Source organism: Rhodococcus sp. Leaf225, assembly GCF_001426145.1.
Lineage (GTDB): Bacteria > Actinomycetota > Actinomycetes > Mycobacteriales > Mycobacteriaceae > Rhodococcoides.
In genome coordinates, this window is the sequence record NZ_LMRN01000022.1 from 57,672 (window position 1) to 115,342 (window position 57,671).

The window sequence follows — 57,671 nt, forward strand, 5'->3', positions numbered from 1 at the left end:
ATCGCCGACCCTGCGGCGTCCCCCGAGGCGCGGCCGAAGAGCTCCCCGTTGCGGGTGGCGATGGCCAGTTTCATCGGGACCACCGTCGAGTACTACGACTTCTTCATCTACGGCACCGCCGCCGCCCTGGTGTTCCCCAGACTCTTCTTCCCCGACGCCTCGCCCCTGATGGGGGTGCTGCTGTCCTTCGCCACCTTCGGGGTCGGCTTCCTCGCCCGCCCACTCGGCGGGGTGGTTTTCGGCCACTACGGTGATCGACTGGGCCGCAAGAAGATGCTCGTGCTCTCCCTCGTCGGCATGGGAGTGGCCACCTTCCTGATGGGCCTGCTCCCCAGCTACGCCAGCATCGGCATCGCCGCACCGATCCTGCTGACCCTGCTGCGGCTGCTGCAGGGCTTCGCCGTCGGCGGCGAATGGGGCGGCGCCACCCTCATGGCCGTCGAACACGCACCGAAGAACCGCAAGGGCTTCTACGGGTCCTTCTCCCAGATGGGCGCCCCCGCCGGCGTCAGCCTCGCCACCCTCGCCTTCTTCGCGGTCTCTCAACTGCCCGACGAGCAATTTCTCTCCTGGGGCTGGCGCATCCCGTTCCTCGTCAGCTCCGTGCTCATCGTCGTCGGACTCGTCATCCGGCTCACCCTCGAGGAAAGCCCCGACTTCGCCAAGGTCGTCGACGAGAAGGCGGTGACGAAGATGCCGATCGTCGAGGCCTTCCGCAAGCACCGCCGCGAGATCCTCCTCATCGCCGGTACCTATCTCAGCCAGGGCGTCTTCGCCTACATCTGCATGGCCTACCTGGTGTCCTACGCGACGTCGGTGGCGGAGATCAGCCGCACCCAGGCGCTGGCCGGAGTGTTCGTCGCCGGACTGGTCGCCGTCGTCCTGTACCCGGTGTTCGGGTCCATGTCCGACACCTTTGGCCGAAAGACGCTCTACCTGGTCGGCGCCGCGGCGATGGGCATCGTCATCGGACCCGCCTTCGCTCTCATCAACACCGGCAACCCCTGGCTGTTCATGGTGGCGCTGGTGCTGGTGTTCGGTATCGCGATGGCACCGGCGGCCGGCGTGACGGGCTCACTGTTCTCGATGGTCTTCGATGCCGACGTCCGCTACTCGGGGGTTTCCGTCGGCTACACCCTCTCCCAGGTCGTCGGCTCCGCCTTCGCGCCGACCATCGCCACCGCCCTCTACGCAGCCACCGACTCGAGCGTGTCGATCGTGATCTACCTGATCGTGGTCTCGATAATCTCCGTGGTGTCGGTGATCCTGCTGCCCGGCGGCTGGGGCCGCAAGGGCGCCTCGCTGCAGCTCGCGGCAGACAGCGGACGCTCGGCCACCGTGCCGGCCGAGCGGACGGGACTGGTCAGCAAGTGACCCGATCTGCGGCCCTCACGTGCGCGGCGAGGTCACTCGTCGCGCCCGTGGGGGTCCGCACGGTTGAGCACACGGCCCAGCGCCAACGCCGCCGTCCGCACGGCGGGCGCGAGCAGCTGCGGCTCGAACAGCTCGGCGGGCACCGACACCGACAGCGCAGCAACGGGTTTGCCGAGAGAGATCACCGGCGACGCGAGGCAGCACCCCCCGAGAGCGGCCTCCTCGCGCTCGGTGGCCACCCCGGTGCGCCGGACCCCGTCGAGTTCGCGGGCGAGCACGTCGGGGTCAGTGATCGAGTGCGTGGTGTATCGGCGCAGGGGACCAGCCAGGATGCGGGCGCGAACGTCCGGATCCTCGGGGGCCAGGAGCGCCTTCCCCACGGCGGTGCACGTGAGCGGCATCCGGCCCCCGATCTGGGAAGGGAACGGCAACGCGGCATGCCCGTGAATCTTCTCCGCGTACACCGCGTCGGCGCCGTCTCTGACCGCGAGATGCACGGTCTGCCCGGTCACCGCGAAGAGATCTTGCATGAACGGCAACGCGGCACTGCGCAGGCGGTGCTTGAGGCCCACCCGCTCGCCCAACTCGAACAAGGTCAATCCGAGCTCGAAGGTGTTGTCGCGGCGTGTCAACCAGCCCAGGTTCGTCAGATCGACCAGCAGCCGGTGAGCGGTGGACCGAGGCAGTCCGGTGCGGGTGGCGACCTCCGCCAGCGTCAGTGCCGTACCCCCCGGAAACGAGTCGAGCACCCACGCCGCTCGCTGCAACACCGACACCACATCCCGCGACATGGGACAGATCCTAGTGCAGTGCCCGGAGCGTCGATAGCGTTCCTCTCATGAGCTCCGTTCCCCCCGTGACCTCGGTGCCGAACCCCGTCGCCGTCGCCGCCGACCGTCTCGCCGAGGCGTCGACGTCGAAGACGCCGTGCGCCCCCGTCCGCGACCTCGTCGCCAGCGACGACGTCGACACCGCGTACCTCATCGCGTCGCGAAACGTGCAGGCGCGCATCGCCACGGGTCGCCGCATCGTCGGCCGCAAGATCGGCCTGACATCTCCGGCGGTGCAGAAGCAACTAGGCGTCGATCGCCCCGACTTCGGAGTCCTGTTCGACGACTTCGACGTCTCCGCCGACGATCAGATCGATTCCGCCCGGCTGCTGCAGCCACGGATCGAAGCGGAGATCGCCTTCATCCTCTCGAACACCATCGACCGAGAGATCACCATCGACGACGCCCCCGGGTACGTCGACACGATCGCCGCAGCCTTCGAGATCGTCGACAGCCGAATCGCCGGCTGGGACATCACCCTCGCCGACACCGTCGCCGACAACGCCTCCTCCGGCCTCTACGTCCTCGGCGACACCGTCACCCGCACCGCCGCACCAGAACTCGCCGACGTCGACATGACCATGACCGCCGACGGCGACCAGGTGTCCACCGGCCGGGGATCGGACTGCCTGGGCAGCCCGTGGAACGCACTGGTGTGGCTGGCCAACACCAGCCTGGCCTACGGATCGCCCCTGCAGGCAGGCGAAGTCATCCTCTCCGGCGCACTCGGACCCATGGTTCCGGTCACCGCCGGATCGACCTACGAAGCAACCATCCCCGGCATCGGCACGGTCACCGCCACCTTCACGGCCTGAGCAGCACATCCCACCCGACACCAGAACCACGACGAATCGAGACACCATGGCGCCCACCAAAGCCGCTGTCATCGGTTCCGGCAACATCGGAACCGACCTTGTCATCAAACTGAAGAGAGTCGCGAAGAACGTCGAGATCGCCGTGCTGGTCGGCATCGACCCGAACTCCGACGGTCTGGCCCGCGCACGCCGAATGGGCATCAGCACAGTCGATTCCGGTGTCCAGGGCCTGATCGACCACCCCGATTTCGCGGACATAGACATCATCTTCGACTCCACCTCGGCCAAGGCGCATGTCGCGAACGCAGAGGCACTGCGACCCCACGGTAAGCGGTTGATAGACCTGACCCCGGCCGCGCTGGGCCCGTACGTCGTACCGGCCGTCAACCTCGACGAGCACCTCGACGCTCCCGACGTCAACATGGTGACCTGCGGCGGACAAGCCACAATTCCCATCGTGGCAGCGATCTCCCGCGTCACCGCGGTGCACTACGCCGAGATCGTCGCCTCGATCGCCTCGAAGTCCGCCGGACCCGGCACCCGCGCGAACATCGACGAGTTCACCGAGACGACCGCAGAGGCGATCGAGAAGGTCGGGGGAGCAGCCCACGGCAAGGCCATCATCGTTCTCAACCCCGCCGAACCGCCGCTCATCATGCGCGACACCGTCCTCGCCCTCGTCACCGACCCCGACCAGGACGCCGTCCGTCGATCGATTCACGACATGGTCGCCGACGTCTCCGCCTACGTTCCCGGCTACCGCCTCAAGCAGGACGTCCAGTTCACCGCCCTCGACGACGCCGAATCCGTCGCCACCCTCACCGGCGGTGTCGAGAAGGGGCCGGGCCTGTGGAAGGTGTCGGTGTTCCTCGAGGTCGAGGGCGCCGCGCACTACCTGCCTGCCTACGCCGGCAATCTTGACATCATGACCTCCGCCGCCCTGCAGGTCGCGGAGAAGATGGCCACCGAAGCAGCACTGGAGACAGCCCGATGACCGAGACCACCACGCGCGCCTTCGCCGCAGACGGCGCCGCCCTCTACATCCAGGACGTCACCCTTCGAGACGGCATGCACGCCATGCGACATCGGATCGACCCGACCACCGTCGCTCGCGTCGCCGGCGCCCTCGACGCCGCCGGTGTCGACGCCATCGAAGTCACCCACGGCGACGGCCTGGCGGGTCACAGTCTGACCTACGGGCCCGGAAGCAACACCGACTGGGAATGGATCGAAGCCGCGGCGTCGGCCGTCCACCGCGCGAAGCTCACCACCCTGCTCCTGCCCGGAGTCGGCACGGTGGCCGAGTTGACCAAGGCCCACGACCTGGGTGTCACCTCCGTCCGCGTGGCCACACACTGCACCGAAGCCGACGTCTCCGCCCAGCACATCGACAAAGCCCGCGAACTCGGCATGGACGTCTCCGGGTTCCTGATGATGTCGCATCTGGCGGAACCGGCACAGCTCGCCGAGCAGGCGCGCCTCATGGAATCGTATGGTGCACACTGCGTGTACGTCACCGACTCCGGTGGACGTCTGACGATGAACGGCGTCCGAGAGCGTGTGCGGGCCTACCGCGACGTCCTCGACCCGAACACCCAGATCGGCATCCACGCCCACCAGAACCTGTCACTGTCCGTCGCGAACTCCGTCGTCGCCGTCGAGGAAGGCGTCACTCGCGTCGACGCCTCACTTGCAGGTCACGGCGCCGGCGCCGGCAACTGCCCGATCGAGCCGTTCGTCGCCGTGGCCGACCTGCACGGATGGAAGCATGGATGCGATCTCTTCGGCCTCCAGGACGCCGCGGATGACATCGTGCGCCCGCTGCAGGATCGCCCCGTCCAGGTCGACCGCGAGACCCTGACCCTCGGTTACGCGGGGGTCTACTCGAGCTTCCTCCGGCACGCCGAGACTGCTGCGCGGCAGTACGGACTCGACACCCGCGCCATCCTGCTCGCCGTGGGTGAGCGCGGCCTCGTCGGCGGCCAGGAAGACCTGATCACCGACATCGCCCTCGACCTCGTCGCCGAGCGGGCCTGACTCGCGCACGCACCGAACCGAACCTTTTCGACCGACACAGGAGATCCCATGAGTGCCCCCGTCGACGTTCCCTCGTACACCACCGACGCCTTCTTCGGCCTCGAGGACAAGTGGTTGCCCACTGCCCCAGGCGAACTCACCCACTACCACGAACTCGGAGAAGGCACACCGATCCTGTTCCTGCACGGGTCGGGCACCGGCGTCACTGCCGCCGCGAACTGGTGGCTCAATCTCCCTCAACTCGCCGAACACGGTCGCTGCATCGCCATCGACTCCATCGGCTACGGCCAGAGCGTCGTTGCCGAGGGCACCGAGTACGGAATCCGCGAGTGGGTGCGCCACGCAGTACGTGTCCTCGACGCACTGGGCATCGAGAAGACCTGGATCGTCGGGAACTCACTCGGCGGATGGTTGGCGTTCCAATTCGCCATCGACTTCCCCGAGCGTCTCCTCGGAATCGTCTCCATGGGCACGGGCGGCGCGAAGCTGACCGGAGCACTCAAAGGGCACTCGAACCCTCAACTCAGCGAGGAGGGCATCCGCCACACCCTCGAGCAGTTCGTCGTCGACACCTCACTGGTCACCGACGAGCTCGTGACACTGCGCTACCAGTCCGCCCTGAACGACACCGCGTCCGACAGACTCGCGGACGTCGTCGCCGCCCGCGACCGGGACCGCACCGAACTGCCCCTCGACTTCGACGTTCTCGGCAAGCTCGAGATCCCGGTACTCCTGATTCACGGGGTGCAGGACGTGGTCATTCCGGTGTCGCGAACGTGGGAGCTGCTCAACGTGATTCCGCACGCGGACGCCCACGTCTTCAGCCAGTGCGGACACTGGTCGCAGGTCGAGCGCGCCGACGAGTTCAACCAGATCGTCAGCGCCTATCTCACGCGTCGCCTCGTGCGAGGCTGATTGTCGGTCGTCGCGGGGAGGTGGCTTGACAGCACGGCGTGACCACTCGTCGTGACGTTCGCCGAGCAGTCAGGACCTGCCCTCCCCGGTGTCTTCGACGTGTAACGAGAACCGTAGGCTCGCCGACACGACGCCCAACTCTATGGTGCGGCTCGCGCCGACCAGCGCTGGCTGCACGCCGCCGAGGAATGACTGGGCGAGTGCAACTCACACTCTGTCGTTCGCGAGGTCGATGTTCGCCGCCTCCACGAGCTCTGAGAATTCATGGTCGGTCTGGCGCTGCAACCTCTTCTCCGCCCAGAAGTCACCGTCGAAAGGGACATGGGTCGATGCGATACCTGCACCGCCTTCCGCGAGATACCAACCGATCTCCGTGATCAGCCGTCTGGTGTTGGATTTAGATATCACGTAATTACCCCCGAAGCGTTCGATGCAGTGGTTCGGTGAATCGATGGTGAGCCGGCGCGACCACGACGCGTGAATGCACGTATCGACGACACCGCCATGTCGGCGGTGTCGTCGACGCGAATGATCTACCGGTCCACTCGACTCGAGTTCAGTTGCTGCGCTGCGTGTTCCAATCGTGCCGACGTGCCTCGCGGACAGCCGGCACATCCGGGCCTCGAACGACGGTGTTGCGAATCGTCCCGAGGGTCGCCACCGTCATCTCGACCACGTCGCCGGGCTGGAGTGGCGCAGGGGTGCGAGTACCGGAGCGACCCCACAGTTCACCGAGACATCCGCCGTTACCGAAAGTTCCGGATCCCAGGACGTCCCCGGCCTTGACCCATGTCCCGCGTGACGCTTGGGCCACGAGTTCGTCGAACGACCAGCTCATGTTGCGCAGGTTGTCCCGGCCGGTGACTGTGCCGTTCACCGAGACCGTGCCGTCGACATCCAGGAGGCCGTCGGCGGTCAGGTGAGGATCGAGTTCGTCGGCCGTCACGAGGAAGGGCCCGAGTGTGGTGGCGAAATCCTTGCCCTTGGTCGGCCCGAGGCCGACTTTCATCTCTGCGAGCTGGGTGTCACGAGCCGACCAGTCGTTGAAGATCGTGTATCCGAAGATGTGGTCGCGAGCTTTGTCCGGGGCGATGGACATTCCATCCCGGGATACGACGGCTGCGATCTCGAGTTCGTAGTCCAGGACCTGGCATGCCGGTGGCACGGCCACGTCGTCGTGGGCACCGATCATCGCGTAGGGATTACTGAAGTAGAAGACCGGTCTCTTGTACCACTCGGGCTCGACTTCGTGGGCTGCTGCCATCGATCGGCCGGCCCCGTCCATGTGTTCCTCGAATGCTGCGAAGTCGCGCACCGTGGGGGGGTCCAACGGTGGCAGCAGGCGTACGTCGGCAAGTTGGACGGGACGATGACCCAATGCCTCGGAACCGGCCTCGAGGGCGGCGGGGAGTCCGGCGCGAACGAGTTCGAGGATGGATCCCTGCCGTTCGAACGCGTGCAGTCCGTCGTCGCTGACGACGCCGGAGGTGGTTCGACCATCGTGAACCCACGTGGCGAAACGCATGGCGAAGCTCCTGTCGTTGTGGTGGGGGCTCAGCCGCCCCCATGAGGTGGTTGCGATGAGGGCGACCGATGCACGGGCGGCGCCGGTCCGGAGCCTCAGCAGAGTGATCGGTGGACGTTGTGCTCGGTCGGGGTGCTAGCCGGTCGGTTGCGAGACCACCGCCGCGAAGGTGTCGGAGACCCAATCAGCGATGTCGGTGCCGACTCGGGGCAGGTCATCGATCCCGATGTGCTCCGCACCGCCCTGCTCAGCGGTGAAGATACGAAGCTCGCGAGAAGGCGCGTTCACCGCTTGGTCGTAGGACCGGTGCGCATACTGCAAGGGAATCTGTCGATCGTTCTCTCCGTGCACGATGAGGAACGGCACCGTGATCTTCTCCACGACTCCATCGAGGTGGATCGAGTCGGCGAAGTCGATGAACTCGTCGAGATCGTCGTGGCCCCAGACCCACAAGACGTGGTCCCAGTAGTGCGGAACCGGGTGCTCGCCCTCGCGGTCGAGCCGCCGACGCTGCACCGCACCCCAGTTGTGGTTCGCTCCCCAGGCGACGCACAGGGCGAAGCGCTTCTCGAAAGCCGCGACCCGAGGCGAGTAGTAGCCACCCAGCGACCAGCCCACGACTCCCATTCGGGCGGTGTCGACGTCCTCTCGTGCAGTCAGCCAGTCGACGACCCAGCCGGCCCAGGTTTCGGATTCGCGACGTGCCGTCAGACCTTGCAGACGAAGTGCCTCCCCTGAGCCGGGTTGGTCGAGCATCAGACACGAGATGCCCCGATCTGCCAACTCGGCCCAGAATCCCGAGATGTACATGTGCTCTTTGGTCGAGTCCAGGCCGTTGATGAGCATGATGACCGGAGCCGGCCCGTCCGCCGTCGCCGGAGCCGCCGAGAAATAGCCGGGCAGAGTCGTGTCCTCGAAGGGGATGGCAACCCGAGTGATGCGGTGGTCGCGAAGGTCGAAACCCTTCTGGGCCAGCTCCATCACCCGGCGGTAGATGGACGCGCGGTCGGGGTGGCTCGCGGAGAGCATCCGCTCAGCGGTGCACAGATAGTTCGTGGCACGGGCATAGATCCCGCCGGCGGTCAGATCGTGGCCCGCCTTCTCCGCGGTCCGAGCCGACTCCACCAGCGAATCCGTGAGGCCGGTCCAGACCTTCAAGAACTCGCCCGTGCCGGCATCGCTACCGCCTTTCGCGGCCTCGAGCAGCGGGCGGCACGCACGATCGACCTCGTCGATGCGTCCGCCGGAGTTCATGGCACCTACCACGGACATGTTCCAGACGTAGTTGCCCGGAAAGTATTCGAACATCAGGCTCTCTCTGTTGCGTGAAATGAAGGTGTGGAACGAGGGTGCTCAGGCACCCGGCATCGTGGCGAGAAGTTCGGGGATGCTGATCAATGCCCGATTCAGGGATCCCGAATCCGCCAGCACGGTCTGCCCGGTCATGACCGTGTTGTGTCGAGACGCCAGGAATGCGTAGAGCGGGCCGTACTCCTCGGGCGTCGGCATGTGCTGAAGCGGAGCCAGCCATTCGAACTGCTGTCGATACACGTCGGCCGGAATGTCGGACTGCAGAGAGTTCTCGAGATCGAGTGCAGCCGGCCCGCGCAGCTGACTGTTGGCGATTCCGGTCGGTGCCACGGCGTTGACACGGATCCGCGGCGCGAACTCGAATGACATCTGATTGACCAGAGCGCGAATGGCGCCCTTGCTTGCGGTGTAGGCCACTCCGCCGCCATCCGCGGCGAACGCCGCCTGCGAACAGGTCCATACGACGGCACCCCTTTCGGCCTCGAGCAGGTCGAGGAAGATCCGCGCGGTCAGGACGTAGCCCTTGACGTTGATGCTGAAGACTTCGTCGAGGAGAGTGTCGACACGCTCCACCGGTGTGTCGGCCAGCCGAACGTTGCCGTCCCAAATTCCCTGCGCGCCAACTATGCTCGTCAACCGTCCGAATCGAGCAACGATCTCGTCGCGGCAACGGGTCAGGTCGGCGATGCTGCGGACGTCGCCCTGTACCACCAGTGCGTCGCTGCCGAACTCTTCCCGAAGCGTCGCGACCTTCTTGTCGTCGTATTCGAACAATGCCAGCGTCGCGCCCTCGTCACGGAAGTGTCGGGCGATGCCGAGTCCGAGACCGGACCCCGAACCGGTGATGAGGACGACGTGGTCATCGAGAAGTTGCATGGCTGTAGTCCTTCGAGAGAGGTGACTGGCGTGAAATGGGGGAGTGGATCGACTGTGGCGACACCGATCAACGGGCAACTGACCGTGCCTGATCGGAGTTCACCGCGTGTGCGAGAGCGAGGGCCTCGTCCCAGGTGCCGCCACGAGCGAGTAGCTTCTTGTACCCGCGCAGTGACCGAGAAAGCCCACTGGCGAACACGGAGTGGAACTCACCGCCCTGGCCGAACAGGACCAGGAATTCGTCGGTGAACAACGACCCCTCTGCAACGAAGATCTCGTCACCGGGGGCCCGTCGACCGTAGCTGTGGAACCGATGCCCGAACTGATCACTCCAGAAGTAGGGCACGCCGCCGAAGGGCTCGCCGGAGCCGCGGGCGATGTTGAGCCCGACGTGCCTGCCCTTCTCGACGGCGTGTGTCCAGTGCTCGATGCGCATCGGCTCGCGGAACATCGGGTGAGCGGATCGGGCCACGTCGCCGGCCGCCCACACGCCGCGGATGTTGGTTCGACCGGCTGTGTCGGTGAGTACGCCTCTGTCGAGGGCGACACCCGAGCCCAGAAGCCACTCCACGTCGGGGTCGACTCCGATGCCGGCGATCACGTAGGAGGTCCGATGCGTCGAGCCGTCCGCCAGGTGCAGCGTGTATGCGCCCAGTCCACCCGTCACGGACGTGACTGCGCTCGACATCTTCAGTCGCACACCGTGCTTGGTGTGCAGGTCGGCGAGGACCTGGCCGAGTTCGGGGCCGACGATGGCCTCCAGAGGTCGCTCTGTGTCGTGCAGAACTGTGATCGACACACCATGGGCCGTGAGTCCGGCAGCGATCTCGAGCCCGATCAGACCGGCGCCGACGACGGTCACGTCCCCGTGGCGGGCGGCTGCCCGCCGGAGGGCACCGAGATCCTCCGGGGTCCGGAGGACCGGAAGCGGTTCGCCCTCGACCGTGGTGAGTACCCGTGGGCGACCACCGCACGCCAGGACAACGGCGTCCCACGGCAGCGTTTCACCGTGATCGGTGATCACGTACCCGCGATCCACGTCGAGTCCCACTGCTCGGTGACCGAGCATGAGCGAAATACGGTTCTCGCTGAGTCTCTCTGTGGAGCGGATTTCGAGAAGCTCCGGTTCGCCACGGCCGAGAAGCAACCCTTTCGACAGCGTCGGACGGTCGTAGGGATGGTGCAATTCGGAACCCAGGACGGTGATCCGACCTTCGAACCCGCCCTCACGGAGCCCATCTGCTGCGGCAAGGCCCGCCGCGGACGCCCCGACCACGACGACGTTGTCCGTGCCCGACAAGGCGCCCATCACGACGGCCCGGGACCTTGAAGAATGGCCTGTGCAGGGCACGCCCTTACTGCCTCTGCGAGGTCGTCGACATCGTCAGGATCGACCTCTTGACGTAGCAGGACCGCAGCCGGGGCGTCTGCCGGAAGATCGAAGACATCGGGCAGAATGCTCGTGCAGATGCCGTAGGAACGACACCGGGCGGCGTCCAGACGGACGACGGTCTGGTCACTCATCGAGAAGATCCTTTGCTCACAGAAACAGTCCGAGGTTGGGAGTGGCGATCGCGACTTCGGTCAGGAGAATCTCCCTGCGCAGGAGTCGCGGCCCGTCCGCGGTGAGTCGAAGCTCGTCGTTGCGCCGGTAGGGGAGGAGATCGAAGTGCGGATCGATTCCTCTCTGGCGGTACAGCAGCACGGCGCTCGAGACCGAGATGACGCCGTCACGGTCGGTCGGTCGAGCCAGGACCGACCCGACGAGACGCATGGTGCGCGAGGGCGGGATCTCCGAGTACGCCTGAGAAGTAGCCAGTCGATCGATGCGCAGACGTACGTGCGCCAAGGTGTCGCGGACCCGATACGCGGAGCGATCGACTTCGTCCGACCGCCTCTCGGTCGCCTGTCTGATCGGGATCGTGTACAGCAGTTCGGGATCGAGGAGCAGGAACCATTCTTCCTCGTCGGCCTCGTCCAACAACTTTGCTTCGAGGGCCAGGAACCGAGTCGCAGTGTTCTGCAGATCGAGGTCTGTCAGGGGGCTCGGGTGAACAGCAGTGGGTGCGAGGTCGGAGATGTCGACGGTGGTCATCACGCGGACCGCCCGTCGATCGTCTCGGAAGACAGGTTGCCACGCATGGTGGCGAGCCAGTGCTTGTAGAACGCCAGCTGAGCGAATTCGCCGAAACCGGTGCGCCGCTTGATCCCCGGGCCGTGATAGTCGGGGTCGGGTGCGGTGTCGACCGTGGTTCTACCGGCCTGCTCGAAGTTGAAGCTCAAGTCTTCGCGTTGCATCCATGCGCTCTTCGCCGCGCGGGCTGAACCCTCCCAGGCGACGGTGTCGTCCGTTTCGAAGGTTCCGGCGGATCCGAAGAGCAACTGGCCCGTCACGTAGGCATCGAGCTGCTCCTGCTCACTCTGGCACTCGTAGACGAACTGCCAGTTCCACAGCTCCATCTTGCCCGGGGCGATGGGCTGCCACACCCGGAAGGTCGTGACGACCGCTGGAGGGCCACCGGGAACCGTGGGGGCGAAGGCGCGCAGGTAACTGAAATTCGGGAAGATGTTGCCGATCGTCGGCGGGTTGGTCTCGAGGACATACCGCTGAGCGTCGTCGAAGACCGAAAGGTCGAATTTGGCAACGGTTTCCGGTGAATAGCCCCACAAGGGCAGTCCGAGTTGCGGCCACGGCAGACCGAGCGTCCCGTGGCCGCCATCGAAAACGTACGAATTGATCATCTCGGCGTTGGCACCCAGGCCTTGGACCATTCCCACCTCTTCGTTGCTCCAGTGCAAGGTGTCGACGTGGTAGGCGTCACCGGAAAAATTTTCGGCGCCGGCCTTCCAGTCCGCGTTGATCTGGTACCTCTCGGGTGGGCCGGCGATCTTCATACCGCCGGGTGCCAGCTTCACCAGGACGTCCAGCATCCAGCCGGCTCCGCCCAGGTATTCCTCCAACGAGGGACCTTCCGCTGCCAGCGACGCGAAGATGAAGCCCGAGCGGACGTCGACCCGTGGTGCCCTCTTGAGACCCCACTCCTTCGGATCCATTCGCGTGCCGTAGGCCGCGCGCATGTGTGGTGTGCCGATCAGGTCGCCGTTGTTGGAATAAGTCCAGCCGTGATAGGGGCATTTGAAGAACCGAGAGTTCCCGGTGTCCGTCTGGCAGACCTGGGTGCCGCGGTGGCGGCAGTAATTGGACAAGACGTTGATGCCGCCCGAACCATCGCGCGTGACGATCACGGGATCGAGGCCGATGCGGCGCTGCACGAAGTCGCCGGCGTTGGGGATTTCGCTTTCGTGCGCGACGAAGACCCAGCACGTACCGAACACCTGGTCCATTTCGGCGCGAAAGACCGCGTCGTTGTTCCAGATCTCCGCCGGTACTCGATTGTTCTCGAGTTCCGTCTCGACGCGGTCGAGGATCGGCGTGACATCCGAAGCGATGGTGGGCGTGATGACTGTCATGTAGCTCCCTTGCAAGCACCGAGTCGATCAGGGTGAAGCTCTGATGGTGAAGTCATAGTATGACCGCCATCACAACGCCGGAAGGTGAAAAATTCGATGCCGATAAATCGATGAGATCGATGGATTCGACAGGCGAAACGGGAGCGGAGAGCCCCCTGGTGTGCACCTGTTATCGATGTGGTTGATGCTCTCGCATCGACACGAATCGTTTCTGCGGCTCATCGACGCGGCTTAGCCTGATGTTCGCGCCGCAGCCCTTGCCGCGCATCCGTTGCTCGCGGACTACCCGGACCGAACTAGGTGACCTCAATGATTCGACTCGAACACAGTCAGCACGGCGGTGGCAGACGCGGTGCAGTGTCGGCGCAAGCTCGCGATCGCCGAGTGTCCGCCTCGTGACGCTCTTGCTCGACGACCGGACCGTCCGTGAATCGTTCGGCTGGGCGCAGGCAATCGAGGCACTCCGTGCCGCGTACGCCGGCGATGTCGGAGACTCCCGTTACCCGGAACGCTCGATGGCTCGCGGTGACGCCAGCTGGCTCCGGACCCTCACCGGGGTATCGGCCGGCGGTGTCATGGGCGCCAAACATATTGCCGCATCCATGACGGCCCGTCAGGTGTCCTACCTCATTCCCCTGTTCGACGAGCACACTGCCGAGCTCGTGGCGTTGATGGATGGCCAGTCGATCACGGGTTTCCGGACTGCTGCCACCTCAGCGCTCGCCGCTCAGCTCCTGGCAAGCCCCGGCGATCTCGACGTCGCCGTCATCGGCTCCGGTTTCGAAGCGGGTAAGCACCTGAGTGCTCTCGCCTCGGCAAGCACCCCGTCCTCGGTCAGCGTGTGGAGCCCCCGGGAAGAGAGTCGACTTCGGTTCGTCGCAGATTTCCAGGACACGGGTGTACGCGTGACCGCCGCCGACGATGCCGAGAGTGCGGTTGCAGGAGCCAACCTGGTGATCTGCGCGGCACGTTCGCGCGATGAGTCACCCACCGTTCGCGGTGCCTGGCTCCGCCCCGGAACCACGGTTGTCTCTGTCGGATCGACCCTCCCCGAACAACACGAGGTCGATGTCGAACTGATGGATCGCGCCGATCTCATCGTCGCGGACATGGTGGACGAGGTCCTGCACGACACCGGAGATGCTCTCGCTGCCACGGCAGCAGGCATCGATCTCGGGAAGAAAACCATCTCGCTGGCAGACCTCGCGGCGAACAGACATCCGGGCCGAACCGACGACGACCAGATCCTGTTGTACAAGTCGGTCGGCTCAGCGGTGCAGGACATCGCCGTTGCGGCTATGTGCCTGGCCGAGGCCCGCCGCCTGGGACTCGGAGTCCCACTGCCCATCTCGATCCCGCCAGTCCGGAAATGAAGGTGCACCGATGACTACTTCACTCGACGCCGAACACAGATCCGGCCACGGTCTCGCCGACCAGGCACTGTCCAGGTCATCTTCCTACGTCGACGGGCAATGGCTCACGCGAGACGGTGGCGAACGTCTGATTGTGCACAACCCCTCCACCGGTGAACCCATCGCCGACCTGCCTTCGTCCGGCGCGAAGGAAACCGAGCTCGCCGTCACCGCTGCCTACCGCGCCCTGCCCGCATGGCGTGGACTGTCCGGCAAGGAACGCGCGAACATCTTGCGTCGGTGGTTCGAGCTGGTCCGGGACAACACCGAGGACTTGGCGCGGCTCATCGTTCTCGAAGAAGGTAAGCCCTTGGCCGAGGCGGTCGGCGAGATGAACTATGCAGCGTCCTTCATCGAGTGGTTCGGTGAGGAGGCCAAGCGTGTTCGCGGCGATATCTTCCCCGCTCCCGAATCGTCTCGACGAGTCGTGGTGTTGCGGGAGGCGATCGGCGTCTGCGCAGCCATCACGCCATGGAATTTTCCCGCCGCGATGATCACTCGCAAGGCAGCTCCCGCACTCGCCGCCGGGTGCACGATGGTGGTGAAGCCCGCCGAACAGACGCCACTGACTGCGCTGGCTCTGGCCGAGCTCGCCGAACGAGCCGGCGTTCCGGCGGGGGTGCTGAACATCGTGGTCGGCGACGCGCGGGAGATCGGACCGGTGCTGACCGGTAGTCCCATCGTCCGCAAGGTCAGCTTCACGGGGTCGACCGAGATCGGCCGACTACTGCTGGCCCAAGCAGCGCTCACGGTCAAGAAGACCTCCATGGAACTCGGTGGCAATGCGCCGGTCCTGGTCTTCGACGACGCCGATCTCGACGAGGCAGTAGACGGCGTTATCGCCACGAAGTACCGCAACACGGGCCAGGCGTGCATCAGTGCCAACCGGGTCTATGTGCAGTCCGGTATCTACGAGCGTTTTGCCGCAGCGCTGACCCGGAAGGTCGAGGGCCTCGTCGTCGGCGACGGATTCGACCCCGGCGTCCAGCAGGGACCGCTCATCGACGTCGACGCGGTCACGAAAATTCAGGAGCACGTGTCCGACGCAGTGGGTCGAGGTGCCCGTGTGCTCTGCGGCGGTCGGCGTCACGATCTCGGCGGCTTGTTCTACGAACCCACTGTGCTCGCCGATGTCGATTCCACGATGCGCATCACACGCGATGAAACGTTCGGACCCGTTACCCCGTTGATCCGATTCGAAGCGGAGGGCGATGCGATCCGTATGGCCAACGATACCGAATTTGGCCTGGCCGCTTATCTTTTCACACGCGATGCGGAGCGCACGTGGCGGGTCAGCGCAGCCGTCGAGGCGGGAATGATCGGCATCAACACCGGTCTGATCTCCAACGAGATCGCGCCCTTCGGCGGCGTCAAGCAGTCAGGTCTGGGTCGAGAGGGTTCGGTGTACGGCATCGACGAATACATGGAGATGAAATATCTCGCCTGGGAGGGTGCCGGCGCGTCGTGACAATCGCCTCACAATGAAAAACCCGAATTTCGAGTACAACTCCCGAGAGGAAACATAATGGCTGTCTACACCCGTACCGAGGCTCGCGAATGGGCTCGTGAGAAGCTTGTCGGCGCTGTGAATTGCACGATCCCGTCGTTCACCGGCGATCTGAAGTCCATCAATGAGGCAGGCATACGCCACGACATTCGTCGAGCGAAAGAACACGGATTTCTCGGGACGCTCGGGGTGTCCGAGGTCAACATCACCCTGCCGGAGTACTTGGACTTCCTTCGCATTGCCCGCGATGAGGCCGGCAAGGACTTCGTCGTCGTACACCACGGCAGTTGGAGCACACTCGCCGACAACATCGAAGCCGTTCGCGGGGCCGAGGAGGCGGGCGCCGATATCGTGCTGTGTTCGTACCCGCCGAACTTCTATCCGGAGTCGGAAGAGGAGATCTACCAGTACACGAAGGCGGTGTGTGACGCCACCGATCTCGCCGTCATCGTCTTCCCGATGTACCTGTGGGGTTTCAGTCCGCGAATCCATCCTTCGGACATTCCCACCCGCCTGATCCGTCGCCTGCTCGACGATTGCCCGAACATCGCCGTCATCAAGGCTGAAGGCGGGTTTCCCTACATCCAGGGAATCATCGACTGCCACCGCCTCTTCGGTGATGAAGTCGTCATCTCCGTACCCATCGAGGCCGATCTGATCCCCCTGTCACAGGTGATGCCCATTCAGCTCTCGGCAACCAGTGACCACGAGTTCTACGGGCCCATCATCCCGCAGGTGATGAGCCTGGTCGCCGACGGCAAGCTCGACGACGCTTCGGAACTGTTCTGGCAGACGCATCCTGCGCGCAAGGCCAAGGCGGCCCTGGGGCAGGCGCTCAATGGTGGTGCGTTCATCAACCGCCAGTCCTGGAAGTTCCAGGGATGGCTGCAGGGATACAACGGTGGCCCACTGCGTCAGCCGACCCAGCGAATCCACGACGGCCAGATGCTCGCTCTCCGCAAGGGCCTCATCGACTCCGGCTTCGAACCTTCCATGGACCCGCTCCGCGAGTTCTTCGTCGGCCGTAACCCGGCCTGACAACTTCGGTCAGCGAGTCGGGGTGGCGACGAGCTTGGCCGCCTGCGCGCGCAGGCGGCCTCGGAACCATGCCTGAGCAGGATCCCGGTCGAGCCGGCGAAGCCAGATGAGCGTCTCGGTGATCGGCTCCAACTGCATGGGTGGATCGATGAGCTGCAGATTGGCGGCTTCCGCCACTCTGGTCGCGAGAGTCCTGGGGATCAGTGTCACCAATGGGCTGTTGCGCAACATGAACGGGGCCACTGTGGCACTGGTGCTGACTTCGACTCTGCGCGGAATGCCGAGCACATCGAGGTTCGCGTCACCCAGAGAGGGCCGTGACCCGTTGCCGAAGGTCGCCGCGAGGTAGGGCATTGCGCTGAACTCCTCGACCGTCATCGCCGGACGGACAGCTCCGTTGGCGGCGTCCGCTGCCAGAACGTAGCGGTCACGGTAGAGCACCTCGCGGCGGACGTTGTCCCTCCACAATGCGGGGAACGACGAGATGGACTCTCTCGGCAGCACGATCACGTCGACGCGCCCGCGGAGCATTTCGTCGGGAATGTCGTAGGAGACAGTCCTCATCTCCAGCCGGATGTTCGGGTACTTCGACGATATTTCCACCAGGAGGGGGTGTAGAAGCGCCGCCGCCGCGAAATCGCTCGCAATCACCGAGAAGGAATGCTCGTCGACTTCGGGGTCGAACGATCCGAGGGACGACAACGTCACCTGGAGCTCGGCCAACGCGTCGCTGACCGGACCGGTCAACGCGTTCGCAAGTGGAGTCGCGATCATCACTCGGCCCTGCCGAACGAGGATCGGATCCTTGAGGAGTTTGCGTAAGCGAGCCAGGGTCGAGCTCATCGCAGGTTGCCCCACCCTCAGGCGCGCAGCCGCACCGGTGACGCTTCGTTCGGACATCAACGCCTCGAACGCGATCAGCAAATTCAAGTCGATACGGCTGAGCTGCTCGAGCACGTGATGGGGCAGATGGCCGGTGCCGGATTCCCTTCTCTCGCTCATCGTGCGGTTCCTGCCGCCCCGGGCCACGTTCGTTGCGAGGCAATGTCGGCCAGCCGCTCCCGTAACCAACGGTGGCTGGGGTCGTCGTGGTTTCGACCAGCCCAGACCATGACCTCGGTGATCGGTTCCAGCGGCATGGGTGGCGTGAGCAACTTCAACCGCGCGCCCTCGGCGACCGTCGACGCCAGACTGGCGGGAATGACGGAGACGAAGGGCGTGTCGCGCAGCAGGAATGGCGCAATGCCGAAGCCTGTGGTCACGTCCAGTCTCCGCGGAATTCCGAGTCGGTCCAACTGTGTCTCGACGAGGGTGGGGGCGTTGCCGTCGTTACTTGCGAGGTAGGGCAGCGACGAGAACTGCTCCAGTGTGATGCCATCCGAGACGAGTGGGTTGTCCGCGTCCACGGCGATGACATACGGGTCGGTGTAGAGCGTCTGGTACTCGAACAAATCGGTGATCGTGTCGGCGGCTGCCAGTGGGACGATCGTCAGATCGACATTATCGGCCGTCAGATCGTCGAGAAAGCTCGCAGAAACCGGTTGGATGCGTAGCTCGACGTGCGGCGCCTCGGTCGGTAGCGCGACGAGTAGCGGCTGGAGCACCGCCATGGAGGCGTAATCACTCGCCATCACTGTGAAGCTTCGGTTATCTCGCGCCGGCTCGAACGAGGGTGGTTCGGTCAGAACCGAATTGAACTTGGTCAGCGCCTCCCGCACGGGGCCCACGAGCGACTGAGCCAGAGGAGTCGGGAACATGGTCCGGCCTCTGCGCTCGAGGACCGGATCGTCCAGCAATGCCCGCAACCTCGACAACGTCGAGCTCATGGCCGACTGCCCCACGGACAGTCGGCGCGCAGCCGCAGTCACGTTCTGCTCGGACATGAGGACGTCGAACGCCACCAGAAGGTTGAGGTCGACCTGCCGAAAATCCATGATCAGACGGTACGCTCATAATTGATCGCATCGATAGCAAAGCATCGCAAAACATTGTTGGTGCAGCGTGATCGGCGCCACTACCGTGATGTCATCGGCGCCCCGCCCGGGGCGCGGTCGAGAGTCGAGGAGTTCACCGATGGCATCCGGATTCAGTCCGATCACGCATTTGCGGCATGTCGGTCTTGCCGTGCCGAACTACGACCAGGCTGTGGAGTTCTACACGAAGGTGTGGGGCCTCACACCCATAGCCGATGACTCGGGTGTGACGTTCTTCGGTTCTCCCGCTGATCCCGAGCACTACATTCTGCGCCTCCGAGAGGATCGTCAGAAGCGTCTCGACCTCGTGTCGTTCGGGGCGGAGTCCATCGGTGAGGTCGATCTCCTGGCTGAGCGTCTGGGGCGTGCCGGGGTCACGATGAACCGTGAACCGTCCGTCATGACAACCCCCGGTGGTGGCTACGGCTTGCGGTTCTTCGACGTGGACGGTCGTCTGATCGAGGTGTCCGCAGACGTGGAGCAGCGTCCGTTCCGACTGCTCGAGGAAAGGGAGTCCATTCCGCGCAAGCTCAGCCACGTCGTGATCAACTCGACGGACGTCCAGAGGACCAAGGCGTTCTACGAAAAGCACCTCGGATTCCGGTTGTCGGACTGGTTGGGCGATCTGATGTGCTTCATGCGCAGCAGTTCTCAGCATCACATCCTGGCGATCTCACAGGCGCCCTCCACATCCCTCAATCACATCTCCTTCGAGATGCGTGGTATCGACGAGTACATGCGCGGCACCGGCCGGATGATTCGCAGTGGCTACCGGCCGCTGTGGGGCCCGGGCCGGCACGGTGCCGGCGACAACACGTTCTCCTATTTCCTCGACCCGCTGGACAATGTCATCGAGTACACGACCGAGCTCGAGACAGTCGACGAGAACACCTGGGAGCCCTCGGTGTACGACCCGACCCGTTCGGACACCCAGGATCAGTGGGGCACCGGTGGCGCCATGACTGAAGTGATGCTCCCGGTCATGCTCAAGCAGCGCGACGACGTCGGACTCTGGGTCCCCTCACCGATCTGAGGCCCTGCCTGATCGTGGTTCGACAACTCCACCCACAGCTCGATGAAGGAAACGATTGTGTCTGAACTCCACGGAAAAGTTGCTGTCATCACCGGCGGTGCCAACGGCATCGGCCTGGCCTGCGCTCGGAAGCTGAGCGACGAGGGAGCCACGATCGTGATCGCCGACATCGATCTGGCAGCAGCCCGGAAGCAAGCCGACGAACTGCCGACCGACTCACTCGGTGCGCACCTCGATGTTCGGGATTCCGGCTCGGCGAACGACTTGGCGTCCTCGGTGATGAGCACGTTCGGACGGGTCGACATCCTCGTCAACAACGCGGGAATGAACATCGGTGCCCGCAACACCGTCGACGTCACCGACGAGGAGTTCGACCGTCTCATGTCGATCAACGTCCGGGGCACCTTCACGGTGACGCGCGCACTGTTGCCGGCCCTGATCGAGCAGCGCGGCGGCAGCATCGTCAACATGTCGTCGATCTGCGGCCAACGAGGCGTCGCCCTGATCGCGGCCTACTGCGCATCGAAGTTCGCCATCGTCGGAATGACCAAGAGTTTCGCAGCCGAACTCGCTCAGTACGACATCACCGTCAACTCGGTACATCCCGGCATCGTGGCCACCGATCTGCACGACAAGGTGGTGAAGGAATTCAGTGGTCTCAACGGCCTCAGCTTCGAAGAGGGATGGGACGGCTTCGCGTCGAGGATTCCGCTCGGCCGATTGCAGACCGCTGAGGACATCGGCGACATGGTGGCGTTCCTGGCATCCAGCAAAGCTCGGAACATCACCGCATCCGAGTTCAACGTCGACGGCGGCCTCCTGGTGTCGTGACCGCGTCAGCACTCGAAACCAGCTGAGGGACTGATTTACGGACATCCCGCTTGCCTCCCGGCCAGTCCCGGTCCACGCGCATCCGCCACCTGACTCGAACACCGGGCGCGATCGACGTGCAGCCGGCTACGCACAGTCGGCTGCACGACCCGCTCGACCGGGAGGTGAAACCGTTGCGTCATCGAGTTCGGCGTCGTGTCACCGCCCCCATCACACGGCGTCAGGTGCAGTGTCGGCGGTTTCGACCGGTGTGTGCTCGATGAACGACATGGAGGCAAGGATCGCATCGAGCGTGGCGGGGCCGTTCTGGGTCAGACACGCGCCCGCGACGAAGCGGTCGGGCCTCAGGAAGATCAACGGTGTCGGTCGATCGTCGAACCACTTCTTCAGCAGCCCGGTGTGATCTCCTACGACCAGCACATCGGCGTCCATCTGTTGTTGCGCCCATTCGCGCTGCGTCTCCGGTAACACAGCCACCAGTCGTGCGCCCAGGGCGTCGAGTCGGCGAAGAGCGTTCTGCGGCAGCACATCCTTGGGGCTGTTACCCCACACTATGACGGACCACCAGTTACCGATGGCGTCGTCGAGAAGAACGATGCCTGCATTCGCAACGGTCACGCGAGGCTGCGGGAACTGTACTCCTACCGGAGAGATCGTGATGTTCGCGCTCCGTACCGGAACCAGACGACTGGTGATCGTTGCGTCAGCGCGACCTGACGTGCAATCGGAGGGATCCGCCAGTACTCCCTCCGTGTAGCGCGGCATCGGCTTGAAGCGCATCTCGGAGAAGTAGCTCTTGATCTGTGGAAAGCGGTTCAGTACAGAGGAAACCACGTCTCGAGCCAGCGCTGCAACGGGGTTGGTGATCTTGATGATGTTCCCGAAGGTCAGTGACAGGTCGACCATTGCTTTCGCGTGATCTCTGCGCTCGGTCGTATAGGTGTCGAGCAGATCGTCCTCGGCCTGCCCGGACAGGACGGTGGCGAGCTTCCAGCCCAGATTGGTGGCGTCGCGTACACCGGAGTTCCACCCCTGTCCCAACCAGACCGGCATGAGATGGGCTGCGTCGCCTGCGATGAGCTGGCGACCACGCCTGAAGTCGGACGCGACTCTGGCGTGGTGGGTGAATACCCGGCGGCGGATGAAGTCCAGTCCGGCAGGGTCCGGAACATGGTGGGCCAGTAGCTTGCCGACGTAGGTGGGATCGGTGACCTGTTCTTCGGTCTCGTCGTCGTGCAACATGAATTCCCACCGTCGGACCGCGTGGGGCAGCCCGATCGAGACGTACGGACGTTTCGGGTCGGCACCGAGGAAGACGTTGGGAGTACCCAGCGGGTCGTTGGCTACATCCACCACCAGCCAACGGGTCGAGGGAGATGTGCCATCGAAGCTCACCCCGAGGCGCTTTCGCGTGGGTGACTTTCCTCCCTCGCAGCCGACGAGGAACCGGCCTCGGAAGGAACGTCGGGTGACTTCGCCGCTCCCGGAATCGACGAGTGCGATCGCAGTGACCCCGTCGCTGTCCTCCTCGACTTCCTCGACGCGGTGGCCGAACAGCACCTCGACGTTGTCGAACCGCGTGAGACCCGCGTACAGCGCTCGGTCCACCTCGGGCTGGATGAAGGAGTGCTTCCGTTCCCAGCCGAATTCTTCGGTTCGAGGATTGTTTACCAGAATGACTTTCCCCGCGCCGTTGACCAATCGCATGATGTGCTGCGGGCTCGTGTGCGGACGCACGGCGTTCGCAAGGCCGACTGTCTGAATCGTGCGGAAGGATTCGTCGTCGAGGCCCACACCACGGGGGTAGTCGATGAGCGAGGACAGCCCTTCCAGGACAGTGACGCTTTTCCCGTACATACCCAGAATGTTGGCCAACATCAGGCCCGCGGGCCCGGCTCCGATGATCACTACATCGGAATCCACGGGAGGTTCCATCGTCTCCGCACTCTCTTTCGTTGTCGAGCTTTGTTGGTCCGGGCACTCGGAAGCCGCGATGTGCTCCACTGTCACCTGAGGCCCCGGTTCCTGCGATCGAGATCGATCGCTCGCCGAATCGGTCCGGCCCCAGTTCGGATGATCCGTCCGCGCGGACACAGAGCCGCAACCTTCGACGCCGGTGCCTCGTGGCCGCGGTCTGCAGAAAGGTCGACGGTGACGATGTACCCGCTCAGGCGTGTACGGGCAAGGGCCCTCCGTTGTAGGAAACCATGTCCTGGAACACCTTCGGTATGTCGAGTGGAGCGCCGGCGGGGAGTCCGTCGAGCTCGGCCATTGCCCGGTGAAGGTTGCCGACGATGCGCTCTGTGTCCGTCCACTCGCCGAACCTGCCGAGATCGAGCTCTCGGGCGGCATCCAATGGCGATACGCTCGCCGCGCGTGCGTCCCTAGCGGCGGTCATGACGAACTGCAGGTAGTCGACAGTCTCGTCTATCACCTCGCTTCCGCACACCGGGCCGTGGCCGGGAACGATGGTGGTGGCACCCAGAGGCCGAATCACGTTGTCCAGTACGCCGACGAGGCCCGTGACAGAGCCGCTCAGCAGGAACGGGGTGCCGCCCTTGAACAACAGGTCACCTGCGTAGAGAACGGACTGGTCGGCGACCCAGACGATCGAGTCGTTCGTGGTGTGTGCAGTGCGACCCACGTAACGGATTTCGCACCGCCGGTCTCCCAACCACAGCGTCATGCCGTCGGTGTAGGTCAGGAACGGAGGGGTGAACGGAGGGTTCCCGTTGTCTATGTGCTCGAAGATTCCGGGTGGCAGCTCTATCGCTGCGTGCGCGATCATCTCGGTTCGTGTTCGTTCGTGGGCAATGATGGTCGCGCGGGGGAGCAGTCCGTTTCCGGCGGTGTGGTCGGGATGGTGATGTGTGTTGACGACTGTTCGAATTTCGTGGCCTGTGAAGTCGCGAACTGCATCGATGTATGCCATCGTGCGCTGCGCGGTCTCGCAGGTGTCGACACTGACGACACCGTCGGGGCCGACGAGGAACCCGGGATTGTTGATGGACCAGGTGCCGTCGGGCTGGATGTAGGCGAACAGGCCGTCGCCGACCTCGTCGATGTGTGGTGTCCCGCTTCGAAAGGTCGGGATGTGTGGTTGGGGGACGACGGACGTCATCGGACTCTCCTCGGTTGTCGGCAGGTGAATAAGGTGGTCGTCTTTTCAGGTGATGTCCAAGACACCGAGGAGGCATGGGCTGGATGCGCCGGGGTCGACGACCAGGCATCTGGCTCGTCACCACGACGTTGTGCGGTGAGGTGAGCAGCAAGGTGGGGCCGACTTCGACCATCCCCACGAGTTCGATACTGCCGCCGGTCCTCGCTACAAAACACGCCCGGTCCGAGTTCGGAGCCGCTACCGGTGACGACACGATCGACGAGCAGTTGCAAAGGGTATGTTCCTGCCTCTCGAGTCCGTGAAACTTCGACTGCGCTGGGGCACCGAGGCGATCACCGGGTTCGAGCGACCGTTGCTGTGACACTACGAGGGTTGCGGCATCGGGAGAATCAGTTGATGTCGATGACCGAACATCGATTCTGTCGATGTTGCGGCGGCCGCCGGCGCGGGCGTGCTGCGAGGACGACCCAAGCCGGGCTCTAGCCTCCACTTCACCGATCTGCGCTCTTTCTGGTGGCGACTCGACACTCCGGTGGCCACTCACTACTTATTCATGACTTTCATTCCGGACCCATTCGGATCGTGGTGGTCCCGCGTGGTCGTATGACTCTTAATCTGCGCTGGTCACATAATCTTTCGTGGTCTCAACCGGATTCCTGGTCCTCGGCGGGCATAGTCACTGGGTCTGGGGTTCGAGTCCCTGTGGGCGCACCAAAAAACGCCCCTGATCAGCAGGTAGCTGGTCAGGGGCTTTTCTGGTTTCGGTGCCACTCACTACTTATTCATGACTGCAACTCGAAACTCGAGGTTTCGGGTCTTCTCCTCGGCAATATCGAACGACGCATTGTGCCTGCTCAGGCGGCTGCAAAGCTGTCTGTACCGGGTCCAATGACCTGCGGTGCAGGCTGCTCGCGCCCACTGCGACGCCTGGGGTGCCACCGTCCGCTACAGAGAGTTCGGACGGCGACATCGTCCCCCGGGCGGAGTGGGGGTTGCTGTGCATCGTGGGAGCGCCCCTGCCGTACATCTACACCGTCGAACTCCGATCTCCGACTCGACCGGGGGGCGACGAGCTCATCACCGCACTGTGGACCACCACCGAATGTTGCACGCCGATTAGGGTGGGCACGTCGGCGTCCCCGAATACGCCAGCGACGAGGCGGACCGATTCTTCACCCGGCACCTGAGACAAGGCCGGCCCTACCGGTCGAGGGATCGGCGACTGTGAATCGAATATTTTCCGGGCGGGGCATAATGCAATCTCGCGTCAGAGCCCGCCGTCCGAACTTGGACGGCGGGCGAAGATCCACGGAATCTACGTGGGCTGGGAATCGAGATCGAACGCGCCCGAGCAATTCCGCAGAACCGGCCGTAGGTCCGCTAGCTCGTCATGATCAAGCCCACGGTCAGAGATCGGCCACCAGCGGTGCGACCTCCGTTCCCAGTAGCTCGATGCCGCGGAGCAGATCACTGTGAGCCAAGCGGGGATTGGTCATCTGCAGGGACAGCCGATCCACACCGCCGAGCTGTTCGCCCACTCGCGCGATCTTGTCGGCCACCGTCTGCGGGTCACCCATGAAAAAGGCACCGTTAGGTCCGGACGTGGCATCGAATTGCGCTCGGGTCGGTCGCGCGAATCCTCGCTCCCGCGAGATCTTCGTGAACATTTCGTTCCACCCGGGGTAGATGGTGTCCGCCGCCGCCTGCGTGCTCTCCGCGACGAACCCGAACACGTGCAGGCCCACCTTCAGCTTCTCCGGCGCATGACCTGCCTGTGCACCCGCGCGGCGGTACAGATCGACGAGCGGCGCGAACTGGCGCGGCTCACCGCCGATGATCGCGATCATCAGCGGCAACCCCAACAGACCTGCGCGAGCGAATGATTCGGGACTGCCGCCGACACCCACCCAGACCGGCAGAGGATCCTGCATGGGACGCGGATAGATGCTCTGCCGCGTCAGCGCCGGCCGGTGCTTGCCCGACCACGTCACCTCGACGTTGTCCCGGATCTGCAGCAGCAGCTCGAGCTTCTCGATGAACAGCGAGTCGTAGTCGGCCAGGTCCAGACCGAACAAGGGAAACGACTCGGTGAACGAGCCGCGGCCCACGACCAGATCCGTCCGCCCCTTCGAGATCAAATCCAGGGTGGCGAATTCCTGGAAAACTCGCACCGGATCGTCCGCACTGAGTACCTTGACCGCACTGCCCAGCCGGATTCGTTCCGTGCGAGCTGCCGCGGCCGCCAGGATGATCGACGGAGCGGAATCGTAGTACTCGCTGCGGTGGTGCTCGCCGATCCCGAACGAGTAAAGACCCACCCGGTCGGCGAGGGTGATCTCCTCGAGCAGATGCTCCATTCGCTCGGAAGCGCCGATCACGCGGCCGTCGGTCGGGTCGGTTACGGAGGACACGAAGCTGTCCACACCTACATGCATTGCTGAGCCTCTCGGTCGGGGCCACGACGTCGACCCTCCTTTAGTTTACAAGTCAACCATCTCGACCGAGAAACTGTTCCCAGGGCAGGGACTTGAACCCCGGACCTTTACTGACACTCGACGGCTATGCCGCCCCGCAACCTGGCACCCGGGGCGGCAACTGGGACAAGAACACAACCCAGTTCGACGAGCACCGCCTCGCGCAGTACAGCCAGACACAGCTACCTTTACCGAGCCGGGAGAAAGACTCCATGACCGAGCCTCTCAGCTTCGAGGTCGTGGTATCGAGACGGCGGTGATACGCCGCAGCGACGGATGGACCGTGTACAGCCCTTCTCGGGCTGAGCGCGCTGATCGGTCGGTTCCCCGAGTAACGCCACAGCGAAAAACAAGTGTTCTACGCCCGCTGCGCCAGTTGGTGTTCACCTTCCACGCAGCCGCTGCACCGCTGGAAGGTCAGGTCAGATCGGGCGGTGGCGTGGTGGGGCGGCCGGCAGCAGTGTCGCGAAGCCACTGCGGTACCTCTCGTCCGCTTCGCTCGCGGATGGCGATGGAGGCGCGGGCAGCGGCAGCAGCCACCCTGGGCCGCTCGGCCGGCACTGGCACCGGAGCGCTCGGCCCGCGTGAGCAGGGAATCGACCAGGTCGTCGTCGGTCGACCAGTAGAGCTGGAACCACCGCGGGGACCCGGGCGCGATCCGGTCCATGCCGGCAGCGACCTCCTCCATCGCGACGGACCCCTGGTTGGAGAAGATGTAGGGAAGTCCCAGTGTGGCGGCGGCTTGGCCGATCAACAGATCTGCCTGTCGATGCACTGCGCCCCCGGCTCCGACCGGAGCGAACAACACGGGTGCCGGAAGCGTGAGGCCGAGGAGTTCGCTTTCGGTGGTTCTCGCAGACACGTCCCGAAGGACCCGAGGCACGATGTTCCACCGGTCGAGAGCGCGGCGGTTGTTGTCCATCGTGGTGCCGGAGCCGGCCCCACCCGCAATGTAGGCACGCGCTCGGTCGGACATCTTCGTGAGTGCACGCCGTTCCAATCCAGGGAAATCCGTGGGAACGGTCGGTGTTCGTCCGGCCACCCCCGCTGTGTAAATGTGGTTCTGGCGTTCGCGTCCGGTGGAGAGTGGCATGTGCGGATCCGTTCCCGAGTCGTGGCCCAATTGGTCGGCATTGCCGTCGACCGATCGGTGGTGCGTCGGCATGGCGGGGACGGTACACGAGCTCGGATTAGCGAGGAATGCGCAGCTCAAGGGTGTGCAGCGGCACAAATTCGGTGAGGTCTCCGTGTGCGCGGTTGCCCTTGCGTCCTCGTCCGCTCGTCGTTCACCTACAGAGTTGTGCGCCGTCTCGTCATGAAATCCGTTGCCCGTGCGACCGGGGTAACTGACAGCAATGATTCCCGACTGCTATTGCGGTCTCATCGGAACCGTGATGGTCCCACATGGTCATGTGACTCTTGATCCACGCTACTGAGGTGGGATTCATGGTCCCACTGGATTACCGAGTTCGGCCGGGGACAGTCACTGGGTCCGGGGTTCGAGTCCCTTCTGGTTCAGATGCTACTCACTACTATTTTTCGAGACCGTGGACCACAGGTCTGACGGCGAGGTGCCGATGTGACGTCGACACGGCGTGCCTGTCCGGTGATGAGTTCGGCAGCGCACCCGAGTCGACACGGCATGACTACACACACGCTCGCCGTTTCCGGCGCCACCATCACCTACGACGTCCATGGTCCACTGACCTCGGATACACCCCTGTTGCTCATCGGTTCACCGATGGATGCGAGTGGGTTCACTACGCTCCGTAGACATTTCATCGATCGACCGGTCGTGACCTACGACCCACGCAACACCGGCCGCAGCGTCTGTGGCGAACCCACGGCTGCGGTCACGCCGTGGCAGCACGCCGCCGATCTGGATGCGTTGATCACAGCGCTGGGGTCCGGACCTGTCGACGTGTTCGCGTCGAGCGGCGGCGCGGTCAACGCCCTCGTCTGCGTCGAACGCCGGCCGGGCGCGATCCGAACTCTCGTCGCCCACGAGCCACCCGCCGGTGGTGCACTCGCTGACCACAACCACATCTCGGCTGCCTGCACGCACATGGTGGAGTCCTACGACGCGGCGGGGACGGGGCCGGCGATGGCCGAGTTCATCCGCCTGGTGATGCACCGCGGTCCTGTCGACGACGCGTACCTCGCAGGGCCGGCGCCGGACCCGGCGCAGTTCGGACTCCCGACCGAGGACGACGGTTCTCGTACCGATCCGCTGATGTCGAACATGCGTGGACTGGGTGTCGATTACGTGCCCGACGTGGAGCGTCTGACGGCAGCGTCGACTCGCATCGTCATCGCGGTCGGCGAAGAGTCCGGCGGACCTGAGGACGGCGAGATGGCCGGTCGCGCAGCGTATGCGGTCGCCCGGCTGTTGGGTCAGGACGCCGTCGTCTTCCCTGGCGGGCATCAGGGTTTTCTCGGTGGTGAGTACGGTCAGACGGGTCGGCCCACCGAATTCGCTGCTGCGCTACGAGAGTGTCTCGACACCGTGGGGTGACGGTGGCGCCGTGCGCCTGATCGAACGACACTGTGTGCGAACAAGACTCGATTCGCTCGCCTGTCGAACGGTGGCCGAGCTCGTGTCGTGTGGAGGGAGGCGATGCTGTGGTGGACGGAATTGGGAGGCGGTATTTCGTGACACACACCGGACGGAGTTCTTCATTGGGGTGGTGAGTGGAAGAACCACTGCTGACCTTCCGGATCGCGGGCGCCCCATTCCCGCACCCCGTACGGCTGGTCGATCGGTTCCTCGATGACCTCGGCACCCGCGGCGGTGCAGCGCCGGTGATGTTCGTCGACGTCGTCGACCACGATGACTGTCATGCCTGTGGCGGCCCCCAGTCGCGCCGGAGGCTGATAGCCCTCACCACAGGGGTGCAGCCAGATGACGTGGTGACCGGCGCGCACCTCCGCATGCACCACGGCGCCGTCGTCGTCGACGTGCAGTGGGCCGGCCGACAGGCCCAAGACGTGCACCAGATGATCGTGGGCAGCGGCCAGGTCGTCGTAGACCAGCATCGACGTCGTTTCGCGGATCGGTGTCTCGAGCATGGTCATCTCCTCGATCGTGGAGAACAATTGTTCGGTGGAAAGACCCTCCACTTCCTGGAGGGCCGTGGCGATGTCGCTGAGCCGTGTGACCAATCGAGTGGCGACCGACGCGGTATGTCGAGCATCGACGAGGTGGTTGGCGACGGCTTCTTCGAGCTGCCATTGCGACTGGGAGAGCAGGTCGGCTATGTGGTCCAACGGGAAACCCAGGCGCCGCAACACGCGGATCCGATACAGCCGTTCAGCATCGGCAGCGCTGTAGAGCCTGTGTCCTGACGTGGAACGCTGGGAGGGGGTCAGCAACCCGATCTGGTCGTAGTGGTGCAACGCACGCACCGACAGTCCGGTCCGCTGCGCCAAGGCGCCCACCTTCCACACCTCGCCCGAGCCCTCTCGGATTGCATTCTCGCTCACACCAATGACGCTAGAACCTCACGCCGCGTCAGGAGCAACTCCTCCGAGTCGGACGCTCTGCAAAACCCGACCGTCACATATATAAGTCAGCACTGATACAGTTCGCCTGTGCACGCGTTCGACGTCCTCGGCGACCCGGTTCGTCGGCGCATCCTGGAACTGCTCGTCGATGGTGAGCGCACGTCGGGCGCGATCACGGACGTGATCAGAGCCGAGTTCGCGCTGTCGCAACCGGCCGTCTCCCAGCACCTTCGTGTCCTTCGCGAGCACGGCTTCTCGTCGGTCCGGGCAGAGGGGACTCGTCGGTACTACACCGTGGAGTCCGCGCCGCTGCTGGAGGTCGACGCGTGGTTGAGTCCGTTCCGTCGATTCTGGGATCAACGACTCGACGCACTGGAGACCGAGCTCGCGCGTGGTCGCCGCGCCGCTGGCAGACACCACTCACCGCTGGCCCAGAAAGGTTCTGGGTCGACAAGAATGACCGACCGTGAGGAGTAGGACGATGAAAGATGTATTCGATGAACTCGCCGCCGCCCGCCGGACGATGGGCACGGCCACACTTCCTGCCGGTGGGGCCTACACGGTGGAGTTGACGCGTCGCTACGACGCGGATCCAGACGACGTGTGGGACGCCATCACGAATCCGGAACGCCTGAGTCGTTGGATGAAACCGGTCACGGGTGACCTGCGTCCGGGGGGCGTGTTCGAGCTGGACGGCGGCGAGCACGGCGACATTCTCCGATGCGAGCCACCGCGCATACTGCGGGTGTCCTGGATGTTCGGCCCCGGCGCCGACGAGTGGCCTGGTACGAGTGAGGTCGAGGTGCGCCTGGCGCCTGATTCGTTGGGGGGCACCGAGTTCGAACTCGTCCATTCCATCGCTGTCGGGGAGCCGATGTTTCCCACCTACGGCCCGGGTGCCGGCGGCGTCGGTTGGGACCTGCATCTCCTCGCCCTCGCCTCGATTCTCGACGGCGCAGTTCTCGACCATCAGAATTTCGCGGCATCACCCGCCGGTGCCGACTTCACCCGCCGAAGCGCCGCCGCCTGGGGTGAGGCCCACCTCGCCGGTGGCGGCGACCCCGACCACGTCGCGGCTGCGGTCGAGGCCACCATCGACTTCTACCTGACCACCCGGTATTCCGAGTGAGGTAGAGATGGTATCGACGCCGACGGAGCCATAGTCGCAGTGAACACCCACGCATGAGGGGTGAGAGGCCCACTGTCTGTGGCCTGTCCTGGCCTCGTTCTTCCACGGTTCACCGATCACGCCGGAGCACGTCGCTGCGGTGTGATGAGTTTCCGGGCGCTGATCGGTCACAACCTGGACGCTGACCGATGCAAAGGAATGAGCATGCAGATCACGGATACCCTGGCCGTCCTGTTCGTCGACGATCACGACGCCGCCATCGACTGGTACACGAAACTGTTCGGCCGCACGTTCGATCGACGGCCGATGGACCCCGACGCCGAATGGGACCTCGGCGACGGACGCGGAGTTCAGGTCTACCTCGACCCGGCACGGGCCGGCGGTCATGATGTCGTCCTCGGCGTGCCCGACCTCGACAGCACGCTGTCGGAGCTCCGCTCTCGCGGAATCGACGCCGAAAAGTTCACGGTCCCTTCAGGGCAGTTCGAGCTCGCCATGCTCACCGACCCCGCCGGCAACACCGTGATCCTGTCCCGGTCATTGGTCGGTACGATGTCCGGGACCGAGCGGTACATCTCGCACCGCACGATGGCTGCGTCACCGTCGGACATCTTCGCGTTTCTGACCGACCCCGACAAACACCAACACACCGAGCCGACCGACTGGGTCCGCGGCGCCGTCGACTCTGCCCGAATCGTGGGTCCTGGACAATCATTCGCGATCAACATGTATCTCGACGAAGCGGGAGGCGAGTACGTGATGCACAACGTCGTCACCGCGTTCGAGCGAGACCGCCACATCGCGTGGCTTCCGTGTACGCAGAACACCTCCGGCGGCCTCGACGCAGGGGGATGGTGGTGGCGTTACGACCTGGCACCGCACGACGACGGAACGCGGGTGACCCTCACGTACGACTGGGCGGATACCCCCGCGGCGATACGAGAGCAGATCGGCGGCCTCCCGGCGGTTCCGCCGACCTTCCTCGACGAATCGCTGGCGTCGCTGGACGCCGCAGTCCGGAGCGGCCGGTGACGCCCCCGCTGAGTCTCCTGGATCCGCTCCTCGGCCGGTGGCGAAGCTCAGGCGTCGTGCTGGATCGACACGGAAAACCTGACGGCGAGATAGCGGGTACGGACACGTACTCCATACTGCCGGGCGGGCAATGGATCACCCACGACGTCGATGTCGTCGTGGGCGCGCAGCACGCACTCGTTCACGAAGTCATCGGAGGATCGCACCCCGACGGGGGATGGCTCATGTACGCCTTCGACGATTCCGCCGAACCCGGGCTCACGCGGCTGTCGATGCACGACTCCGAACTGCTCCTTCTGGAGGGGGACGGCATTCGTAGCTGGTTCCACATCAGAGCCGGCCCCGACCACATGACGGCTCGTTGGGAACGGTCCGACGGCAGCAGCTGGACGACGTGGATGGCGATGCGATTCGACACACTCGGTGAAACGGAGACGTGACGACGGTGACTGGATCGGCCGAGCTACCGGTGAACGGGTGACGCGGCAGCGATCGACGGCGCGAGCGTCGCCGAGATGAACGGTGAATGATCACTGTTCAGCCGATCTCGATGTCGAGGTGCGCCCTGACTGCCGTGTGTGCACGTCGGACGCTCGCGGCGAGGTCGATCGCAGCATCGTGAGGACGCCGAGTGGAGACAGTCGCTCTTGCGGTCGCCATTGCCTCTGTTCATACTGGCGGCTATCGAGAGCACCGCTCTCCATGACCGAGGAGCCCGATGCGTTCACGCCCGACACTCCTGCTGCTCGTGACCACAGGACTCCTGTTCGCTCTCTACGCGACCCTGCGCCCGTACTCCACCGAGGTCGGCAGCGAAGGCGCCCGAGCCTTCGCATCGCCACTGTGGGTAGCGGCTCACGTCGCTGCGATGCTCGGTTTCACGTGTCTGGTGTTCGTCGCGCGCCAGGCGCACGCGGGTGCACTCGTCGACACGACCGTCATCCTCGGTGTCGCCTTGGTGCTGCCCTATTACGGCGCCGAGACGTTCGCGCTGTACGCGGTGGGACAAGACGCCCTCGACACAGGCCACACGGATCTCCTCGAACTCGCCGACCCCATCCGCTACGGCGTGGTCCAGGTGAGTATGTTCGGCGTCGGTCTGATGCTGATCGCGGCCGGAGTCGTGATGCTGGCAGTGCGCACCGGGGGCGTCGGCGCCACAGTGTTCGCGGCGGGTTTCGTCCTGTTCCTACCGCAGTTCTTTGCTCCGCCGTGGATTCGCATCGCTCACGGCCTGCTGATTCTGGTCGGCGCCGTACTGCTGGCCCGCCGTATCGCCACCGGCACTGACGCCGGCGCGTCGAGTGGCGACCCGCAGTCGGCCGCTGGTGACGTCAGCGCTGCCAGGTAGCACGGCTCACGTGACCCGCCTCAGAATGCAGCTCGGTGCGGCGGTGCAGGCGAGGTCGCACGCCATAGATCTCGGCGTCGCCGCATCGATCGGATGCGGCGATACTTCGGGCGATCACCGCACGATCGGTTCCCCGTCGTCGATGAGGAACGTCGCCGATCGCACCGTCCGCGTGGACAGGCTCGGACGCGAGAATGAATGAGCAGAGTGATCGTTACTGCTGCGAACAATATCGTCGAAACCTTGACTCGGTCCTGACACGAGGTCGATTCTGAGTAGATGACAATCACCAACGAATCGGAGCATCTCGCGGCGGTGCAGGACCGGCTCACCGCCGCCCTGCCCGGGGTGAGCCGACACGACATCGAACAGACCGTGGCGGCCGAGTACGCCCGCTTCGAGGGACGCTCGGTGCGCGACTTCGTGCCGCTGTTCGTCGAGCGCAACGCACGAGAGGCACTGCGCTCCGTCGCACCGCACTGACACCACCTGTCGCACAGCAATACACGGCCGCCCAGAACGCGGGCGACCGTGCACGGTGCGGCCATTCACCGATCGGATCGCGCTTGCTGCGGCGCGGATCAGATCGGCCCGGGGTGTGTCAGCTGAAGAAGCTGAGTCCGTCGAGGAAGTCGCCGCTGCCGCCGAAGATGTCGGACAGGGCGCCAAGGAAGTCGACGAAGCTTGCGAGGTCGGTGATCATGGGAGCTCCCGTGGTCGAGTGGTGGTGGCAGGAATGCCTGTTCATTGGTACCGAGCATTGGTGAACGAACGGTGGATCATCGGTTGTCCCAATGGGGTTGCCGCCGTGAACGGTTCCGATCAGACCGGGGTGATCACCAGCAGCTGAGCCCAGTACGCGGCGGTGTGCTCACCGAGGTAGGGGAGCAGGGTGTCGGAGAGGATGTAGGACATCGGGGGGGCTCCTCGGGTCGGGTCGTGGTGGGGCTGCGCCGAGTGAGGGGTGCCCGCTCCGCAGGTGGTCGGAGTGGCGGTGCGGTGAACAGCGGGTGTCGACTCGGCTCACCGCCGGGTGGGACGGCTCGTCGGCCGTGATGATGGTGCGATGAGCACTAGTCAGGCCGAGGGCCTTCGCGGGATGATCGAGTTCGCGCGTCGGTGGTTGCCCTACGGCGGCGGTCCTGACGAGGAGATCCTCGTGACGTTCGGTGTCCCCGGGTATCAGTTCCACGAGCGGCTCGCTCGTGTCCTCGACAGCGGAGACCCGACGGTGGCGCAGGCGTTGTCGGCGCCCGAGATCGCGGCGCTGCGCCTGCAGTGCCGTACCCGCTCGCTGCATCGTCACAACGTCCCCGCCTGGCAGTGACCCACTGGTCCTCGAAACGCCTCGTCAGCTGCCGCTGAGTCGTCGTCGACGAGACTCACCGCGACTGCGCGAGGTGGGATGCTTCCGGCCATGACCGGTCGACATGTGGGACTCGCGTTGTTTCTGGTGGTGACGGTTGCTCTCGCGTCCTACGGCGTCCTGACCACTCCTGAGCCGAGGTCGGTCGCCGAGATCGGTTCGGCCGATCACTTCGTCTGCGCGTTGCCACAGGACGTCGGCGGCTATCTGGCGGCCCCGCCGCCGCAGCAGAGCTTCGCTCCCCGTCCGGCGCGGGGCACGGTGCCCGAGGGGTTCGAGCCGGTGGCAGCCGTGGTGTGCGACATCGGTATCGGAGACCACGTCGAGGCCGACGGGACCGTGACCTATGTCGAACGCCGCTACGCCGGGGACTTCGGCAGCGCTGTGCGGGAGCTGAACGGGCCGCCCACACGTCGCTCGATCTTCGACGCCGAATGTCTGGCGTCCGTGCTCGCTGCGGCGCCGGTCGACATGTGGCTCGTCGACGTGGACGGCCGCGCCGTACAACCGTCGTACCCGCGTGGTGACTGCGGCCTGGACAACACCCTGGGACTCGCCAAGATTCTCGAGCTCCCGGAGGTAGAGGCCACCGAACACCGCGTCCGCCTCGATGCTGCCGGGATCACCTACTTCTACTCGTGCTCGCCGATCGTCTCGACACCGGTGCCGGGGTCTCGGTCGCTACTCGACCTGACGTTGACACCGTCCGGGTTCTGCCGCTTCGACACCGCCGGACCCGATCTGATGTTCACCGGGGCGGATCGGTACGAATCCGAGCCGTACCTCGACTGGAACGCCGCCCTCATCGACGTCGAGCCCGCCGGTCCCTGCGGTGAACGCGCGACGTCGCTGGCGACCACCTCGACGCAGTCCACGATCGGGGACGAGTTGGTCATGATCGACGTCCATATCGAACTCGACGGGTGCCGGCGCATCCTGGGCGACGGCTTCACTCCGTTGTCGGCGCCCGCCTCTGTCGTCGACTCGATCGTCAGCGCAGCGTCGTGACCTGACGTCTGTCGGCCACGTCGGGTCGAGCCGTGACGGCCGTGGTTTCCGTTGATCGCCGTTCACGGAGCAGAACGTGGTTGGAGCGCACGTTTCACCACTCGACGCCTGCATGGTTGCGCGTCGACCACGACCGTGGCACCGGATCACGCCAGTCCGGCCGCGATGGCCGCACCGAACGCCCATGTCCAACCGGTGACCAGCACGTCTCTCAGTCGAAGATCCGCCGACGGACATTGGTGTCCGCGAGGTCCACGAGTTCGTCGGCCCGGCCGGACAGGATCGTCCGAATGCCGTACAGCGTGAACCCCTTTGCCTGCTCGAGGGTGATCTTGGGAGGAATGGAGAGCTCCTGTGCCGCGGTGACGACGTCGATGACGGCGGGACCGTCGTACGCGAACGCGTCGATCAGAGCCGCCTCCAGATCCTGCGGCTTCTCCACTCGTCGGCCGAACATCCCCAGAGCCTGTGCCACAGCTGCGAAGTCGGGGTTCTTCAGGTCGGTGCCGTAGTTGACGATGCCGGCAGCCTTCATCTCGAGTTCGACGAAGTTCAACGACGAATTGTCGAAGATGATGACCTTGACCGGCAGACCGCTCTGCATCAACGTGATCAGCTCACCGAAGCCCATCGTCAACCCGCCGTCGCCGGCGAAGGCCACCACCTGCCTTCCGGGCTGAGCGGTCTGCGCACCGATCGCCAACGGGAGAGCGCAGGCCATCGATCCGTGATTGAACGACCCGAGCAATCGGCGCTTGCCGTTCATCGTCAGGTACCGGGCAGCCCACACGACAGGCGACCCCACGTCGACGGTGAAGACGGCGTCGTCGTCTGCCAGCTCGTTCGCCATGCGCGCCAGATACTCCGGCCGGATGGGTGTGCGGTGCCGGTCGTCCACAGCGAACGAATCGAGATTCTTGCGTGTCTTGCGATAGTGCTTGACCGATGTGTCCAGATGCTTGCTGTCCGTCTTGGCGTGGACACGGGGGAGCAGAGCGTCCACGGTGTCGGCGACGGTGCCCACCAAGCCGACGTCCAGGGTCGCTCTGCGGCCCAGGTTCTGGCCGCGGATGTCCACCTGGATGATCTTCGCGTCGTCGGGATAGAAGTTGCGGTACGGAAAATCGGTGCCCAGCATGAGAAGAACGTCGGCATGCGAGATCGCGCGGTACCCCGAGGCGAAGCCGAGCAGCCCCGTCATCCCCACGTCGTAGGGATTGTCATATTCGACGTGCTCCTTGCCGCGCAGTGCGTGCACGACAGGAGCCTGCAGCGCGCCGGCGATCTCGAGCAGTTGTCGATGCGCACCCGCCACACCGGCGCCGGCCAGAATGGTGATGTTGTCGGACGAGTTCAAGATCGACGCCGCCTCGTCGAGCGAGGCATCGTCGGGACGCACGTGGGACGTGGTCGCGCGGATGGCCGGGGTGGCCTTTCTCTGTTCGGCATGCGCCAGCAGCACTTCGCCCGGGACGACGACCACTGCGACACCGCGTTCTTCGATCGCCGCCCGCATCGCCATCGCGAACACGTGTTCCGCCATCTCCGGGTCACTGACCAGCTCGCAGTAGACACTGCATTCCTGAAAGAGGTTCTGGGGGTGAGTTTCCTGGAAGTACTGCGATCCGATCTCGCTGCGCGGGATGTGCGCCGCGATCGCGAGCACGGGGACACGGCTGCGGTGCGCGTCGAACAGCCCGTTGATCAGGTGGAGATTGCCGGGACCACAACTGCCGGCGCACACCGCGAGTTCGCCGGTGATCGCCGCGTCACCGGCTGCGGCGAAGGCGGCAGTCTCCTCGTTGCGGACGTGCTGCCACGTCATGCCGTCGTTCCGGCGGATCGCGTCGGTGAAGCCGTTCAACGAATCGCCCGGAAGACCGTAGACGTGGGTCACGCCGCTCTCGGTCAGGGTCTGCACGAAATGGTCTGCCACGGTCGCCATGGCGAACAGTATGCGCCGGATCCGCACCGGAAGCGTCGTGGAACGAGTGACCGATCGTCCTGGCTCGGACACTCGTGGAGATCGGTGAGGACCGGCGAAAGCGCTGTGGGCGAATACTGCAGCAGGTGCCCGGGCGAGCTCTGGGGACAGCCGGGCCTATGTCGTCCCGGGGAGCGTCAGAATGGGTCCATGCAGAGAAAGACGACGAGCGGAAGGCGGTGAGCAGCATGACGGACGACGCGCCGACCGATCGTGGGCCCGTGTTCGACGGTGTCCGCATCGGTAGGCCTGCGACGGGCGCGTTGATCGACGCCGGGTATCGCACGGTGCTCGACCTTCCGGCGGACCTCGCGGTGTTGTTCGCGCTGCACGGAGTGGGGCCGTCGGCGATCAGGCGGTTGGCCGAGGCGCGCGGCGATCGGCGTTGACGGGAACGATCCCTTCCACCTCCAAGATATAGCGCACGGTGGGGCTTGCGGCAAGCCCCCGCGGTCGGCGCAGAATGGCTCGCTCGATGCCATGACCTGCACGTTTTCCCGATCGGAGCCGACCTGTGGACACCGTGTTCGCCCTGCCCCCGCACCGCCGAGCCAAGGCCGACCCCGCCTCGATCGCGGCGGATGATCGACATCTCGCCAGAATCGACGCGGCCCTGCGTCGGTCCCTCGCGGATCTCGAACGACGCCTCGCCCGGACTCGCGCCGCCCCTGGCCGATCCGGCCAGGACGCGATGGAACGTGACCTGGAGACACATCGACTCACCGCCGAGATTCGCGCAGTGCGTCGTGTCGGGCGGGACATGTGTCTCGGGCGACTAGTGCCGGCGGACGGAACGGAGCCGGTGTACGTCGGGCGGCGCGGACTCCTCGACGAGGCCGGTCATCCTCTGCTCGTCGACTGGCGCTCACCAGCAGCAGCACCGTTCTTCGCCGCGACCCCGGCACGTCCGATGGGTGTTGCCTGGCGGCGTCGTTACCGGTGGACCGGAGGACGAGTGAGCGATTACTGGGACGAGGTGTTCACCGCTGAGATCCCCGACGGCGCCGTGGCATTGGACGATCGGTCGGCCTTCGTCGCCGATCTCGGGGCGGCGCGGTCGTCCCGCATGCGCGACGTGCTGGGCACCATCGCAGCGGACCAGGATGCGATCGTCCGCGCCCCGTCCAGAGGAGTGCGTGTGGTGGACGGCGGCCCCGGAACGGGAAAGAGCGTGGTCGCGCTGCACCGTGCGGCCTACCTTCTGTATGCGGATCCGCAGGTCGGGCACCACCGCGGCGGGGTCTTGGTGATCGGACCGCACGGGCCCTACCTGTCGTACGTCGCCGACGTGCTTCCTGATCTCGGAGAGGACGGCGTCCGGGTGTGCCTGCTCGACGAGATGGTTCCCGAGGGCCGGAATGCAGTGGCGGAGGCCTCACCACGCGCCGCCGCGGTGAAAGGCTCCGCGTCGATGACAGAGATGATCGATCGCGCGATCCGCTTCTACGAGACACCGCCCGCGAACGACATGGTCGTCGAGACCGAGTGGGGTGCAGTGCTGCTCCGGGCAACCGACTGGGCGGAAGCCTTCACGGCACCCGACGCGGAGACTCCGCACAACGATGCGAGAGAGGAGATCTGGGCGGCGCTGAGCGACATCGTCGTCGACCGCCTCGCCGGCGACGTGTCGGCCGCCGAGCTGACGTCGTCGCTGCGGGAGGTCGACGAGCTTCGCGACAGCGTCGAGTCGTCGTGGACGGTGATCGATGCTCCCGATCTCGTCGCCGACCTCTGGGCCGTGCCGGCATACCTACGCCAGTGCGCGCCCTGGTTGGACGAGGACGACAGGGCCGCGGTCCGCAGAGAGCTCGGTGCTCCCTGGACGACAGCGGATCTCCCTCTTCTGGACGTCGCTCGTCGCCGCCTCGGAGACCCACGGGCGACGACGATGCGCGTGCGCCGTGCCCGGACGATCGCCTCCGAGCGTGCGCGCCGACGCGCGGTGGTCGACGATCTCGTCGAGTCCGACGATTCGGAGCTTCGCGTCATGTCGATGCTCCGCGGCGACGACCTGCAGAACGTGCTGGACGAGACCGAGTCCTCGACGGGCGAACCGGATCGGCTTGCTGGTCCGTTCTCCCACGTCGTCGTCGACTAGGCCCAGGAACTGACGGATGCGCAGTGGCAGATGGTCCGTGCCCGCTGCCCGTCGGGCAGTCTCACGGTGGTGGGTGACCGGGCGCAGGCCCACAGCGGTTTCCCGGAATCCTGGGAGGCGCGGCTGGCGCGTGTCGGATTCACCGACGTGGCGGTGTCCACGCTCGACGTCAACTACCGCACACCGGCCGAGATCATGGCCGCGGCCGAACCGGTCATCAGAGCGGTCCTCCCCGACGCGAACGTGCCCCGTTCGGTCCGCAGCACCGGGGTGGGCGTTCGCCAGGCCGGAGTGGACGACCTGGACGCGATTCTCGACGAGTGGGCCGCGGCCGGTGAGGGCGTGGCATGCGTCATCGGTATGCCGGCTCGGCCGGACACCGAGCGGATCCGTTCTCTGAGCGCACGGTCGGTCAAGGGGCTCGAGTTCGATCTTGTCGTCGTCGTCGAGGGGCCGGGTGTGGACAGCGCCGTCGACCGCTACGTGGCGATGACGCGGGCGACCCGGCAACTCGTGGTGCTGAGCTGATCGACTGGTGCGGGTGGGATGGTTCCGAGACGGCGTTCCTGGTGTCCCTCGTCGGTCGAGACCTCGTCTGTCTCAGGGTGGGGTCGGGGTGTTCCCGGATGTTCGGGCGAGCGGAACGTTCCTAGTGTCGATCGTGTGCAGACACCCTCGGAGACGGCACGGATGAGTATGCCTGCGGCGGTGGCCTTTCTCCTCGCTGCGGCAGCCGGGCTGCTGCATGCGACCGCGAGCGCGTACTGGGCGGTGGGAGGTCGATGGCAGCTCGCCTCGGTGGGGGACTGGGCGGTGACCCTGGCCGACGACCGACCGGTGGCGAGCGGTCTCGCGCTCGGTGTCGTCGCTGTCGTGAAGGCCGGCGCTGCTGTCCTCCCGTGGGTGAACGAGCGGGTCCGAGGCCACGGTCATCGGCAGGTCCGCATGTGCGGGTGGTGCGCGGGCGGTGCGCTGTTCGTGTGGGGCGCAGTGTCGACCGTGTCCGCGGCAGCGGTGCTCGCCGGCGTCATCGTGCCCGACGGCGGGTACGACCGGACCGCCATGATCGGGCATGCCGTGGTCTGGGATCCGCTGTTCACGGGCTGGGGAGCAGCGCTGCTGACCGGGTTGTGGTCCACCACGCACCGGGCCACAGCGCTGACGGAAACTCGACGATGACCGGAGCGCGACGAGTCGTCGCCGTGTTTCTGGGCGCCCTGACACTGCTCGCACTGTCGATCTGCCCAGCGGCCGGTCGAGGGCACGACGAGGAGTCGTTGCAGGGCCTCGTCACTCGGTGGGCCTCGGAGATCGGTGCACCGGGCATGGCCGCACGGATCGTCGACAGCGACGGTGCACGGTCTGCGGCATTCGTGGGAGTCGACGGGGACGGTCACGACATCGACGGGTCGACCCCTTTCGTCTGGGGGTCGGTGTCGAAGCAGTTCGCGGCAGCGACAGCGAGGGGCCTCGAGCGCGAGGGTGTTCTCGATGCGACCAGCCCTGTCGTCGAGGTGGTCCCGCAGGCTCGCCGAGTGCTCTCCGACCCCGCAGTGACCGTCGACGACCTCGTTCATCACACCAGCGGGCTGCCGCACGACATCACCGTCACCGACGAGTGGACCCGAAGGGGTTCCGCGACAGACGCCGTCACCGCCCTCGACGCGCCGAAGGGGGCCGGTCCTCGTGGTGAGTTCCGGTACTCGAGTCTGAACTACCTGCTCCTGCAGGCTGTGATCGAGCAGGCGGGAGGGTCCTCCTACGCGGACGCCGTGCGCCGCGTCGTACTCGATCCCGCCGGCAGTGACGCCATCACCGACCCGCAGTTGTTCGTCGACAGTGTTCCGCGGGGACACGTTCCGTTCTTCGGTTCCACCCGCCCGGTCGACGTCGGTGTCGATTCGGCGGGGTTGGGATACGGCTACCTCGCCGGCTCCATCGACGACCTGGGACGCTATGCGTCGTGGCGACTGCGGGAACGTCACGACGACGAAGCCCGGTATCGCGAGGTGCCGACAGCTCAGGGTTCGACCTACGGTGACGGCCTGTTCCACGAGAGGATCGATGGCCACGATGTCTGGTGGCATGCGGGTGCGGTGCCCGGCTACTACACTTACGTCTCTGTGATTCCGTCGCTGGACACAGCAATCGTGTTGGCGGCGAACCGATACGGTGAGATCGAGGCCGATCGACTCGCGGCCGTCGGCCGGAACCTGACGACGTCGGTGACGGGTGGACGGACGAGCGAGCTACCCGAGTCCTCGGCGTCCACCGTGCTCGGAGCGCTCGCTGCGATCATCGCGACGCTGGTGGTCGGCATCGGCGTTCACGCGGTCCGCATCGTCTCGGGCAGGATGCCCCAGCGGACCAGAGGAGTCGCCGTCGTGCGCGGGGTCGTGGCGGTCGGGGTAGGGACAGCGGCCGCTGTCGCCGTCCTGTTCGGACTGTCTTCTTCGACCGGCGCGGGGTTGTCGGTGGCAGGCAGGTGGGCGCCGGACGTGGCTCTGTTGGTGTGGGTATTGCTCGTGGCGATCGCTGCGGCCGCCGTGGTCGACGTGCTCGGGCAGGTCGTGGGGTGCCGACGTGTCCGTGGGGCGCAGTGAGGTCAGGCATCGGGAGTGTCGCTGGTGTGCACTCGCCGACGCCCTGTCCGGCGTTCACACGAGGTCGCGGCGGCGCAGAGCCCACGATGCGGTGGCCAGAAGTGCTGTGGCCACGATGACGAGGATGAACGCGGCGGTGAGTGGAACCGGCGCGCCGACGTCGGCGGGAAGATGCGTGTGCGGTGCTGTGTCGCGCAACCACTGGGGAGCGCCGATGAGGGTACCGAGCGGCCCCAGCAGCAGGTCGAGGACGACTGCCGCCCACCCGACTGCGATCCACCGGCTTCCGAATCCGTATGCGGCGTAGGCGATCGCGGCGACGGCAAGGGTTGCCGGCAGCTGCGACACCGCTCCGACGAGCACGTCGACGACACCGGGGCCGTCTCCGCCGACGGCAGCAGCCCCGGTGACGAGCCCGACACCTGCCAGAAGCAACACGAGGGTTGCCGTGACTGTCGCCGTGGCGGCAGCGGCGAGCAGACGGGACACAGGGGAGACGGCGGTAGCGAGGAGTATTTCCGCGCGACCCGTCCGGTCGTCCTCGCGCAGGTGCCCGACCACGGACACCGCGGCAGCCGACGCGGCGATCGCCACGATGCCGAGGACGGTGTCGATCAAGGCGCCGACGAGGCCCGATGACGCCGCCCCCGAACCGCCTCCGATGTCTCGGAGTACGTCACCTGTCGCCCCGGACGCACTCACGAGATCGCCGATGGAGTCGGTGAGCAGCCCGACGAGGAGACAGTAGGCGAAGGCACCGGACATCCACGGCACCAGCGAGGCTCCCATGGTCCGGACGGTGACTCCGAGAATCGAGATCGGCCACCGTGCGACCGGCGGGCCCGGTCGTGGCTGCACCAGGCCTGCACCCAGATCACGCCTGCACACGACCGCTGCCGCAACTCCGAGGCCGACCGCACACAGGGCAACGCACGCGAGGAACGGCGATACGGCGCGGTCGCCGAGTGGGTCCACGCGTTCGGCCCACCCCAGTGGTGACAGCCACGTCATCCAGGCGAGCCCGCCCACGGCGTCACCGATCCCTCGGACGAGGTACGCGGTGAGCAGTACGACCGCCGACGTGGCGATGGCGGTTCGCGACGTCGTCACGACCTGGTCGACGACCGCGGCGACACCTGTCGCGGCGAGTCCGGCGCCGACGAACTGGAGAGCGAGGAAAGTCGCGGCCGGCGCGGGCACTCCGGCCAGTGCGGCCGCCGCACCGGTCGACACGCCGGTCGCGACCGCAGCCCCCATGGCGGTGATCGCCGCAGCCGCCAGAGGTGCCGCTGCGCCGATGGCGCCCGCCCGCACGAGCTCCATCCGCCCCGTGGCCTCCGGGCCGCGAAGGTGTCGCGTCACCGTTGCGGCGACGATGATCGCGACGACGAGAAGCGCGAAGGCGCCCACCCGCCAGACGGCGATCTGGGCGGTGCCCGAAGTGTCGCGAAGCGGGCCGAGAAGGATCCGGAAGACCGGGTTCGCTGCCGAGCCGTCGGCCAGTGCGGCGCGCGACGTCGCATCCGGGTACAGCGGCGCGAGTGACGCCGCGGTCAGCAGGTACAGGACCGGCACCACCAGGACGCCGACCGGGGTCGTGAATCGTTCGGTGCGCAGGGCGAGACGAAGCAGGTACGTGGTTCCGGCGAGCCGGCCCGGTGGGCGGTCGCCGGGGCGATCAGCAGTGTCACGCCGGTCGGAGAGCGTGGTCATGAACGATCACCGTCGGAGTCGTAGTACCGCAGGAACAACTCCTCCAGAGACGGTGGCGCCACCGTCAGATCCACGACGCCGAGAGCGCCGAGTGCGGCGACCGCAATGGGCATGTCCGCACGGGTCACGGAGAAGGTGACGCGCCGTCGACCGGTCTCGGCGGACCCGACGACGTCGAGGTCGCTCACGCCGGGGGTTCTCGCCAACGACCACGGGTCTCCCGTCACCTCCGCTGTCACGTGCACGGTGGTGACATGGCGGAGGTCGGCCAGCGTGCCGCTCTCTACCGTCCGCCCGGCGCGGATGATCGTGACTGTGTCGCAGAGTTTCTCGACTTCGGACAGGATGTGGCTGGACAACAGCACCGATGTTCCCTGGTCGGCGATCTCCCGAACGCACTCGGCGAACACGTTCTCCATGACGGGATCCAGGCCGGACGTGGGTTCGTCGAGGACGACCAGGTCGGCGTGCCCCGCGAACGCAGCGATCAACACGACTTTCTGACGGTTCCCCTTCGAGTAGGTCGAGACACGTCTGGTGGGGTCGAGGTCGAAGCGCTCGATCAGGGACTCGCGTGCGTGGGCGTCCACGCGAGTGCCGCGCATTCCGAGCAGCAGGTCGATCGTCTCTCCTCCGGTCAGTCGTGGCCATAACGCGACGTCGCCGGGCACGTAGGCAAGACGCCGATGGACACTCACGGCATCACGCACCGGGTCTGCGCCGAGTAGTCGTACCGTGCCGGCGTCGCGGTGCACCAGTCCGAGAAGAATCCGGATCGTCGTGGACTTGCCCGCGCCGTTCGGGCCGAGGAACCCCGCGATCGCACCTTCGGACACCGTCAAGTCCAGCCCGTCGAGCGCCCGGTGTCGGCCGAATCGTTTGACCAGTCCGGCTATCTCGATCGCATTGCCGGCATCGTTCATGATCGGCTGTCTCCTGTTCCGTCGAGCGGAGAACCCGCAGCGCGGGCAGCGAGGACGGCGTCGAGGGCCGAATTGTCGGTGAGTAGTCCGTGGGTGGCGTACTCGGCGGCGGGCACCATCGTGCGGTCGCTGTAGGCGCGGAGGATGGCGGCACCGTCGCTCGGGTCTGGTGGAGGATTCATCGCCATGTCGATCGTCAGCGTCCCCAGCGCCATCGTGACGAGATAGCGGGCGCGCGCTGCCTCGTCGACAGAGGCGCGGACGGTTCCGGCCGCCACCGCAGCCCGCATCGAACTCTCCACGTCATCCACCAGTCGATCGACGAACGTCCGGGCAGAATCCCCACCTTCGGCCATCAGACGAGTGACGTACACCAGTAGCGGGCCGTGTTCGGCCATGGACTGCAGCGTCTCGTTCACCGCATCCCCCACTGCGCCACCGGACGAGTCGCTCCCATCTGCTCCCAGGATTCGGCCGGTGCGATTCCGGGTCGAGTCGAGCACGTGCGCGTCGCACTCGGCACGCAATCCCGCCTTGTTCGTGAAGTGGTGGATGACCAGCCCCGGACTCACTCCCGCTCGGACCGCAATCGTGCGAATGGGTGCACCGAAGCCGTCGCTCACGAACACGTCGATCGCGGCGTCGCGAATACGTGCTCGTGCTGTGAGGTCGCGATCGGCGGCGGTTGAACGCATGTTCAAGATGCTAAACGTCTATTCAGGCCGCGGCAAGGGTTTGTTCCGCCCGATCCCGCCCACGCCACCGCGCCCGCAGTCGTCTCGATTCGGAGCCAACGGCATTCGGTCCGCCGATGTTTCCCGCGCGACGATCGACGTAGCCTTCTGCAGAGCACTCGAGCACGGCGGCCCCATTCGTCCTATGAGGGCCGGCTGCCGGACTCGTCGATCCATCCACGGCTGGGGGGCCTGCATGACCACGTTCGAGACGACGCGTGCGATACGAGCGAGCGACCGAAAGTTGCCGCATCCGCCGAGGCGCCTGCCTGTGCTGGGAGACGTACTCGATCTTCACGTGACGGAGTCCAGCCAGTGGGGAATGCGCGACGCGCAGAAATACGGCTCGATCTTCGAACGCAACGTCGTCGGCACTCGTGTCACCTACGTGTCCGGGCCCGTGGAGGTGGCTGCGGTCAACGACGAGAAGACGTGGGCCAAGTTCCTCGGTGTGCCGCTGCGGAACCTGCGTTCCGTCGCGGGGGACGGTCTGTTCACCGCCCACAACTCGGAGCCGTCGTGGGCTGCGGCGCACGCCATCCTGGCGCCGGCGTTCACGCAGTCGTCGATGCGCGGCTACCACGACGCGATGGTCGCGAAGACCACTCGGCTACTGGCGTATTGGGACGGACTCGGTGCAGACGCCTGGGTCGATGTTCCTGCGGACACCAACACACTCGCTCTCGAGATCATCGGTGACGTCGCCTTCGGGTACGACTTCGCGTCGTTCGACACCTCCGAGCCCCACGAGCTGATTGCGCGCATCTCGCGCGCCCTGCGTTACATCAACCGCGCGGCCTACTCACATCCGTTGGTGGAGGCCACCGTGTTCCGCCGTCAGCGAGACCAGCACAAGGCCGACGTGGTGGCTGTTCGCCGGATCGTCGACGACATCGTCGCAGCACGGCGCGGCAGTCGAGACGGTGGGAGCCACCTGCTCGGTCTCATGCTCGACACGGTCGATCCTGTTACAGGACAGAGACTCTCGGACGAGAACATTCGAAACCAGATCCTGACGTTCCTCGTGGCGGGGCAGGAGACGTCGGCCGGTGTGTTGGCCTTCGCGCTCCACTTCCTGTCGTTGCATCCTCAGGTCGCGGAACGAGTGCGGGCGGAGGTGGAGCTGATTCGACCCGAGGGCGAGCTTCGTTTCGAGGATGTGGGCAAGCTGCGGTATCTGCGCCGCGTCGTCGACGAGACTCTGCGGTTGTGGCCTGTGGCGCCCGGCTACTTCCGCAAGGCGCGGCAGGACACGCGGGTGGGACAGCATCCATTCGAGAAGGGGGAGTGGGTCTTCGTCGTCCTGCTGCAACTTCATCGTGACGCCGGGTGGGGCAACGATCCCGAGGCGTTCGACCCCGACCGGTTCGAACGGTCGCGGGTACCGGCGAATCTCACCGACCTGTACAAGCCGTTCGGCACCGGAATGCGGGCGTGCATCGGTCGTCAGTTCGCTTATCACGAAATAGTGGTCGCACTGGCGATGATCGTTCAGCAGCGGACCCTGGTTCCTGAGCCCGGCTACGTTCTGCGGGTGGAGGAGACCATCACGCTGAAACCGCGGGACTTACGCCTGCAGGTCGGCCGTCACGCACCATTCTGACGATCTCTGCTGGATTGAGGAGGACGCTGCGTAGGGCAGCTGACGGGTTGGCGTCGTGCACCGCGCGGGGAGCCAACCGTCAACGGTATTCCCAAACCAGGCGAGTGCCCTCGATGAAGGGTTGGTATTTCGACCACAGTGTGACGCGCATGTCGAAGGTGGTGTTGCGTTCGAGGGAGAACGCCAGTTGCTCGAGCATGGCGCTGAGTGATCTCCACAGCGGAGGCTTCCAGGGTGCGTCCGCGTCGGGGTGGATGTTGACGCACCCGTGCAGGGGGCCTGTCCGAGTGTCGACGAACAGCGTGTCGGCGTTCGACTTGGCGAAAGCCACGAACCCGGGCAGCATCATCGGCGCTGGAGATCCCGCCGGCTTTGCCATCTCTTCGTCCATGTCGATGGGCTCCCCGAATGCCGGGTTCGCGTTGAAGTCGATCCACAGTCGATGATCGCTCAGTAACCTGTCCAGGCTCAGGAGCTCGAAGCCGGGTGGTATCAAAGCGATACCGCGTTGCTCTGGAGTCAGCTCGGCGCGGTGGTAGAGATCCCGCACCTCGTCGGTCCACGGGCACGTCGCCTTCTCTGCCGCCGCGATATCCGCGTCTGTCGCACCGCGAAAACTGACGCCGATATTCGCTTCGAGAATGGCCGACACCCGGGCCCACTGAATGTCGACTGAGCTCGGAGCGGGCGTTCTCAGCAATCTGGCGACATCGCTGGCATCGGCAGAGGTCAGAATGGTGGCAATCTCTGCGGCGTCGAGGTCATCGTTGGCCATCGCCCAAGTCTCCCACGACCTGACTCTTCATCGCCGGATCGTGGCGAAGGCCGCTGGTTGGCGCACAGTGTCGGTCGGCGCTTGTCGCACGTGTCGAGTGCCTGGATCTGTAGGGGTTTGTACGCTGTCGCTCGCGGTGAGTCCGTGCAAGCGTGGAACAGATGCAGACCATCACGCACCGCAGCCCGGCCCACGGCAGGCGTACCGCATCAGTGCATCCAGCTGTCTTGCCGCGACGAGACCGCCGGTGATGGGCGCGCTGCGTACCCGCCGCGACCCGGTTGCGGAACTGGTCTTACTCGCGATCGGTGCGGCGCTGTTCGCGGTGGCCCGCGTGCTCGATCTGGACGGCCTGTTCATCGGGTCGATCTTCCTGTGCGCCTTCGCTGGACTGGCTGCGTTGTTCTCCAGCAGGTTGGCCCAGCAGAGCTTGGGGACGAAGATTGCCGCGACCGTCATCGGGCTCGCAGTGACTGCGTTCGGCGCCGTGTGGATGATCACGCACGCTTCCTCGACCGAGATCTTCTCGCCCGCAATGCTTCTGTACCCCGGTGGAGAAGGTAGGCCGCAACGATCATTCGAGCGCGTGTCCGCCAGCATCCGTAGGTCAGTCCCGTATCGGCGGCGAATGCTCGCCGGATCGTTTTCTTACTGACTACGGCACCAACAGGAGCTTTCAGCGCTACACGAGAGCGATCAACGCTTTCGCCGCGGCCCTGGACAATTCCACCGTGTCGGAAGGACAGTAGAGCCGGACTGCCCGGACGCACCGATGCGTCACGTACGGCGTTCGCTCTGTCCGAACACACGTCGACGAACGACGGCGCCGGCGACACTACACACCGCAGCGCAGACAAGGCCGCTCGCGACGGCGACGCCCGGTGCGAGGGAGGTCAATCCCGCAACGAGTGACACCCATGCGAGGACCACTGCGCCGGTCTCCAGGCGCGCCGCCAGGACTGGCCCTGTTCTCCGTCTGTGCGCCGACACCGCCTTCAGGTACAACCCGTAGGCGGCATAGACCGTGGTGTACGCACCGATGCAGAACGCGAACACACCCATCGCGAACCACCCGGGGACAACGTCGTAGGGAGCGTCGCCGAGGGCGGACATTGCGGCGACCGAGATGGGCACCACCAATGCCGTTCCGATGTACAGGAGGACGGCGAGGCCCAGCACCGAATCCTTGGGCGACGACGTCCACGACATCGCACCACTGTAACCAACTGATCGGTCTAGATCGTGCTCGCCGCTGCCGCGCACGGGCGGGTCACGGCGTGTCCGTGCGAGACCTGACCGAGAGAATCGCCGCGACCACTGCTCCGACCAGCAGGAGGAGGACCACGTCGTCGCTGCGATCGGCCGCCGACGTGCCTCCCCAGGTCGCCACGCGCACGATCACCGCAAGTAGGTAGAGGCCGATCGCGGCGGTGCGTGGATTTCCCATGACGGCACCGTATGCCTGTATCGACGCCGCATCAACGCCGAAGGCGAATGAGTGGCAGCGCACGAATGGTCTATCGCTCGACGGTGTCAGATCCGGTGCGCTGCCCCCCTGGGAGAACTTTCGGCCGAATGTACCGATCCTGCTACGGGTATCGGCACCGACTCTTGCGCTGCGTCGCGCGACGTGTCATTCTCGGACACATGACAACCGGAAAGGCGGACACCGCCACCCTCGCGTGAGCGCCGCAGCAACACCCTTCGCGGTCAGGGCAAGAACCGCATCGTCATCGATTCATCAGATGGCATCCGTACCCATGTTGCGGGACACGTGGCTCGCGCTGGGTGTGTCCACTCTGCCGTCCGACAGGCCGACCGCCGAGGCCGCCGTAGCGGATCTGTACAGGCATGCAGGGTTCCGTTGTCCCGAGTTCGTGTGGGTACCGTCCCCACCGGCTGGCGCCGATCTGGTTGTCTCCGAACAGTTGTCGGGTACGAACTCCCTGACGTCCGGTGCTGCCGCTCGAATCGTGTCGACCGTCTCACGGTCACGCGAACGCATGGACAACCGCACGGGCGGGGTGTCGCGACGATGGCCTTCCGACAGTCGCTCCCTCTGGGCTGCACGCACGCAGCCACTGGCGGAGTCCGCGCGGCAGGGGATCGCGCCCGACGAGTTGCTGCGAATCGCGGTGTGGGATTCATTGCGCACCAGCCTGTTCGATGGAGTGGCGGCCGCTGTGCGGTCACTCGTTCAGCGACCGACGGGAAGCGTGGCGTGGTACGGGCAGCAGGAAGCGCACCGGCTCGCGTACTACGACATCCATCGCACACTGGGCATCTCTGCCTTCCGCGGTACGGATCACGCCATCCTCGATACTCAGACAGCCCTCGCGGGGGCGACCGGCTGGTGGTGGGCATTCGACAATGTCTGCGTCATGTCCGAGCGACCTGGATTTCTTCAGACCGAACCTCTTCCGGGAGCGGTGCACAACGAACGGCGACTGCACGGACAGAACGAGCCCGCCGTCCAGTTCGCCGACGGACGATCCGTTCATGTCGATCACGGGACCATCGTTCCCGAGTGGGTGATCGCCGAACCCACCGTCGAGCGCATCGCACGCGAACGGAACATCGAGGTACGCCGGTGCGCCATCGAGCGCATCGGGTGGGACGTCTACATCGACGAGGCCGGACTCGAGCTCGTCGACCGGACGGGCGATCCGGGGAATGCCGGCGCCCCGCTGTCGCTCTACGCCACGCCGACCAGCTGGGTGGACGACGGCCGAATCCTGCTCGTGGTCAACGGTTCTGTCGAGCGGGACGGTCGGCGGCGACGCTACGGGTTGCCGGTTCCGAACGGCATGACGTCCGCGCTCGACGCCGCCGGATGGACCTACGGCATCACCGGCGACGACTACTCCTGTCTCGTGCGCCGCACGTGACCACATTCCGACGACCCGAGGTGACTTCGATGACCACGACCATGACTTTGTCCACACTCACGGCCCTGACCGGCCTCGACGTCTTCGACTATCTCGATCGAGACGTGTCGATACCCGTCGTCGACGGGCTTCAAGCTCAGGGCGATCTGATCGTCGTGCCGCGCCCGATGATCGTCCACGTGCAGGCAGTTCGGGGCACGCGGGCCGACGACGTGCCCCTCACCGGCGTCGAACTGCTTCGCAGCGCCGCCGGCGGCAACCCTCACAGCCTCGTCTGCGAGGAAGGCCATTGCATGTGGTCCACTCCGGTGTTCGATCCGAACGGCCTTGCGTTGGGCATCCTCGACACCGAGGTCACGGCGTACCTGATTCATCCCGAACACGGTGCGACAGGAATTGCGCCCGGCTCCTACGTCATCAGCAGGCAACGCGAGCGTGGAGTGGGTCGACACTTCCGATCAGCGCGGTTGGTCGCGGATTGACGCACGCGACCAGCCAGGGGCGCGGCTGACACCGCGCCCCTGGTGACGACAGGATCAGTCGGTGACGGCCACGAACTCGTTCGGAGTGACGTCGAGTTCGCTGCTGACGGTGACGTCACCGGTGGTCAGATCCACGGCGTGGATGCTGTCGGTGTCCGGTTCGGTGACGTAGGCGGTGTCGCCGGTGATGGAGATGCCGGGGTGTGCGTCCTGGTACTCGCTGGGGCCTTCCCACTCACCGATGACAGGGTAGGAAGCGGTGAACTCGCGCGTCTCGGGATCGAAGACGTGCAGGGCGCCGTCGGTTCCGATGATGTAGGCCTTGTCGTCGGGTCCACGGGAGACCCCGCGCCAGGTGTACTCGGCACCGTCGGGCATCTGGACGACGTCCAGCGTCTTCGCCACGGTGTCGATGACGGTGACCGCCTGCAGCAGTGAGCCTTCCGCGTCTGCGTCGTTCTTGTAGTCGCCGACGACCAAGGGGCTGGTCTCGCTGACGTACGCGTTGCCCGTACGCCCGTAGGGCTGGTCCGGAGCGTCGAGCTTGGTGATCTCGCCCTTGTCGTAGACCAGGACACCGTTCTCGCAGCCGAATACGACGATCTCGTTCTGTGCCGTTCCCTCGCCGTGGACGCCGGGGCACTGATCGTTGCGCGCGATGACCGCACCGGCGGCATCGCGCACCTCGATACCGGTGCGTCCGTTGGCATTACCAACGGTGGTGAGGAACGTGCCGTCCTCGAGAACGACCGAGACTCCGTGATGCGCCTCCACACCGGGAATGCTCTCCACCTCGGGGAGACCGTCGCTCGACTCCAGTGCTGCCGTGTCGAAGATCGTGGTGTCGCTGGTACCGTCGGCGTACAAGATCGTCTTGCCGCCGTGCCGGACGACATGGCCCGCCTTCTCCGCCTCGAAGACCGTGTCCGTGAGCTGTGGTGCGTCCGTGGTGCCCGCGGCGGTGTCGAGTACTTGGAAGCCCTTGCTCGTGGTCACCATGACGTTGCGCCCGTCGCCGGCGAGGTTGAGGCGTGTGTAGTCCTCGGAGTCGAAGTCCGCGACGGTCTCGAGGGTGGCGGCGTCCAGCACCTGTACGCCGCCGTCGTAGGAGACCGCGACACGAGGGCCGGCCTGCATCGCTGCGGTGGTGCTCGTGGTGGAGTCGGCGGCGGTCGTGGTGGTTCCGGAGGAGCACGCCGCGAGAGTGACGACCGCGCCGAGCGCGAGCACAGTGGAGCCTGCCCGCCGGAAGTGATTGAGACGCATGTGAATCCTTTTCTGTGTGGGAACGATACCGATCAGGGGGAGAGGCCGGCGGCGATGCGTTCGGTGTTGACGCGCATCATCGTCAGATAGTCGGGGGCGCCGCCGTCGGGACCGGTGAGCGACTCGGTGAACAACTGCACGACGTCCACGCTGATGTCGGCTTCACTGGCGAGTGCCTGAACGAGTCGGTCGGGCGAGGACGATTCTGCGAAGACGGTGCGGACACCGGTGGAGTCGACGGCATCGACGAGATCGGACAGGTCGGACGCCGACGGTGCGGCGAGGGTGGTGCCGCCGGGAATGACCGCCCCGACGACCTCGAAGTCGAAACGGTCAGCGAGGTAACCGAAGACATGGTGGTTGGTGACGAGCGCACGCCGTTCGTCGGGGATCGCGGCGAACGAGGCGGACATCTCCTCGTCGAGACTCTGCAGCTGTCCGCGGTACTCGGCCGCCCGTGTCGACATGGTGGCCGGATCCACTCCGTCGAGATCGCCGAGCACCGGTTCCAAGGCATCGACGACGGCGATCATGCGGGCAGGATCGGTCCAGAAGTGGGAGTCGGGGCTGCCCGCCGCGTCGCCCTCCCGGTAGTCGAGCACGTCGATGACGTCCCCGGCGACGAACGTCGGAACCTTCTCTGCGGCTGCGGCGTCGAGATGCTGCTGTAGCCCCTCCTCCAATCCCAGGCCGTTCGAGACGACGAGGTCCGCCGAGCGCAGACGCGCGCCCTCCTGCGCGGAGATCTCGAACGAGTGTGGGTCGGCGTTCGGCTTCATCAGTGTCACGACCTCTGCCTCGTCGCCGACGAGTTCCTCGACGACGTCGCCGAGGATGTTCGTGGAGACCATGACCACCGGACGGTCGTCGGCTGTCGCCGAACATCCAGCGAGAAGGGCCACCACAGCCACTGCCGCCGCGGCCAGGAGACTGCCCGTCCGGTGTCCTCGCATCGTCAACGTCCCGTCTCGGCCGTGAAGGCCGGTTCGGACGCGGTCTCGAACGTGCGGGAGACGCGGGCGTCGTCGGCGTAGTCGATCTCGTACAGCTTCCGTTCGGTGGGCGCGCTGAGGTAGGCGCGCTGCTGGTCGGCGATCAGAGTGGGTGTCTCACCTGCGGACAGTGATGCGGCGACGAGCGCGCCCGTCTCGGCAACGACCGAACCGTCGGCTCCGTCCAGTACGAACACGCGGCCGTCGGCTGTGAGAGCGAGAACGTGGTTCTCGTTGTCGTCGACCGCCGACACATGCGTCAAGCGAGTGGGAGCGGGAAGGAGCGTCCACGAGCTCTGGCGGGTGTCGAGCAACCAGATGCCCTGGTCGTCGGCGAGGCCGGCGACGGTGGGGCGGCCCTCGCGATTGTCGAACGACGTTGCGGGAGGGGCGGACACGTCAGTCGGGTACGGGATCTTTTCCACTGTGAGTTCGTCTCCGGTGGCGGACGCGAGCAGCGCGCCGTCGGAGCAGCCGATCACGGTGCCGACACGCGTGGTGATGGTGCCGGCGGCGTCGGGGCACGACTCGACGAGACCGGTGCGCGTCCCGTCCGAGGTGTGGCCTACGAGTGTTCGTGACGGGCCGATGCCCTCGGTGACGAGGGCGAACGATCCGACGGGCACGACCATGCCGTCTCCCGGCGGGTTCTGCAGACGGAACGACTCGGAGATCTCGCCCTTCGACAACGCCGCGGTGTCGAGCAGGACGGCGTCGCCGGAGTCGGGGAAGTAGAGCCCGGTTCCGCCCGAGGTGGATTGATTCGACGTGGCCACTGTCGCGTCACCGGCGCCCTCGACGGTGCCGAGGAGCCGGGGTTCGGCGCGGTAGTAGTGGAAGTGGTCGACGTGGTCCCAGGTCCAGACGCCACTGTCCACGATCTCGATTCCCGCGTCCGTCCCGGCGAACAGGTAGCGTCCGTCGGTGCTCATCGCCTCGGGTGCACCGATGGTGCCGAGGTCGGACACCGATTCGTCCAGTAGGTCCAGGTGCGAGGTCGAGCCGGTGGGATCGATGGTCGTGAGGCCGAGTCGTGGCTCGGCGAGTTCCGCGGCGTCGGCGATCGCTCCGTGGCCTTCGGCGGGTACCTCGTCGGCGGGGATCGTCGGAGCCTGCTCGGTGGAGCACGCGGTCAGGCCGACGACGAGCGCGAGAGCGGTGGTCGTGATGTGTTGTCGCACAGTGTCTTTTCGGGTGGATGGGGTCGGCCGGTGTCAGATGGAGAGCGCCGGCGCTGATGTCGTGCGTCCGATCGACGCGGTCGCCGCCCTTGCCGCCACCGACAGGCCCGACAGCGCGATCGCCGTCGCGGCGACCGTGGCGCCGGCCGCCGTGGCCGCGTGCCACGAGATGAGCAGACCGACGAACACCGACAGCACACCGATCGAGGCGGCCGCCACCATTCGAGTCGGTATCCGAGTGGTCCACTGCCCGGCGGCGACGGCAGGTGCGAGCAGGAGTCCGACGACCAGAAGCGAGCCGACAGCCTGGTAGGAGGCCACGACAGCGAGTGTCACCAGCGCGACCAGAGCAGCCTGTGCCGCGCGGGGAGCAAGGCCCAGTACCGACGCGATGCGGGGATCGAGCGCGAGCGCCACCAACGAGCGGTGGAAGACCGCGGCCACCGTCATGCCGACCACCACAGCGACGGCCAGGAGTGCGATGTCCACGGACGTGATGGCCAGGATGTCTCCGAAGAGGATGGACGTGGCATCGGTGGCGAAGCTTCCCGAATGGGAGATGATGATGACTCCCAGTGCCAGCATCGAGACGAACAGCATGCCGATGCTCGTGTCGTAGGAGAGGGATCCGCGACGCTGGAGCGCAGCGATGCCGAGGCTCATCACGACCGCGCTGAGTGCGCCGCCCACCAGCGCGGGCGCCCCCAGGACCGTCGCCAGGGCGACTCCGGGCAACATCCCGTGCGCGAGGGCTTCTCCCAGAAAAGCCATGCCGCGGATGACGACCCACGTACCGACGACCCCGCACAGCACCGCCACGAGTGCGCCCCCGACGAGGGCGCGTTGCACGAAGGCGAGCGAGAAGGGCTCGATGAGCGCCTGAAATGTCACGCTTGGGATCGTAACGATAGTGATAATGGTTTCCAAAATCGATAAGGTGAGTCCATGAGCCAGATCGACACGACCCGACTCGCTGCTCGGCTGCGCAGTGCCCGCGTGGAGTTCGACAAACACGTGGCCATCGACGGGGTCGACCTCGATGTCGTCGCGGGAGAGGTGACGGCGATCGCAGGTCCGAACGGTGCCGGCAAATCCACACTGCTGGAGATGATCGCGGGAACGCGTGCGCTGACGTCCGGCACCCGAGTCGCGACGCGGGCACTAGGATTCGTTCCACAGCGCGCGGCGGTCCCGGACCGACTGCCGGTGACGGTGCGGGACGTCGCGACAGTCGGCGTCTGGGGCGGGAGGCGGGCGTGGCGCCGTCTCGATGCCGAGTCTCGCCGTGTCGTCGACGACGCGCTCGATCGCCTCGGTATCAGCGAGCTCGCAGACAGGCCCTTCTCCGCGTTGTCAGGCGGTCAGAGACAGCGGGCGTTGCTCGCGCAGGGCCTTGCGCGTCGCGCTGATCTTCTGCTTCTCGACGAACCCACGACGGGTCTGGACGCGACGAGCGGGGATCGCATTCGGGACGTCATGAGGGCTGAAGCCCGGCGCGGCGTGGCAGTCGCCTGCGTGTCTCACGATCCGCTCGTGATCGACATGGCCGATCGGGTCGTGAAGCTCGAGGCGGGGCGGGTGGTCCGCTGATGGGCGTTCGAGTGTCACCGATCGACCGTGGATGCCGAACGGGTCATCGATTGTGGACTGTCGCCCCCGTCCACCGGGGTTGGAAGTCCACGACCGCTACGACTCAGGAGGGGCTCTGCTGCTTGTGGTTCCGACGGTCGACACGTGCTGCAACCCCCGCTGCGACGACGGCCGCGCACGTCGCCACCACGACCGCGAGTACCGAGCGGGAACCCACGGTCCCGGGGTCGAGAACGAGAATCCGGTCGGCACTACCCGTCCATCCGAACTCGTACGGACGGTCCGGAGGAGCGGACAGTGTGACGACGGCGAGCATGGTCGGGATCAGCAGGCCCACGGAAGTGATCGTCGGATCGGACGGTCGGGACGACAGTAGCGAATAGACGATGGCAGCAGGCAGGACCACGGCATACCCGACGGTGGACACGAGGCCGTACGGGAACAGAGCCGACGCGCAGACGAGCGCGAGGATGCAGCAGCCCACCGGAGTGGAGGGTGCCCACCGCGCTGCGAGGGCGCCGACGGTGAAGCCGGCGATCGCGAGGAGAACGAGCCACCACGCGTTCCACACCATTCCTCCGACGAAGGTGCAGGCCACGGCAAGCCCTGCGCACAAGAATGCACCGCTGTCCGCGGAACCGATGGCTGCCCCGACGATCACGACGACCGTCGCTGCCGCGGCCACTGTCCACTGACCGACGGACGCACTGTAGTCACCGAGGAGCGCGTACACGACCCACAGCAGACCGACCGCAGCGGCCATGCGCCAGTGCACAGTTCGGGGACCACGGGTCACGACGTGCGGCATCGAGATCGTGCTCGCGAGTAGCACTGCGGTCACCACGAGCACCGGGATCGGCACGACCGGCTCGGGGAAGAATGCGTCGCCCGGCAGACTCACCGACC

53 protein-coding genes and 2 pseudogenes (1 of these 55 only partly in view) are annotated in these 57,671 nt (G+C 65.6%); 28 read left to right on the plus strand and 27 right to left on the minus strand.

Translation table 11 applies throughout. The features are described from left to right. Positions 1–60 precede the first annotated feature (60 nt). A complete protein-coding gene (locus ASG69_RS17725; protein WP_056695861.1) occupies positions 61–1,374 on the plus strand; it encodes an MFS transporter in 1,314 nt (437 codons plus the stop codon). Between the two features lie 32 nt (positions 1,375–1,406). On the opposite strand, the gene ASG69_RS17730 is transcribed toward ASG69_RS17725, so the two are convergent. Next, complete coding sequence (locus ASG69_RS17730) at positions 1,407–2,165, minus strand: IclR family transcriptional regulator (protein ID WP_200933853.1); 759 nt, start codon at positions 2,163–2,165, stop codon at positions 1,407–1,409. 47 nt (positions 2,166–2,212) lie between these two features. Between ASG69_RS17730 and ASG69_RS17735 the strand changes: the two genes are divergently transcribed. From ASG69_RS17735 to ASG69_RS17750, 4 genes are read left to right on the plus strand one after another with little or no spacing between them, the layout of a single operon-like run. Beyond that, positions 2,213–3,019, plus strand: a complete 807-nt coding sequence (locus tag ASG69_RS17735; protein WP_056448861.1) for a 2-keto-4-pentenoate hydratase — start codon at positions 2,213–2,215, stop codon at positions 3,017–3,019. A 46-nt stretch (positions 3,020–3,065) separates the two neighbouring features. After that, positions 3,066–4,013 (plus strand): acetaldehyde dehydrogenase (acetylating), encoded by a 948-nt coding sequence (locus ASG69_RS17740; RefSeq protein WP_056448858.1) that lies wholly within the window; start codon positions 3,066–3,068, stop codon positions 4,011–4,013. Beyond that, a complete protein-coding gene (dmpG, locus tag ASG69_RS17745) occupies positions 4,010–5,056 on the plus strand; it encodes a 4-hydroxy-2-oxovalerate aldolase (protein ID WP_056448855.1) in 1,047 nt (348 codons plus the stop codon). Before ASG69_RS17740 ends, dmpG begins: the two co-directional genes overlap by 4 nt. Before the next feature lie 48 nt (positions 5,057–5,104). Next, positions 5,105–5,971 carry an alpha/beta fold hydrolase gene (locus ASG69_RS17750; RefSeq protein ID WP_056448853.1) on the plus strand — a complete coding sequence of 289 codons (867 nt, stop codon included), beginning with the start codon at positions 5,105–5,107 and terminating at the stop codon, positions 5,969–5,971. Positions 5,972–6,527: 556 nt separating this feature from the next. Here ASG69_RS17750 and ASG69_RS17760 read toward each other — a convergent pair. The 7 genes from ASG69_RS17760 to ASG69_RS17790 form a co-directional block, all read right to left on the minus strand. Continuing rightward, entirely contained in the window at positions 6,528–7,496 is a 969-nt protein-coding gene (locus ASG69_RS17760) for a fumarylacetoacetate hydrolase family protein (RefSeq protein WP_056448847.1), read from the minus strand. 135 nt (positions 7,497–7,631) lie between these two features. Next, complete coding sequence (locus tag ASG69_RS17765) at positions 7,632–8,804, minus strand: alpha/beta hydrolase family protein (protein WP_056448844.1); 1,173 nt, start codon at positions 8,802–8,804, stop codon at positions 7,632–7,634. A 45-nt stretch (positions 8,805–8,849) separates the two neighbouring features. Beyond that, a complete protein-coding gene (locus tag ASG69_RS17770) occupies positions 8,850–9,683 on the minus strand; it encodes an SDR family oxidoreductase (protein WP_056448841.1) in 834 nt (277 codons plus the stop codon). A gap of 67 nt (positions 9,684–9,750) precedes the next feature. After that, positions 9,751–10,992, minus strand: a complete 1,242-nt coding sequence (locus ASG69_RS22255) for an NAD(P)/FAD-dependent oxidoreductase (protein ID WP_056448838.1) — start codon at positions 10,990–10,992, stop codon at positions 9,751–9,753. Continuing rightward, on the minus strand, positions 10,992–11,207 hold the full coding sequence (locus ASG69_RS22260) for a ferredoxin (protein WP_082544693.1): 216 nt from the start codon (positions 11,205–11,207) through the stop codon (positions 10,992–10,994). The genes ASG69_RS22255 and ASG69_RS22260 overlap by 1 nt, the downstream gene beginning before the upstream one ends. 16 nt (positions 11,208–11,223) lie before the next feature. Beyond that, positions 11,224–11,778 (minus strand): aromatic-ring-hydroxylating dioxygenase subunit beta, encoded by a 555-nt coding sequence (locus ASG69_RS17785; protein WP_082544692.1) that lies wholly within the window; start codon positions 11,776–11,778, stop codon positions 11,224–11,226. Then, positions 11,778–13,154 carry an aromatic ring-hydroxylating oxygenase subunit alpha gene (locus ASG69_RS17790; RefSeq protein ID WP_056448835.1) on the minus strand — a complete coding sequence of 459 codons (1,377 nt, stop codon included), beginning with the start codon at positions 13,152–13,154 and terminating at the stop codon, positions 11,778–11,780. The genes ASG69_RS17785 and ASG69_RS17790 overlap by 1 nt, the downstream gene beginning before the upstream one ends. 395 nt (positions 13,155–13,549) lie before the next feature. Here ASG69_RS17790 and ASG69_RS17795 point away from each other — a divergent pair, with 395 nt between their 5' ends. From ASG69_RS17795 to ASG69_RS17805, 3 genes are read left to right on the plus strand one after another with little or no spacing between them, the layout of a single operon-like run. Further along, positions 13,550–14,527 carry an ornithine cyclodeaminase family protein gene (locus ASG69_RS17795; RefSeq protein ID WP_056448833.1) on the plus strand — a complete coding sequence of 326 codons (978 nt, stop codon included), beginning with the start codon at positions 13,550–13,552 and terminating at the stop codon, positions 14,525–14,527. A 10-nt stretch (positions 14,528–14,537) separates the two neighbouring features. Then, a complete protein-coding gene (locus tag ASG69_RS17800; protein ID WP_056448830.1) occupies positions 14,538–16,034 on the plus strand; it encodes an NAD-dependent succinate-semialdehyde dehydrogenase in 1,497 nt (498 codons plus the stop codon). A gap of 57 nt (positions 16,035–16,091) precedes the next feature. Beyond that, positions 16,092–17,111 carry a dihydrodipicolinate synthase family protein gene (locus tag ASG69_RS17805; protein WP_056448827.1) on the plus strand — a complete coding sequence of 340 codons (1,020 nt, stop codon included), beginning with the start codon at positions 16,092–16,094 and terminating at the stop codon, positions 17,109–17,111. A gap of 9 nt (positions 17,112–17,120) precedes the next feature. Here the strand turns inward: ASG69_RS17805 and ASG69_RS17810 are convergent, their stop codons facing one another. Beyond that, a complete protein-coding gene (locus ASG69_RS17810) occupies positions 17,121–18,113 on the minus strand; it encodes a LysR family transcriptional regulator (protein WP_156380568.1) in 993 nt (330 codons plus the stop codon). Then, positions 18,110–19,012, minus strand: a complete 903-nt coding sequence (locus ASG69_RS17815) for a LysR family transcriptional regulator (RefSeq protein ID WP_162246790.1) — start codon at positions 19,010–19,012, stop codon at positions 18,110–18,112. Before ASG69_RS17815 ends, ASG69_RS17810 begins: the two co-directional genes overlap by 4 nt. A gap of 172 nt (positions 19,013–19,184) precedes the next feature. Between ASG69_RS17815 and ASG69_RS17820 the strand changes: the two genes are divergently transcribed. Together ASG69_RS17820 and ASG69_RS17825 are read left to right on the plus strand one after the other, a co-directional pair. Further along, positions 19,185–20,117 (plus strand): VOC family protein, encoded by a 933-nt coding sequence (locus tag ASG69_RS17820; protein WP_056448817.1) that lies wholly within the window; start codon positions 19,185–19,187, stop codon positions 20,115–20,117. Positions 20,118–20,174: 57 nt separating this feature from the next. Beyond that, entirely contained in the window at positions 20,175–20,948 is a 774-nt protein-coding gene (locus tag ASG69_RS17825; protein ID WP_056448814.1) for an SDR family NAD(P)-dependent oxidoreductase, read from the plus strand. Between the two features lie 210 nt (positions 20,949–21,158). Here ASG69_RS17825 and mhpA read toward each other — a convergent pair whose 3' ends face one another. The 4 genes and pseudogenes from mhpA to ASG69_RS17845 form a co-directional block, all read right to left on the minus strand. Continuing rightward, positions 21,159–22,871: a bifunctional 3-(3-hydroxy-phenyl)propionate/3-hydroxycinnamic acid hydroxylase MhpA gene (gene mhpA, locus ASG69_RS17830; protein WP_235578996.1), complete on the minus strand. Its 1,713-nt coding sequence runs from the start codon at positions 22,869–22,871 to the stop codon at positions 21,159–21,161. A gap of 244 nt (positions 22,872–23,115) precedes the next feature. Further along, entirely contained in the window at positions 23,116–24,069 is a 954-nt protein-coding gene (locus tag ASG69_RS17835) for an MBL fold metallo-hydrolase (protein ID WP_056448808.1), read from the minus strand. A gap of 1,406 nt (positions 24,070–25,475) precedes the next feature. Beyond that, positions 25,476–26,504 (minus strand): LLM class flavin-dependent oxidoreductase, encoded by a 1,029-nt coding sequence (locus tag ASG69_RS17840; protein ID WP_056448805.1) that lies wholly within the window; start codon positions 26,502–26,504, stop codon positions 25,476–25,478. 595 nt (positions 26,505–27,099) lie between these two features. Next, positions 27,100–27,636, minus strand: a pseudogene (locus ASG69_RS17845) (alpha-hydroxy-acid oxidizing protein); the annotation flags it as partial. A 702-nt stretch (positions 27,637–28,338) separates the two neighbouring features. Here ASG69_RS17845 and ASG69_RS17850 point away from each other — a divergent pair. After that, positions 28,339–29,058: an alpha/beta fold hydrolase gene (locus tag ASG69_RS17850; RefSeq protein WP_414891998.1), complete on the plus strand. Its 720-nt coding sequence runs from the start codon at positions 28,339–28,341 to the stop codon at positions 29,056–29,058. 161 nt (positions 29,059–29,219) lie between these two features. On the opposite strand, the gene ASG69_RS17855 is transcribed toward ASG69_RS17850, so the two are convergent. Further along, positions 29,220–30,026: a MerR family transcriptional regulator gene (locus ASG69_RS17855; protein WP_162246789.1), complete on the minus strand. Its 807-nt coding sequence runs from the start codon at positions 30,024–30,026 to the stop codon at positions 29,220–29,222. Positions 30,027–30,134: 108 nt separating this feature from the next. Between ASG69_RS17855 and ASG69_RS17860 the strand changes: the two genes are divergently transcribed. The 8 genes from ASG69_RS17860 to ASG69_RS17895 all read left to right on the plus strand — a co-directional run bounded on the left by ASG69_RS17860 (position 30,135) and on the right by ASG69_RS17895 (position 35,933). Continuing rightward, entirely contained in the window at positions 30,135–30,524 is a 390-nt protein-coding gene (locus ASG69_RS17860) for an ArsR/SmtB family transcription factor (protein ID WP_056448796.1), read from the plus strand. A 4-nt stretch (positions 30,525–30,528) separates the two neighbouring features. Next, entirely contained in the window at positions 30,529–31,176 is a 648-nt protein-coding gene (locus ASG69_RS17865) for an SRPBCC family protein (RefSeq protein WP_056448793.1), read from the plus strand. Positions 31,177–31,380: 204 nt separating this feature from the next. Continuing rightward, positions 31,381–32,208, plus strand: a complete 828-nt coding sequence (locus tag ASG69_RS23370; RefSeq protein WP_414891996.1) for a VOC family protein — start codon at positions 31,381–31,383, stop codon at positions 32,206–32,208. 56 nt (positions 32,209–32,264) lie between these two features. Continuing rightward, positions 32,265–32,648, plus strand: a complete 384-nt coding sequence (locus ASG69_RS17875; RefSeq protein WP_156380570.1) for a hypothetical protein — start codon at positions 32,265–32,267, stop codon at positions 32,646–32,648. Positions 32,649–32,926: 278 nt separating this feature from the next. Then, positions 32,927–33,559, plus strand: coding sequence for a hypothetical protein (locus ASG69_RS17880; RefSeq protein ID WP_056448787.1), 633 nt, complete (start codon positions 32,927–32,929; stop codon positions 33,557–33,559). Between the two features lie 279 nt (positions 33,560–33,838). Further along, positions 33,839–34,042 carry a three-helix bundle dimerization domain-containing protein gene (locus ASG69_RS17885; protein ID WP_056448784.1) on the plus strand — a complete coding sequence of 68 codons (204 nt, stop codon included), beginning with the start codon at positions 33,839–33,841 and terminating at the stop codon, positions 34,040–34,042. A 583-nt stretch (positions 34,043–34,625) separates the two neighbouring features. Then, positions 34,626–34,886, plus strand: a complete 261-nt coding sequence (locus ASG69_RS17890) for a hypothetical protein (protein WP_155957006.1) — start codon at positions 34,626–34,628, stop codon at positions 34,884–34,886. Positions 34,887–34,976: 90 nt separating this feature from the next. Continuing rightward, entirely contained in the window at positions 34,977–35,933 is a 957-nt protein-coding gene (locus tag ASG69_RS17895; protein ID WP_156380571.1) for a hypothetical protein, read from the plus strand. 211 nt (positions 35,934–36,144) lie between these two features. Here ASG69_RS17895 and poxB read toward each other — a convergent pair whose 3' ends face one another. Then, on the minus strand, positions 36,145–37,878 hold the full coding sequence (gene poxB / locus ASG69_RS17900; RefSeq protein WP_056448978.1) for a ubiquinone-dependent pyruvate dehydrogenase: 1,734 nt from the start codon (positions 37,876–37,878) through the stop codon (positions 36,145–36,147). 227 nt (positions 37,879–38,105) lie between these two features. Between poxB and ASG69_RS17905 the strand changes: the two genes are divergently transcribed. From ASG69_RS17905 to ASG69_RS17920, 4 genes and pseudogenes are all read left to right on the plus strand, one after another. Continuing rightward, on the plus strand, positions 38,106–38,306 hold the full coding sequence (locus ASG69_RS17905) for a hypothetical protein (protein WP_056448774.1): 201 nt from the start codon (positions 38,106–38,108) through the stop codon (positions 38,304–38,306). A 125-nt stretch (positions 38,307–38,431) separates the two neighbouring features. Continuing rightward, positions 38,432–40,543, plus strand: a pseudogene (gene helR / locus ASG69_RS17910) (RNA polymerase recycling motor ATPase HelR). Positions 40,544–40,678: 135 nt separating this feature from the next. Then, on the plus strand, positions 40,679–41,194 hold the full coding sequence (locus ASG69_RS17915) for a DUF3995 domain-containing protein (RefSeq protein ID WP_235578998.1): 516 nt from the start codon (positions 40,679–40,681) through the stop codon (positions 41,192–41,194). Then, a complete protein-coding gene (locus ASG69_RS17920; protein ID WP_056448769.1) occupies positions 41,191–42,618 on the plus strand; it encodes a serine hydrolase domain-containing protein in 1,428 nt (475 codons plus the stop codon). The genes ASG69_RS17915 and ASG69_RS17920 overlap by 4 nt, the downstream gene beginning before the upstream one ends. Positions 42,619–42,672: 54 nt before the next feature. Here the strand turns inward: ASG69_RS17920 and ASG69_RS17925 are convergent, their stop codons facing one another. From ASG69_RS17925 to ASG69_RS17935, 3 genes are read right to left on the minus strand one after another with little or no spacing between them, the layout of a single operon-like run. Beyond that, a complete protein-coding gene (locus tag ASG69_RS17925) occupies positions 42,673–44,331 on the minus strand; it encodes a hypothetical protein (RefSeq protein ID WP_056448765.1) in 1,659 nt (552 codons plus the stop codon). Beyond that, a complete protein-coding gene (locus ASG69_RS17930) occupies positions 44,328–45,257 on the minus strand; it encodes an ABC transporter ATP-binding protein (protein ID WP_414892015.1) in 930 nt (309 codons plus the stop codon). Before ASG69_RS17930 ends, ASG69_RS17925 begins: the two co-directional genes overlap by 4 nt. Then, entirely contained in the window at positions 45,251–45,949 is a 699-nt protein-coding gene (locus ASG69_RS17935) for a TetR/AcrR family transcriptional regulator (RefSeq protein WP_056448759.1), read from the minus strand. The genes ASG69_RS17930 and ASG69_RS17935 overlap by 7 nt, the downstream gene beginning before the upstream one ends. 235 nt (positions 45,950–46,184) lie before the next feature. On the opposite strand from ASG69_RS17935, the gene ASG69_RS17940 reads away from it, so the two are divergent. After that, positions 46,185–47,591 (plus strand): cytochrome P450, encoded by a 1,407-nt coding sequence (locus ASG69_RS17940; RefSeq protein ID WP_056448756.1) that lies wholly within the window; start codon positions 46,185–46,187, stop codon positions 47,589–47,591. A 79-nt stretch (positions 47,592–47,670) separates the two neighbouring features. On the opposite strand, the gene ASG69_RS17945 is transcribed toward ASG69_RS17940, so the two are convergent. Next, on the minus strand, positions 47,671–48,366 hold the full coding sequence (locus tag ASG69_RS17945; RefSeq protein ID WP_056448751.1) for a hypothetical protein: 696 nt from the start codon (positions 48,364–48,366) through the stop codon (positions 47,671–47,673). A gap of 247 nt (positions 48,367–48,613) precedes the next feature. On the opposite strand from ASG69_RS17945, the gene ASG69_RS17950 reads away from it, so the two are divergent. Further along, positions 48,614–49,021: a hypothetical protein gene (locus tag ASG69_RS17950; protein WP_156380572.1), complete on the plus strand. Its 408-nt coding sequence runs from the start codon at positions 48,614–48,616 to the stop codon at positions 49,019–49,021. A gap of 122 nt (positions 49,022–49,143) precedes the next feature. Here ASG69_RS17950 and ASG69_RS17955 read toward each other — a convergent pair whose 3' ends face one another. Continuing rightward, the gene (locus tag ASG69_RS17955) at positions 49,144–49,575 is read right to left on the minus strand and encodes a hypothetical protein (RefSeq protein WP_027505539.1); all 432 of its coding nucleotides are present in this window, start codon (positions 49,573–49,575) and stop codon (positions 49,144–49,146) included. Positions 49,576–49,636: 61 nt separating this feature from the next. Beyond that, positions 49,637–49,813: a hypothetical protein gene (locus ASG69_RS22560; protein ID WP_156380573.1), complete on the minus strand. Its 177-nt coding sequence runs from the start codon at positions 49,811–49,813 to the stop codon at positions 49,637–49,639. Positions 49,814–50,369: 556 nt separating this feature from the next. On the opposite strand from ASG69_RS22560, the gene ASG69_RS22905 reads away from it, so the two are divergent. Next, a complete protein-coding gene (locus ASG69_RS22905) occupies positions 50,370–51,254 on the plus strand; it encodes a DUF6745 domain-containing protein (RefSeq protein WP_235579000.1) in 885 nt (294 codons plus the stop codon). Between the two features lie 29 nt (positions 51,255–51,283). Beyond that, complete coding sequence (locus tag ASG69_RS17965; RefSeq protein ID WP_056448975.1) at positions 51,284–51,736, plus strand: hypothetical protein; 453 nt, start codon at positions 51,284–51,286, stop codon at positions 51,734–51,736. A 54-nt stretch (positions 51,737–51,790) separates the two neighbouring features. On the opposite strand, the gene aztD is transcribed toward ASG69_RS17965, so the two are convergent. The 4 genes from aztD to aztB are packed head-to-tail and all read right to left on the minus strand — an operon-like array spanning position 51,791 to position 56,066. Beyond that, complete coding sequence (gene aztD / locus ASG69_RS17970; RefSeq protein ID WP_027505542.1) at positions 51,791–53,002, minus strand: zinc metallochaperone AztD; 1,212 nt, start codon at positions 53,000–53,002, stop codon at positions 51,791–51,793. A gap of 32 nt (positions 53,003–53,034) precedes the next feature. Beyond that, positions 53,035–53,955 carry a zinc ABC transporter substrate-binding protein AztC gene (gene aztC / locus ASG69_RS17975; RefSeq protein WP_056448741.1) on the minus strand — a complete coding sequence of 307 codons (921 nt, stop codon included), beginning with the start codon at positions 53,953–53,955 and terminating at the stop codon, positions 53,035–53,037. A gap of 2 nt (positions 53,956–53,957) precedes the next feature. Beyond that, entirely contained in the window at positions 53,958–55,175 is a 1,218-nt protein-coding gene (locus tag ASG69_RS17980; protein WP_056448737.1) for a hypothetical protein, read from the minus strand. A gap of 33 nt (positions 55,176–55,208) precedes the next feature. After that, positions 55,209–56,066, minus strand: coding sequence for a zinc ABC transporter permease AztB (gene aztB, locus ASG69_RS17985; protein ID WP_056448734.1), 858 nt, complete (start codon positions 56,064–56,066; stop codon positions 55,209–55,211). Between the two features lie 54 nt (positions 56,067–56,120). Between aztB and aztA the strand changes: the two genes are divergently transcribed. After that, entirely contained in the window at positions 56,121–56,765 is a 645-nt protein-coding gene (gene aztA, locus ASG69_RS17990) for a zinc ABC transporter ATP-binding protein AztA (protein ID WP_027505546.1), read from the plus strand. Between the two features lie 103 nt (positions 56,766–56,868). On the opposite strand, the gene ASG69_RS17995 is transcribed toward aztA, so the two are convergent. Continuing rightward, positions 56,869–57,671, minus strand: the 3' portion of a protein-coding gene (locus ASG69_RS17995) for a hypothetical protein (protein WP_156380574.1). Its footprint extends 457 nt past the window's final position; 803 of the gene's 1,260 nt are visible here — the last part of the coding sequence; its start codon lies off the right edge, out of view; the stop codon is at positions 56,869–56,871.

Coding starts and splice junctions, on each gene's coding strand:
- ASG69_RS17925 (WP_056448765.1), bottom strand. CDS start 44,331: ATGACCACGCTCTCCGACCGGCGTGACACTGCTGATCGCCCCGGCGAC.
- ASG69_RS17790 (WP_056448835.1), bottom strand. CDS start 13,154: ATGACAGTCATCACGCCCACCATCGCTTCGGATGTCACGCCGATCCTC.
- ASG69_RS17880 (WP_056448787.1), top strand. CDS start 32,927: ATGCGTTCACGCCCGACACTCCTGCTGCTCGTGACCACAGGACTCCTG.
- ASG69_RS17895 (WP_156380571.1), top strand. CDS start 34,977: ATGACCGGTCGACATGTGGGACTCGCGTTGTTTCTGGTGGTGACGGTT.
- ASG69_RS17835 (WP_056448808.1), bottom strand. CDS start 24,069: ATGACGTCCGTCGTCCCCCAACCACACATCCCGACCTTTCGAAGCGGG.
- ASG69_RS17785 (WP_082544692.1), bottom strand. CDS start 11,778: ATGACCACCGTCGACATCTCCGACCTCGCACCCACTGCTGTTCACCCG.
- ASG69_RS23370 (WP_414891996.1), top strand. CDS start 31,381: ATGCAGATCACGGATACCCTGGCCGTCCTGTTCGTCGACGATCACGAC.
- dmpG (WP_056448855.1), top strand. CDS start 4,010: ATGACCGAGACCACCACGCGCGCCTTCGCCGCAGACGGCGCCGCCCTC.
- ASG69_RS22255 (WP_056448838.1), bottom strand. CDS start 10,992: ATGGGCGCCTTGTCGGGCACGGACAACGTCGTCGTGGTCGGGGCGTCC.
- ASG69_RS17760 (WP_056448847.1), bottom strand. CDS start 7,496: ATGCGTTTCGCCACGTGGGTTCACGATGGTCGAACCACCTCCGGCGTC.
- aztC (WP_056448741.1), bottom strand. CDS start 53,955: ATGCGAGGACACCGGACGGGCAGTCTCCTGGCCGCGGCGGCAGTGGCT.
- ASG69_RS17805 (WP_056448827.1), top strand. CDS start 16,092: ATGGCTGTCTACACCCGTACCGAGGCTCGCGAATGGGCTCGTGAGAAG.
- ASG69_RS17740 (WP_056448858.1), top strand. CDS start 3,066: ATGGCGCCCACCAAAGCCGCTGTCATCGGTTCCGGCAACATCGGAACC.
- ASG69_RS17920 (WP_056448769.1), top strand. CDS start 41,191: ATGACCGGAGCGCGACGAGTCGTCGCCGTGTTTCTGGGCGCCCTGACA.
- poxB (WP_056448978.1), bottom strand. CDS start 37,878: ATGGCGACCGTGGCAGACCATTTCGTGCAGACCCTGACCGAGAGCGGC.
- ASG69_RS17730 (WP_200933853.1), bottom strand. CDS start 2,165: ATGTCGCGGGATGTGGTGTCGGTGTTGCAGCGAGCGGCGTGGGTGCTC.
- ASG69_RS17810 (WP_156380568.1), bottom strand. CDS start 18,113: ATGAGCGAGAGAAGGGAATCCGGCACCGGCCATCTGCCCCATCACGTG.
- ASG69_RS17765 (WP_056448844.1), bottom strand. CDS start 8,804: ATGTTCGAATACTTTCCGGGCAACTACGTCTGGAACATGTCCGTGGTA.
- ASG69_RS17770 (WP_056448841.1), bottom strand. CDS start 9,683: ATGCAACTTCTCGATGACCACGTCGTCCTCATCACCGGTTCGGGGTCC.
- ASG69_RS17735 (WP_056448861.1), top strand. CDS start 2,213: ATGAGCTCCGTTCCCCCCGTGACCTCGGTGCCGAACCCCGTCGCCGTC.
- aztD (WP_027505542.1), bottom strand. CDS start 53,002: ATGCGTCTCAATCACTTCCGGCGGGCAGGCTCCACTGTGCTCGCGCTC.
- ASG69_RS22905 (WP_235579000.1), top strand. CDS start 50,370: ATGGACAACCGCACGGGCGGGGTGTCGCGACGATGGCCTTCCGACAGT.
- ASG69_RS17820 (WP_056448817.1), top strand. CDS start 19,185: ATGGCATCCGGATTCAGTCCGATCACGCATTTGCGGCATGTCGGTCTT.
- ASG69_RS17725 (WP_056695861.1), top strand. CDS start 61: ATGGCCAGTTTCATCGGGACCACCGTCGAGTACTACGACTTCTTCATC.
- ASG69_RS17890 (WP_155957006.1), top strand. CDS start 34,626: ATGAGCACTAGTCAGGCCGAGGGCCTTCGCGGGATGATCGAGTTCGCG.
- ASG69_RS17905 (WP_056448774.1), top strand. CDS start 38,106: ATGACGGACGACGCGCCGACCGATCGTGGGCCCGTGTTCGACGGTGTC.
- ASG69_RS17935 (WP_056448759.1), bottom strand. CDS start 45,949: ATGCGTTCAACCGCCGCCGATCGCGACCTCACAGCACGAGCACGTATT.
- ASG69_RS22560 (WP_156380573.1), bottom strand. CDS start 49,813: ATGGGAAATCCACGCACCGCCGCGATCGGCCTCTACCTACTTGCGGTG.
- ASG69_RS17965 (WP_056448975.1), top strand. CDS start 51,284: ATGACCACGACCATGACTTTGTCCACACTCACGGCCCTGACCGGCCTC.
- ASG69_RS17840 (WP_056448805.1), bottom strand. CDS start 26,504: ATGCATGTAGGTGTGGACAGCTTCGTGTCCTCCGTAACCGACCCGACC.
- ASG69_RS17885 (WP_056448784.1), top strand. CDS start 33,839: ATGACAATCACCAACGAATCGGAGCATCTCGCGGCGGTGCAGGACCGG.
- ASG69_RS17945 (WP_056448751.1), bottom strand. CDS start 48,366: ATGGCCAACGATGACCTCGACGCCGCAGAGATTGCCACCATTCTGACC.
- ASG69_RS17800 (WP_056448830.1), top strand. CDS start 14,538: ATGACTACTTCACTCGACGCCGAACACAGATCCGGCCACGGTCTCGCC.
- aztA (WP_027505546.1), top strand. CDS start 56,121: ATGAGCCAGATCGACACGACCCGACTCGCTGCTCGGCTGCGCAGTGCC.
- ASG69_RS17750 (WP_056448853.1), top strand. CDS start 5,105: ATGAGTGCCCCCGTCGACGTTCCCTCGTACACCACCGACGCCTTCTTC.
- ASG69_RS22260 (WP_082544693.1), bottom strand. CDS start 11,207: ATGAGTGACCAGACCGTCGTCCGTCTGGACGCCGCCCGGTGTCGTTCC.
- ASG69_RS17955 (WP_027505539.1), bottom strand. CDS start 49,575: ATGTCGTGGACGTCGTCGCCCAAGGATTCGGTGCTGGGCCTCGCCGTC.
- ASG69_RS17865 (WP_056448793.1), top strand. CDS start 30,529: ATGAAAGATGTATTCGATGAACTCGCCGCCGCCCGCCGGACGATGGGC.
- ASG69_RS17940 (WP_056448756.1), top strand. CDS start 46,185: ATGACCACGTTCGAGACGACGCGTGCGATACGAGCGAGCGACCGAAAG.